At 38.4% G+C, this 57,671-nt stretch carries 55 protein-coding genes, 1 tRNA gene, 1 pseudogene and 2 other annotated features (2 of these 59 only partly in view); of the genes and pseudogenes, 15 read left to right on the top strand and 42 right to left on the bottom strand.

What is annotated here, in order from left to right:
- The 7 genes from I5J82_RS06905 to I5J82_RS20500 all read right to left on the bottom strand — a co-directional run.
- Positions 1 to 204, bottom strand: partial view of a hypothetical protein gene (locus I5J82_RS06905; protein WP_198767210.1) — the beginning only. It extends 246 nt beyond the left edge of the window; only the first 204 of its 450 coding nucleotides appear in the window; the start codon lies at positions 202 to 204; the stop codon falls past the left edge of the window.
- 21 nt (positions 205 to 225) lie between these two features.
- Positions 226 to 981, bottom strand: a complete 756-nt coding sequence (locus tag I5J82_RS06900; protein WP_198767209.1) for a TspO/MBR family protein — start codon at positions 979 to 981, stop codon at positions 226 to 228.
- A gap of 97 nt (positions 982 to 1,078) precedes the next feature.
- The gene (locus I5J82_RS06895; RefSeq protein ID WP_198767208.1) at positions 1,079 to 2,857 is read right to left on the bottom strand and encodes an ABC transporter ATP-binding protein; all 1,779 of its coding nucleotides are present in this window, start codon (positions 2,855 to 2,857) and stop codon (positions 1,079 to 1,081) included.
- Positions 2,854 to 4,593, bottom strand: a complete 1,740-nt coding sequence (locus I5J82_RS06890; RefSeq protein WP_198767207.1) for an ABC transporter ATP-binding protein — start codon at positions 4,591 to 4,593, stop codon at positions 2,854 to 2,856. The genes I5J82_RS06895 and I5J82_RS06890 overlap by 4 nt, the downstream gene beginning before the upstream one ends.
- Before the next feature lie 225 nt (positions 4,594 to 4,818).
- Positions 4,819 to 6,360, bottom strand: a complete 1,542-nt coding sequence (locus I5J82_RS06885) for an FAD-dependent oxidoreductase (protein WP_198767206.1) — start codon at positions 6,358 to 6,360, stop codon at positions 4,819 to 4,821.
- Positions 6,361 to 6,722: 362 nt separating this feature from the next.
- Positions 6,723 to 8,342, bottom strand: a complete 1,620-nt coding sequence (abc-f, locus tag I5J82_RS06880) for a ribosomal protection-like ABC-F family protein (protein ID WP_198767205.1) — start codon at positions 8,340 to 8,342, stop codon at positions 6,723 to 6,725.
- Positions 8,343 to 8,450: 108 nt separating this feature from the next.
- Positions 8,451 to 8,573, bottom strand: coding sequence for a hypothetical protein (locus I5J82_RS20500; protein ID WP_255520073.1), 123 nt, complete (start codon positions 8,571 to 8,573; stop codon positions 8,451 to 8,453).
- Between the two features lie 164 nt (positions 8,574 to 8,737).
- Between I5J82_RS20500 and cbpA the strand changes: the two genes are divergently transcribed.
- Positions 8,738 to 9,388, top strand: coding sequence for a cyclic di-AMP binding protein CbpA (gene cbpA / locus I5J82_RS06875; RefSeq protein WP_198767204.1), 651 nt, complete (start codon positions 8,738 to 8,740; stop codon positions 9,386 to 9,388).
- A gap of 42 nt (positions 9,389 to 9,430) precedes the next feature.
- Here cbpA and aroA read toward each other — a convergent pair whose 3' ends face one another.
- From aroA to aroC, 4 genes are read right to left on the bottom strand one after another with little or no spacing between them, the layout of a single operon-like run.
- Positions 9,431 to 10,714, bottom strand: coding sequence for a 3-phosphoshikimate 1-carboxyvinyltransferase (gene aroA, locus I5J82_RS06870; RefSeq protein ID WP_198767203.1), 1,284 nt, complete (start codon positions 10,712 to 10,714; stop codon positions 9,431 to 9,433).
- A gap of 14 nt (positions 10,715 to 10,728) precedes the next feature.
- The gene (locus I5J82_RS06865; RefSeq protein ID WP_198767202.1) at positions 10,729 to 11,826 is read right to left on the bottom strand and encodes a prephenate dehydrogenase; all 1,098 of its coding nucleotides are present in this window, start codon (positions 11,824 to 11,826) and stop codon (positions 10,729 to 10,731) included.
- A 16-nt stretch (positions 11,827 to 11,842) separates the two neighbouring features.
- Complete coding sequence (gene aroB / locus I5J82_RS06860) at positions 11,843 to 12,916, bottom strand: 3-dehydroquinate synthase (RefSeq protein WP_198767201.1); 1,074 nt, start codon at positions 12,914 to 12,916, stop codon at positions 11,843 to 11,845.
- A complete protein-coding gene (gene aroC / locus I5J82_RS06855) occupies positions 12,917 to 14,086 on the bottom strand; it encodes a chorismate synthase (RefSeq protein WP_198767200.1) in 1,170 nt (389 codons plus the stop codon).
- A 53-nt stretch (positions 14,087 to 14,139) separates the two neighbouring features.
- Positions 14,140 to 14,349: a binding site (T-box leader), on the bottom strand.
- Positions 14,350 to 14,663: 314 nt separating this feature from the next.
- Between aroC and I5J82_RS06850 the strand changes: the two genes are divergently transcribed.
- Positions 14,664 to 15,743 (top strand): bifunctional 3-deoxy-7-phosphoheptulonate synthase/chorismate mutase, encoded by a 1,080-nt coding sequence (locus tag I5J82_RS06850; protein WP_198767199.1) that lies wholly within the window; start codon positions 14,664 to 14,666, stop codon positions 15,741 to 15,743.
- 61 nt (positions 15,744 to 15,804) lie between these two features.
- Here the strand turns inward: I5J82_RS06850 and I5J82_RS06845 are convergent, their stop codons facing one another.
- Positions 15,805 to 16,005, bottom strand: a complete 201-nt coding sequence (locus tag I5J82_RS06845; RefSeq protein WP_198767198.1) for a DUF6501 family protein — start codon at positions 16,003 to 16,005, stop codon at positions 15,805 to 15,807.
- 154 nt (positions 16,006 to 16,159) lie between these two features.
- On the opposite strand from I5J82_RS06845, the gene I5J82_RS06840 reads away from it, so the two are divergent.
- On the top strand, positions 16,160 to 17,122 hold the full coding sequence (locus I5J82_RS06840) for a quinone oxidoreductase family protein (RefSeq protein WP_198767197.1): 963 nt from the start codon (positions 16,160 to 16,162) through the stop codon (positions 17,120 to 17,122).
- A 204-nt stretch (positions 17,123 to 17,326) separates the two neighbouring features.
- Here the strand turns inward: I5J82_RS06840 and I5J82_RS06835 are convergent, their stop codons facing one another.
- From I5J82_RS06835 to I5J82_RS06810, 6 genes are all read right to left on the bottom strand, one after another.
- Positions 17,327 to 18,301: a nuclease-related domain-containing protein gene (locus I5J82_RS06835; protein WP_198767196.1), complete on the bottom strand. Its 975-nt coding sequence runs from the start codon at positions 18,299 to 18,301 to the stop codon at positions 17,327 to 17,329.
- Positions 18,302 to 18,653: 352 nt separating this feature from the next.
- A complete protein-coding gene (gene odhB, locus I5J82_RS06830; protein ID WP_198767195.1) occupies positions 18,654 to 19,928 on the bottom strand; it encodes a 2-oxoglutarate dehydrogenase complex dihydrolipoyllysine-residue succinyltransferase in 1,275 nt (424 codons plus the stop codon).
- The gene (locus I5J82_RS06825) at positions 19,921 to 22,776 is read right to left on the bottom strand and encodes a 2-oxoglutarate dehydrogenase E1 component (protein ID WP_198767194.1); all 2,856 of its coding nucleotides are present in this window, start codon (positions 22,774 to 22,776) and stop codon (positions 19,921 to 19,923) included. Before I5J82_RS06825 ends, odhB begins: the two co-directional genes overlap by 8 nt.
- A 171-nt stretch (positions 22,777 to 22,947) precedes the next feature.
- A complete protein-coding gene (gene rarD, locus I5J82_RS06820) occupies positions 22,948 to 23,883 on the bottom strand; it encodes an EamA family transporter RarD (RefSeq protein ID WP_198767193.1) in 936 nt (311 codons plus the stop codon).
- A gap of 103 nt (positions 23,884 to 23,986) precedes the next feature.
- On the bottom strand, positions 23,987 to 25,669 hold the full coding sequence (argS, locus tag I5J82_RS06815; protein ID WP_198767192.1) for an arginine--tRNA ligase: 1,683 nt from the start codon (positions 25,667 to 25,669) through the stop codon (positions 23,987 to 23,989).
- 44 nt (positions 25,670 to 25,713) lie between these two features.
- Positions 25,714 to 25,917: a binding site (T-box leader), on the bottom strand.
- A gap of 47 nt (positions 25,918 to 25,964) precedes the next feature.
- On the bottom strand, positions 25,965 to 26,246 hold the full coding sequence (locus I5J82_RS06810) for a hypothetical protein (protein ID WP_198767191.1): 282 nt from the start codon (positions 26,244 to 26,246) through the stop codon (positions 25,965 to 25,967).
- Positions 26,247 to 26,333: 87 nt separating this feature from the next.
- Between I5J82_RS06810 and I5J82_RS06805 the strand changes: the two genes are divergently transcribed.
- Positions 26,334 to 27,695, top strand: coding sequence for an MATE family efflux transporter (locus tag I5J82_RS06805; protein ID WP_198767190.1), 1,362 nt, complete (start codon positions 26,334 to 26,336; stop codon positions 27,693 to 27,695).
- A 360-nt stretch (positions 27,696 to 28,055) separates the two neighbouring features.
- Here the strand turns inward: I5J82_RS06805 and msrA are convergent, their stop codons facing one another.
- Complete coding sequence (gene msrA / locus I5J82_RS06800) at positions 28,056 to 29,018, bottom strand: peptide-methionine (S)-S-oxide reductase MsrA (protein ID WP_198767189.1); 963 nt, start codon at positions 29,016 to 29,018, stop codon at positions 28,056 to 28,058.
- Positions 29,019 to 29,091: 73 nt separating this feature from the next.
- On the bottom strand, positions 29,092 to 30,036 hold the full coding sequence (locus I5J82_RS06795) for a DMT family transporter (protein WP_198767188.1): 945 nt from the start codon (positions 30,034 to 30,036) through the stop codon (positions 29,092 to 29,094).
- Positions 30,037 to 30,121: 85 nt separating this feature from the next.
- Between I5J82_RS06795 and I5J82_RS06790 the strand changes: the two genes are divergently transcribed.
- Complete coding sequence (locus I5J82_RS06790) at positions 30,122 to 30,946, top strand: GDSL-type esterase/lipase family protein (RefSeq protein WP_198767187.1); 825 nt, start codon at positions 30,122 to 30,124, stop codon at positions 30,944 to 30,946.
- Here the strand turns inward: I5J82_RS06790 and I5J82_RS06785 are convergent.
- On the bottom strand, positions 30,928 to 31,335 hold the full coding sequence (locus I5J82_RS06785; RefSeq protein ID WP_198767186.1) for a group-specific protein: 408 nt from the start codon (positions 31,333 to 31,335) through the stop codon (positions 30,928 to 30,930). The genes I5J82_RS06790 and I5J82_RS06785 overlap by 19 nt on opposite strands.
- Before the next feature lie 136 nt (positions 31,336 to 31,471).
- Here I5J82_RS06785 and proC point away from each other — a divergent pair, with 136 nt between their 5' ends.
- On the top strand, positions 31,472 to 32,311 hold the full coding sequence (proC, locus tag I5J82_RS06780) for a pyrroline-5-carboxylate reductase (protein ID WP_198767185.1): 840 nt from the start codon (positions 31,472 to 31,474) through the stop codon (positions 32,309 to 32,311).
- A gap of 133 nt (positions 32,312 to 32,444) precedes the next feature.
- On the opposite strand, the gene I5J82_RS06775 is transcribed toward proC, so the two are convergent.
- Positions 32,445 to 33,101, bottom strand: coding sequence for a GDSL-type esterase/lipase family protein (locus I5J82_RS06775; protein WP_198767184.1), 657 nt, complete (start codon positions 33,099 to 33,101; stop codon positions 32,445 to 32,447).
- Between the two features lie 159 nt (positions 33,102 to 33,260).
- Between I5J82_RS06775 and I5J82_RS06770 the strand changes: the two genes are divergently transcribed.
- A complete protein-coding gene (locus tag I5J82_RS06770; protein ID WP_198767183.1) occupies positions 33,261 to 33,659 on the top strand; it encodes a hypothetical protein in 399 nt (132 codons plus the stop codon).
- A gap of 9 nt (positions 33,660 to 33,668) precedes the next feature.
- Here the strand turns inward: I5J82_RS06770 and I5J82_RS06765 are convergent, their stop codons facing one another.
- The 11 genes from I5J82_RS06765 to I5J82_RS06715 all read right to left on the bottom strand — a co-directional run bounded on the left by I5J82_RS06765 (position 33,669) and on the right by I5J82_RS06715 (position 40,695).
- Entirely contained in the window at positions 33,669 to 34,886 is a 1,218-nt protein-coding gene (locus I5J82_RS06765; protein ID WP_198767182.1) for a DUF2515 family protein, read from the bottom strand.
- Between the two features lie 89 nt (positions 34,887 to 34,975).
- Entirely contained in the window at positions 34,976 to 35,548 is a 573-nt protein-coding gene (locus I5J82_RS06760; protein ID WP_198767181.1) for a DUF502 domain-containing protein, read from the bottom strand.
- Positions 35,549 to 35,570: 22 nt separating this feature from the next.
- Positions 35,571 to 36,437: a D-amino-acid transaminase gene (dat, locus tag I5J82_RS06755; RefSeq protein ID WP_198767180.1), complete on the bottom strand. Its 867-nt coding sequence runs from the start codon at positions 36,435 to 36,437 to the stop codon at positions 35,571 to 35,573.
- A gap of 222 nt (positions 36,438 to 36,659) precedes the next feature.
- Positions 36,660 to 36,914, bottom strand: a complete 255-nt coding sequence (locus I5J82_RS06750; RefSeq protein ID WP_198767179.1) for a hypothetical protein — start codon at positions 36,912 to 36,914, stop codon at positions 36,660 to 36,662.
- A gap of 90 nt (positions 36,915 to 37,004) precedes the next feature.
- Positions 37,005 to 37,826: an ammonia-dependent NAD(+) synthetase gene (gene nadE / locus I5J82_RS06745; RefSeq protein WP_198767178.1), complete on the bottom strand. Its 822-nt coding sequence runs from the start codon at positions 37,824 to 37,826 to the stop codon at positions 37,005 to 37,007.
- A 53-nt stretch (positions 37,827 to 37,879) separates the two neighbouring features.
- On the bottom strand, positions 37,880 to 38,248 hold the full coding sequence (kapB, locus tag I5J82_RS06740; RefSeq protein ID WP_198767177.1) for a kinase-associated lipoprotein KapB: 369 nt from the start codon (positions 38,246 to 38,248) through the stop codon (positions 37,880 to 37,882).
- Positions 38,241 to 38,561, bottom strand: coding sequence for a hypothetical protein (locus tag I5J82_RS06735; RefSeq protein ID WP_198767176.1), 321 nt, complete (start codon positions 38,559 to 38,561; stop codon positions 38,241 to 38,243). The genes kapB and I5J82_RS06735 overlap by 8 nt, the downstream gene beginning before the upstream one ends.
- Positions 38,562 to 38,738: 177 nt before the next feature.
- A complete protein-coding gene (gene trhO / locus I5J82_RS06730; RefSeq protein WP_198768939.1) occupies positions 38,739 to 39,647 on the bottom strand; it encodes an oxygen-dependent tRNA uridine(34) hydroxylase TrhO in 909 nt (302 codons plus the stop codon).
- Positions 39,648 to 39,782: 135 nt separating this feature from the next.
- A tRNA-Arg gene (locus tag I5J82_RS06725) sits at positions 39,783 to 39,857 on the bottom strand.
- Positions 39,858 to 39,936: 79 nt separating this feature from the next.
- Positions 39,937 to 40,311 carry a DUF2203 domain-containing protein gene (locus tag I5J82_RS06720; protein WP_198767175.1) on the bottom strand — a complete coding sequence of 125 codons (375 nt, stop codon included), beginning with the start codon at positions 40,309 to 40,311 and terminating at the stop codon, positions 39,937 to 39,939.
- Positions 40,312 to 40,410: 99 nt separating this feature from the next.
- Complete coding sequence (locus I5J82_RS06715; RefSeq protein WP_198767174.1) at positions 40,411 to 40,695, bottom strand: hypothetical protein; 285 nt, start codon at positions 40,693 to 40,695, stop codon at positions 40,411 to 40,413.
- Between the two features lie 188 nt (positions 40,696 to 40,883).
- On the opposite strand from I5J82_RS06715, the gene I5J82_RS06710 reads away from it, so the two are divergent.
- Together I5J82_RS06710 and I5J82_RS06705 are read left to right on the top strand one after the other, a co-directional pair.
- Positions 40,884 to 41,624, top strand: coding sequence for a DUF6081 family protein (locus tag I5J82_RS06710; RefSeq protein WP_198767173.1), 741 nt, complete (start codon positions 40,884 to 40,886; stop codon positions 41,622 to 41,624).
- 139 nt (positions 41,625 to 41,763) lie between these two features.
- A complete protein-coding gene (locus tag I5J82_RS06705; RefSeq protein ID WP_233096422.1) occupies positions 41,764 to 43,218 on the top strand; it encodes an amidase family protein in 1,455 nt (484 codons plus the stop codon).
- Between the two features lie 222 nt (positions 43,219 to 43,440).
- Here I5J82_RS06705 and ltaE read toward each other — a convergent pair whose 3' ends face one another.
- Together ltaE and I5J82_RS06695 are read right to left on the bottom strand one after the other, a co-directional pair.
- Positions 43,441 to 44,463, bottom strand: a complete 1,023-nt coding sequence (ltaE, locus tag I5J82_RS06700; RefSeq protein ID WP_198767172.1) for a low-specificity L-threonine aldolase — start codon at positions 44,461 to 44,463, stop codon at positions 43,441 to 43,443.
- 38 nt (positions 44,464 to 44,501) lie between these two features.
- Positions 44,502 to 45,269 (bottom strand): class I SAM-dependent methyltransferase, encoded by a 768-nt coding sequence (locus tag I5J82_RS06695; protein ID WP_198767171.1) that lies wholly within the window; start codon positions 45,267 to 45,269, stop codon positions 44,502 to 44,504.
- A gap of 145 nt (positions 45,270 to 45,414) precedes the next feature.
- Between I5J82_RS06695 and I5J82_RS06690 the strand changes: the two genes are divergently transcribed.
- From I5J82_RS06690 to I5J82_RS06680, 3 genes and pseudogenes are all read left to right on the top strand, one after another.
- Positions 45,415 to 47,601 carry an MMPL family transporter gene (locus I5J82_RS06690; protein ID WP_198767170.1) on the top strand — a complete coding sequence of 729 codons (2,187 nt, stop codon included), beginning with the start codon at positions 45,415 to 45,417 and terminating at the stop codon, positions 47,599 to 47,601.
- A gap of 92 nt (positions 47,602 to 47,693) precedes the next feature.
- Positions 47,694 to 48,281 carry a glycerol-3-phosphate 1-O-acyltransferase PlsY gene (gene plsY, locus I5J82_RS06685; protein ID WP_198767169.1) on the top strand — a complete coding sequence of 196 codons (588 nt, stop codon included), beginning with the start codon at positions 47,694 to 47,696 and terminating at the stop codon, positions 48,279 to 48,281.
- Positions 48,282 to 48,614: 333 nt separating this feature from the next.
- Positions 48,615 to 48,728: pseudogene (locus tag I5J82_RS06680) on the top strand (YjcZ family sporulation protein); the annotation flags it as partial.
- 166 nt (positions 48,729 to 48,894) lie between these two features.
- Here the strand turns inward: I5J82_RS06680 and I5J82_RS06675 are convergent.
- Entirely contained in the window at positions 48,895 to 49,323 is a 429-nt protein-coding gene (locus I5J82_RS06675) for a BrxA/BrxB family bacilliredoxin (protein ID WP_198767168.1), read from the bottom strand.
- A 58-nt stretch (positions 49,324 to 49,381) separates the two neighbouring features.
- Positions 49,382 to 50,053: an NAD(P)H-binding protein gene (locus I5J82_RS06670; protein WP_198767167.1), complete on the bottom strand. Its 672-nt coding sequence runs from the start codon at positions 50,051 to 50,053 to the stop codon at positions 49,382 to 49,384.
- A gap of 60 nt (positions 50,054 to 50,113) precedes the next feature.
- Here I5J82_RS06670 and I5J82_RS06665 point away from each other — a divergent pair, with 60 nt between their 5' ends.
- A complete protein-coding gene (locus I5J82_RS06665) occupies positions 50,114 to 51,178 on the top strand; it encodes an SDR family oxidoreductase (RefSeq protein WP_198767166.1) in 1,065 nt (354 codons plus the stop codon).
- 199 nt (positions 51,179 to 51,377) lie between these two features.
- Here the strand turns inward: I5J82_RS06665 and I5J82_RS06660 are convergent, their stop codons facing one another.
- On the bottom strand, positions 51,378 to 52,058 hold the full coding sequence (locus I5J82_RS06660; protein WP_197127872.1) for an MgtC/SapB family protein: 681 nt from the start codon (positions 52,056 to 52,058) through the stop codon (positions 51,378 to 51,380).
- A 209-nt stretch (positions 52,059 to 52,267) separates the two neighbouring features.
- Between I5J82_RS06660 and I5J82_RS06655 the strand changes: the two genes are divergently transcribed.
- A complete protein-coding gene (locus tag I5J82_RS06655) occupies positions 52,268 to 52,603 on the top strand; it encodes a DUF485 domain-containing protein (RefSeq protein ID WP_198767165.1) in 336 nt (111 codons plus the stop codon).
- Positions 52,600 to 54,141, top strand: coding sequence for a solute symporter family protein (locus tag I5J82_RS06650; protein ID WP_198767164.1), 1,542 nt, complete (start codon positions 52,600 to 52,602; stop codon positions 54,139 to 54,141). The genes I5J82_RS06655 and I5J82_RS06650 overlap by 4 nt, the downstream gene beginning before the upstream one ends.
- Before the next feature lie 314 nt (positions 54,142 to 54,455).
- Here the strand turns inward: I5J82_RS06650 and I5J82_RS06645 are convergent, their stop codons facing one another.
- The 4 genes from I5J82_RS06645 to I5J82_RS06630 all read right to left on the bottom strand — a co-directional run.
- A complete protein-coding gene (locus I5J82_RS06645) occupies positions 54,456 to 55,874 on the bottom strand; it encodes an amino acid permease (RefSeq protein ID WP_198768936.1) in 1,419 nt (472 codons plus the stop codon).
- A 129-nt stretch (positions 55,875 to 56,003) separates the two neighbouring features.
- Positions 56,004 to 56,864, bottom strand: a complete 861-nt coding sequence (locus I5J82_RS06640) for a CvfB family protein (protein ID WP_198767163.1) — start codon at positions 56,862 to 56,864, stop codon at positions 56,004 to 56,006.
- Between the two features lie 79 nt (positions 56,865 to 56,943).
- On the bottom strand, positions 56,944 to 57,093 hold the full coding sequence (locus I5J82_RS06635; RefSeq protein WP_082861366.1) for a YycC family protein: 150 nt from the start codon (positions 57,091 to 57,093) through the stop codon (positions 56,944 to 56,946).
- A 54-nt stretch (positions 57,094 to 57,147) separates the two neighbouring features.
- A protein-coding gene (locus tag I5J82_RS06630) for a formate--tetrahydrofolate ligase (protein WP_198767162.1) crosses the window boundary here: on the bottom strand, positions 57,148 to 57,671 show its final stretch. The gene runs 1,165 nt beyond the window's last position; the window shows 524 of its 1,689 coding nt (coding positions 1,166–1,689); the start codon falls outside the window, past its right edge; its stop codon occupies positions 57,148 to 57,150.

Here is a 57,671-nt window from a genome sequence, read left to right as displayed (position 1 = left end):
ACCCGTTGTAATCGCAGAAACAACAGTTTCCCAGTTCTGTTCTGCAAACTCAAAAAAGTAAGTCCAGCTTGACTCTTCTTTTCCAACATGTTGAAGTGCTTCGTATTCCCTCGTTCTGATCACTTCGAGCAACCGTTCTCCTGAAACACCGCTCGCTATTGCTGACTCCAATAATAAGCCGATCGGCATCGATAACTTTACCATCTTTTACTCTCCCCTAAAATGCTATTTCATTGCTACTTCTCCTCTTCTTCTGGTAGCAACTCTCCAAATAATGAATAACAAAAGCAAAATAGCTAACGAAAAACTTGTATACGTGAGAACTTCTATCTCTCCCTTATGTCTAACACCTATTCCGATATACGCCCAAACAAAGACGAGTGGGTAAATAACATCTTTGTTTAAAAGGGTAAAAAAGATTGCTAATCCTGTACCAACTATGAGCATGATCACAGTCCATGTAACAGATGAAAGTCCAAAACCATTCCAGCCGCTATACTTTAACACAACTGCTGTATTCACGATTGTCGCCACACTGATCCATCCTAGATAGACCGAGAACGGAAGTCGAACGAACGAAGACTTGTTATCCTGATTTTGAATCTTCGTATAGATCATAATGAGTGACAATAAGAGGCCGATCATAACAATCCAAGATAAACCTAGAAGTTCATGATGCCAAACAAATATCCATGTACAATTTAAGATACAGTTTAATACAAACCACAGACCAATACTTTCATACACGGGTTCATTTCTGTTCTTCGGCAGCACTTGAATGATCACCCAGATCGTTAGCAGCACATAGATGAGTCCCCATATGGAAAATACATAACCTGCTGGAGTAATTAACACATTGTATTTTGCTGATAACTCTCCGGTCGTACTTCCATTTAAAGGTAATGCGTTTGCAAGATAATTAACAAAGATTACTGCCGCTAGTGCTGCGATGTTCAGAAGTGCTCTAATAGTTGCTGACATGAATGATTCCCTCCTTTGGATATATAGTTTCATATATACCCAAATTAGAGTGGAATTATGAGGAAAAGGCAATCTTAGTTAGATTGCCCAACCCTTCTTAACTGCTAAATGCTTGTGTTCCAATATCCGCTTCTCGTTTAAACAACCTGCTGTATACGCCATTATCAGACTTGAGCAACTCATCATGAACGCCGTCCTGAATCATTACTCCATTTTCAATGACAATCACTCGATTAGCAGCCAAAACGGTTGAGAGTCTATGTGATATAATAATGAGCGTTTGTTTTGATTTTCTTTTATTAATCGCTTCATTGACCTGAACTTCTGTGATGGGATCTAAAGCAGAACTTGCTTCATCAAGAACTAAAATGGCGGCATCTTTTACAAGAGCTCTTGCTAATGACAGCCTTTGCTTCTGCCCACCAGACAGCAAACTGCCTCTTTCTCCAACTAGCGTGTTTAGTCCATCCGGAAGAGAAAGTAAGAATTCCTTGAGTCCGCTGTCTTCTATAGCACTTACCAACTCATCATCTGTTGCTTCAGGCTTGGCTATTCGTAAATTATCCGCTAAAGAACCATTTCGAAGCTGTACATCTTGTGAAACAATCGCAACTTGTGACCGAAGCCACCCAGCATCTATCGTTGATACGTTCTCTCCGTCAATAAAGATCGCTCCACTCTCAGGCTCATACAATCGCAATAATAAATCTACAACCGTTGATTTACCAGATCCGCTCGGTCCGACAAGCGCTACTGCTTCTCCAGACTTTACGGAAAATGATAAACCTTTTAATACTTTATCTTCTTTTTCAGGATAACCGAATGTAACATCTCTAAATTCGATCTCTCCTTCCATTTCGTTTGGAGTGAATCCCTTTTCTGTTTCAGCACTAGATACTTCTTGACTAAGTAAAAGTTCTGAGCGATCTAAAGCGGGACCCGTTCTCCTTACTGAAAGCCAGTTTCTTAACATTCTTTGCATCTCATTCGCGGCGATAGCTACAAGACCTGCTGCTGTTAGCATCTGACCTGCTGTTAGTTTATCGTTCCATATTAAGTATGCGCTAAGTCCATACACCACAGCTAATGCAAGACCGTTGTAGCTTCCGATAACCACAATGGATTGCATCCTAGCTTTTAATTCATGACGAGATTCTCTAATGAACGATTTTCTTATCTCAGCTACGCTTGATACCTCACCATCAGAAACGCCTAAAACCCTTGAAAGATGGATCCCTGTTACAGATTCCCGAAGTCTCTCAAGATAACGAGAAGCTTCTTTTCTCGCATTCGCTGAAGATTGTCGTGTACGTTGACCGACTGCGTTTGACGTTAAATAAAAGATAACTCCTAACACAACACTCGTGATCATTAAATAAGGATGAATCCAAAGAAGGACGATGCTGTATAAAATAACACCTTGTACAGATGCCATAAAGGTCGATCCTTCCCAAGCCAGGAAATTATGAAGTGTATCTGGATCATCAGAAACTCGAGCCATCATTTCACCAGATTGATTGTTTTGATAAAAGGAAAAAGGTAGGTTCTGCAGATGTTTAAAGAGTCTTAACTTTTGCCAGTTCGTTACGGTCTTCGCAACTTGGTGACAAAAGTATTCATCAATAACCATCAGGATTAAATCAGCAACTGCTGCAAAAACTAACAGCCACATCAACCCCCATAGAAGTTGATTAGACTCACCAGGTAAAATCGAATCAACAAGCCAACCAAGTGCAAGCGTCGGAATCAGTGCAGAAAATACTTGAGATATAGCGATAACAAACGCATCAGCAAACACCCATTTTTTATGTGGTTTCAAAAAGGCTAGAACGCGTCTGCCATCTCGATTTTTTTGTTTCAAATTCGTTTGGCTCATAGCGCTCTCTCCTTTTCTAATTCACTGTATTGCGCCATATAAAGTTCGTAATATTGTCCTCGTTCTGCAAGAAGTTCTTCGTGCGTACCCGATTCTGCTACAATTCCCTTGTCTAGTAATACGATTTTATCTGCATCCCTCACGGTGATCAACCGGTGAGCAATCGTGATCGTCGTTCTGCCAGGTATGAGTTCTTCAAGAGCGGACTGAACGCGTTCTTCTGTTTCCCCATCCAGTGAAGAAGTTGCTTCATCAAAGATTAATAGTGCAGGGTGTCGAAGGATAGCTCTTGCAAGTGCAACACGTTGTCTTTGTCCGCCAGAGAGCTTAAGTCCCCTCTCACCAACGATGGTTTCATAGCCTTCTGGCAAGGCAGCGACAAAATCTGTAAGTCCTGAAGCATCACATGCCGCATCTAAATCGGCTTGAGTTGCATCTTTTCTTCCATATAATAAGTTCATCCGAAGTGTATTGTTTAAAAGAAACGTTTCCTGGGAAACGACTCCTACCTGCTGACGAAATGAATTCCTATTGTACTCAAACAAGTTTTGTTGGTCGATTTCAATTGAGCCTGCCTCAGGTTCATAAAGACCGAGCAGCAATTGGATGAGCGTAGATTTTCCGCCACCGCTAGTACCGACAATACCAATATGTTGGCCAGCTTTCATATTCAATGAGACGCCTTTTAACACATATTCTTCGTTGCCGGGATAACGAAACCAAAGATTATCAATATCAATATCCCCTCGAACCGGTTGCATCTTTGGCAGATCATCTTCATGTTCCTTTGGTAAATCAAAATATTCATAGATTCGCTGAAGAGCAGGAATAGCCTGCTGTATGATCAATGCATTCTCAGCTAGTGAACGAATGGGAAAAAACATCGTAGGAATAAACCCTAAACAAGCAACAAGTGTACCGACAGAAATCGTATTATTCCAAACTGCCATTCCTCCAACAAGCATGACTACGCCTGGTGTAGCGATATTAAATAGATTACCAAGACGCCAGTTTACTTTTCCGATCAAAGCGGCACGTATGGAATAATTCTTCCAATCTGTTAACTTCTTATCTTGTGTATGTAGTTCTCTTTCTTGTGTTTGAAACGTACGAACTAGTCTAGTCGATTCGATACTTTCCTGAAGATGGTGATAAATATCTGCGCGCATATCCCGCTGAACGGCACTCATTTTTCTCATTGTCGTTCCAAGTTTAAAAGACGGGTACAGGTAGATGGCGAATACACAAAACATAACGATTGCAACCGGCCAGTATAGAGCAAACACGGCAATAAAAGCAGCGACCGCACTCACTACTTGTTGTACGAATCGAGGCACGACCGTATTATTTAAGTTCTGAACAGCTTCTACGTCGTGAGTAAGACGATACAGCATATCTCCTCGAGGTGTAGTCGTAAAAAATGACATCGGCGTTTTATGCAAACGTCCGAATGCACGCATCTGCATATCTGTAATAACGTCTAAACCGATCTGAATTTGAATAAATTCTTGCAATGATTCAAATATCACCTTAAATAAAAACGAGAACAGAACCCCCGCGACAAGCCAACCGATCATATCCGTCATTTCATTCGGCAGGATTTCATCAACAAGCTTACCCGCTAGTATAGGTGGTATAACGGTAAAGGCGCCACCGATTAACGAACAGATAAAAGCCAGAAGAAGCCCCCTCCAATAAGGCTTAAAGTGCTTTAATGTCTCTCTTAAAAGCTTCATATTTAATTCCCCCTCTCGCTTTCAAGCACTTTATTTTATACTAAATTCATAAAATTTTCATTATTTTTACTTGTAATTTTTTTGAAAATATAAAAATAAATTCGTTGTAAGCAATATATTATTTCTGTAGGCTTTTTATACAAATTGGTGTCAAAATAACACACAATCCAAAAAAAATGACTTATTAAAGTAACACGTACTTTAATAAGTCATCTACTGTTAATTCTATTGTAATTCTACACGTTTAAGAGGTTTTTTTGCTGGCCCTTCAACGACTGAACCATCGTATGAAAAACGTGAACCATGACACGGACAATCCCATGTTCGATCACCGCTGTTCCACTCTGTCTCACAACCGAGATGTGTACAAGTTGTATCTACAATATGAAGTTCTCCATTATTGTCTCGATAAGCCCCACATCTTTCTCCGTCAACCGTTACGGCACATCCCTCATCTTTATTTAAACTTCTTGGATGCTTTGAGGGTTTGTCTAACTTTCCAGATACAAAGTGCTTGGCTACATCTGCGTTTTCCTTTATAAACTGTTTGATATCAGATGGATCAGCTTGGAACCTTTGTGGTTTATATAAGTCAGCGAATTCATTCTTTCTACCCAAGATATGATCTCTAATGATTAAAGCAGCAAGTGTACCTGTTGTCATTCCCCACTTTTTGTAACCTGTAGCCACAAATATGTGATCATGCTTATGTGTAAGCTTTCCGATGAATGGAATTTTATCAAGTGTGATTAAATCCTGAGCAGACCAGCGATAAAGTACTCTATCCAATTTTAACGATTTTTTCGCTTCTTTTAATAGAGCCTCATAGTGCTGATGAGTCGGGATTCCTTGTCCGGTTTGATGACTTTCTCCACTAAGGAGTACGATTTTTTCACCGTCCTGTAAGATAGAACGATAAGAAAATGAGGTTTGATCAACACCCATATACATCCCATTCGGAAATGAGTCCTGTGTTTTTACCGCCAATACATAAGAACGCTCTGCCATCATTCTAGTAAAATAGAAACCCAATCCATCGAAGAACGGGAAATGTGTGCAACAAGCTACAAAGTCAGCTGTAATTTTGTGTCCGTTACTTGTTTGTACAACAGCTTTTTTGTCATTCTCTTCTATAATATCTGTTGCTGTCGTGTTTTCGTAGACCTCAACACCAAGTGACTCCATTTCCTGTAATAAAGCCGCTAAATATTTTACAGGATGAAAATGTGCTTGATTCCTCATAACAAGCGCTTTTTTATGCGGTATGTTAAATGGAAGTTTTTCGACCAGCTCACCATCGATTTCTAACTGTTGATAAGCATCTGCTTCTTTGTTAAGCTTTTTAATTCCTTCCTCGGTGTTGGCATAAAGATAGGCATCATGTTTTTCTAAGTTACAATGAATGTTATTTTGTTTAATAAGATTCTCAATAAACTGTTTAGCTTGTTCGTTTGACTCATAATAAAGGCGTGCTCGATCTAATCCAATATGTGAAATCAGATGATCATAGATGACATCGTGTTGAGAAGTGATCTTTGCAGTTGTATGTCCAGTTGTTCCATTAATCACTTTACCTGCCTCGATCAAAGTAACTTTTTTTCCTTCTTTTGCTAAAAGATAAGCTGTAGTGATTCCGCTAATCCCTGCTCCTACAACAACAACTTCTGTTTCATGATCTTCATTCAATAGAGAATATGTAGGTAGATTTAATTGCTGCCTCCAAAGCGGTTCTGGAAACTGCGGCATGTTATTTTCATAGTTACTCATAAGTACCTCCTGTTTAGACACGTTTTCTCTCCATTATTCCCCATACCAAGGGAGAACAATCAGTAGAAATGGAATAAAAGAAGGCTCTTTTCTTAAGACTATTTTCGTGTAGGTTGATTTCCGTTCCAGGCTGCTCGCTTTCCACGGGGCAGGCGGTGAGCCACATTCGTACATTTCCCGTATAAGTGTCTCACCTGTCTAGCCACTGTAACTAACAGGTGGTGACTTCTAGTGACGCAAAGCGGCAGGAGGCTCATCGTACGCCCCATGAACGAAAACCAACACTATAAAAAAACAAGAAGGTATAAATAAAAAGAAACAGGCTATTTAAAATAACCTGTTTTTTTAGTAGAGTAGTTGAATTAATGGCTTAACCGCTTTTCAAGTGCATAATTAAAATTTCCATAATAACTCTCTAAGATTCCCTCTTCTAACCAAAGAGTTCGCTCAAATAGTTTGTTCATAAAATAGCGGTCATGGGATACTGATAAGATCGTTCCATCAAACTCTTCTAGTGCTAATTCTAATGCTTCACGCGAATCAATATCTAAATGGTTTGTCGGTTCATCTAGTATTAAGAAATTGAATCCTTCATAGACAAGCTGTGCAAGTCTGAGACGTGTTCGTTCTCCACCACTAAGCTCACTTCCTTTTTTGTAAACGGATGCGCCGTAAAACAAAAACTTAGCTAGATGATGCCGAGCTTCTCCTTCTTCCATCGGTACTTTTTCTCTGAAAATATCAAGTACAGTTTGAGATGATTCAGCAGTAAGTCCCATTTGAGAAAGGTAACCAATCGAAACGGATGGTCCTAGTTTTATCGTGCCATTGCAGTGGTCAAGAGATTGTAAGGTCTGAAGCAGTGTCGTTTTTCCTGATCCATTTTTACCGACGAGGGCTACTTTTTCACCATATCGAATCTGTAATTCAAGATTACTTAAAATCGATCGTCCATCAATTGATTTACTAAGCCCTTTAATTACCGCTACATCTTGTCCACTTCTCTTGTTTACTGAAAATTCGAATGCAGCTTTTTTGCGTTCCAGTTTAGGGCGTTTCATACTCTGTATTCGATGAAGTGCCTTCTCCATGTTTCTCGCTCTTTTGAAGAATTTTTCATTTCCTGAGCGAGCACCCCAGTCCCTAAGTTGTTTGATCGACTCTTTAATCTTTTTAACTTTCTTTTGCTGTTCTTCATATTTTTCAAATTCTAGAAGAAGATTGTTTTCTTTTTCTTTTAGAAAACCTGAGTAACTTTGATGATATAAGGTGCATTCACCGTCTTCTATATCAATCGTCTTTGAAGTAACTTTATCTAAAAAGTATCGATCATGACTGATAATAATAACGGAACCTTTATATTTTTGAAGATAGTTTTCTAGCCAATTCATCGTTTCGATATCGAGATGATTGGTAGGTTCGTCTAAGAGTAGAAGTTCAGGTTCTTTTAATAACAAACAAGCCAGACCGACTTTCGTTTTTTCCCCTCCGCTTAATTGCATAAATGGTTGATGAGAGAGTTGAGTTAGACCTAACCCAGCTAAAACTCCATTTATCTTTGACTCAATCGCATAACCGCCGAGTTTTTCAAATTCTTCTTGCAATCTATAAAGCTTATTTAGATTTTTTTCTAACCGGTGCGTTTGCTCTGGATCACTTAAACAAGTGTTAACATGCTGAATTTGAAGTTCGATCTCATTAATTTCTTGAAATGCTGCAGAAACAACATCATATACTCTCATATTCTCTGTATGCTCAGGAAGTTGTTCCAAATAACCGATTTCTGCATCCTTCCTGATGGCTATTGAACCTGAGTCCGGATAATCAACCCCGCTTAAGAGCTTAAACAATGTCGTTTTTCCTGAACCATTTTGTCCGACTATACCTACTCGGTCTTGATCGTGAATTTCAAAAGAGATATTTTTTAGGATTTCGTTTCCGCCATACATTTTTTTAACTTGATGAACAGTGCATATAATCATTTTCATTTTCTCCTTTTAATCCAATGCCACTGCCCTTTTTTTGTATACAAAAAACCATGAGCAACATACCTGCCCATGGTTTATAACAAATAAAAGGATAGGGTAAGGTTACTTTGTGATGTACTTTAATGTTTTAACTGAAAATGGACAGACTCCGCCAATTTTAGAAAATACATAAGTAATTGCACGGAAAACAACCAACCAGTTAAACATTTGTACACCTTTAAGCATGCCTTACACCTCCTTTTAAGAATTTATAAAATATTCTAGTAATAGTATATGGTATTATTACTTAATATGCAATTAGGAAAAAAGTTGAGTAAAAGTAAAGGTAATTTGCTTTTTTTGTCGAAATAGTTTTAAATATTTATATTATTCTGAAAAGGGTGTGTCCTATGAAAGTAAAATCCAACTATCTAACTAAATCCAAAGTAACGTTTGTAACAGAGAACATGTCGATCAGCGAAGCACGATATACCATTATTCAGTCAGGGTATCGTTGCATACCCGTTTTGGATGAATCCGAACAAAAATTTGTAGGTCTTCTTTTTAAAGAGACCACATCAGATTATATTATTGATAATATCGGCTCAGTTAAGGATCATGTTAGTAGAATTGTAGAAGAGAAAGACGCTTTTATTCATGAGAATACAGCTTATTTCAAGGTGCTCTTCACGATCAGGCGCCTACCATTTATGGCTGTTGTCGATGATGATCATAACTTCCTTGGAATCATTACTCACTCAAAAGTAATGGATATTTTAGAAGATTCTTATGGCATTAAGAAAGGTGGTTATTCTTTAACGGTTTCAACCACAGAAGGAAAAGGTTCGTTAAGAAAACTCTTTACTGCCATTCATGAAGAGTACAATATTGAAGGTGTTTTTACTCAAGATGCAGGAAAGCAATTTCTCCGCAGAGTTGTTATCACTTTTAATGAAAGTGTTTCTCGTGAAGAAATCGATGAACTGGTTCACCGAGTGGAAGCGAATGGTTTCAAGGTAGCAGATATTGAAGATCTTCGAACATTTTCAAGTGTTCAATAATACAAAAAACGTTCCCTTTTCATGTCGGGGAACGTTTTTTATTTACGACGAGAGTAAATTTAGTTGTTCAAAGAATGAAGGGTATGAAACAGCGATCGCTTCACTGTTTGTAAGAATTGTCTCACCTTCTGCGATACAAGCGGCCACACTTAACATCATTCCGATTCTGTGATCACCGTAGCTTTGTACAGAAGCTCCATGTAATGAAGACTTACCATGTATGATCATACCGTCTTCTGTAGCTTCTATATTTGCACCCATTTTCTTAAGTTCGTTCACAACGGTCTCAATTCGGTCTGTCTCTTTCACTCGTAGTTCATGTGCGTCTTTTATAATCGTTTTTCCTTCCGCTTGAGTTGCGGCGAGAGCTATGATTGGAATTTCATCGATCAATCGAGGAATAAGATCACCTTCAATGACCGTCCCTTTTAAGTCAGAGCTTTTAATGATTAAATCTCCAAAAGGTTCTGAAGCTTCATCATTTATATTATGGTATGTTACATCTGCCCCCATATTTTTCAGCACATCTAATATTCCTGTACGAGTTGGATTTAATCCTACTTTTCTTAACGTGATCTCACTGTTTGGAACAATTGCACCTGCTACTAAAAAGAAGGCAGCTGAAGAAATATCCCCTGGTACTTCAATATGAGTTCCTCTTAATTTCTGACCACCTGCGACCGAAACCGTTAAATCATCATTTTCAACTTCTACTCCAAACGCTTTTAGCATGCGTTCTGTATGGTCTCTTGATTTGAAGGGTTCCTTTACAGAAGTTGTTCCTTCTCCATCTAATCCAGCTAGAATGATAGCTGATTTTACTTGTGCACTTGCGATTGGAGAGGTGTAATGAATACCTCTTGTTTCGCCGCCTTTAATGTGAAGTGGGACCTTGTTTCCCGAATCTTTGCCTTCAATTGTAGCTCCCATTTCTTTCAAAGGGTTGGTAACGCGATTCATCGGTCTTTTTGCGATTGAATCATCACCTGTTAAGATCGACTCAAAAGGTGTGTTAGCAAGAATACCTAGCATCAGCCGGATCGTAGTTCCCGAATTTCCAACGTACAACTCTTCTGAAGAAGGTGTTAATCCTGTGAGTCCTTTTCCTTCTACTGTTACTTTTTCACCTTCTTGTAGAATCGAAACGCCGAGTTTCTTGAAACATGAAATCGTACTTAAACAATCTTCACCTGTTAAAAAACCATCAATTGTCGTTGTTCCCTCTGCAATGGACCCAAACATGACAGCTCGATGTGAAATCGATTTGTCACCAGGCACTTTAATCGATCCTTTAAGTCGTTGAATGGGATGTAATTGTTTTGTCATAGAATAGTGCCTCCTTATAAAGTGATTTGAGTTAAGTAATTCTCTTTTTGTAATATTTCTTGTGCCTGATCTCGATCATTGTCATCTTGGAAACTCAATCGAAGTACCCCATTTAAACCTTCTCTTACTTCTAAAATACCGAGATTAATAATGCTGATCTCAGATTGTGCCAGAAGTGCAGTGATATGAGATAAAGCACCTACTTTATCGAGGATATCCACATATAAATCTGAAAACGGATGGATCGCACCTTTTGACCGAACGGGTAAGGAATCTCGGAATGATTTTGCTCCATCAAAGTAATCATAGAGTTCTGATTCATCTCCTTTTTCTACGAACTCTATCACCGTATCCATCTCATTTTTCCACTCGTGTAATAGAGTTAGAAGATGTGACTTATTTTGACTAACAATATCACTCCACATTTTAGGAGAGCTTGAAGCAATGCGCGTAATATCTCGAAACCCTCCCGCTGCAAGTTGCTGAATCAACGGTTTTTCCTTGGCATGGTGCTGTGCAACCCTCACAAGGCTTGAAGCGACAAGATGAGGAAAGTGACTTACAATTCCTGTAAGGAAATCATGTTCATCTGGATCAGTAACGAGAAATTTGGCTCTTGTCCCTTTTAACCAAGTCTTTGCTTCATCTATATCAACATCAGTTGTTATAGAGTTTGGTGTTAAAAAGTAAAAGGCATTTTCTAACAGATGTACCTTTGCACTTTCCACTCCCGTTTTATGTGATCCAGCCATAGGGTGACCACCAATAAAACGAATACCCGTAGCGGCCATTTCCTCTGCTTTATTCATAATGGATTTTTTTGTACTGCCAACATCCATAACTAACGCTTTAATTACAGGTGAAATGGAAGCTAATTTCTCCATCACCTGTAACGTTGCTTCAACAGGTGTTGCAATTATGATAAGATCTGCTATTTGGGCCATCCCAGTAAAGTCTGTAACAGCTTCGTCAATTACTCCTATTTTCGCTGCCGTTACACTGTTGTCAGCATAAACGTCATACCCATAGATTGTTGCTTCGTGTTCTTGTTTTATAGAAAGAGCGATTGAACCACCGATCAATCCAACCCCTATTAGTAAGACGTTTTTCATTTACTACTACTCCTTTTTAGACCTCTTCTATAAAAGAAGATAATTTACTCTCTAATTCTTCTGAAGTAAAAGGTGATAAATAGGGCTTACTGAAACCGTTCAGTAGCACCATTTGAATCATGCCCTTTTCAGCTTTTTTATCTTTTTTCATTCGCTTGATTAGTGAGGAAGCAGATAAGTGCTTAGGAAATGACGGATAACCTAAAGTTGTTAACCACATTTTTAATTCTTTTCCTAAAGTTTCAGTGTCCCCGCTTAGTGAAAGTGCAAAAAGCATACCTAAAGCTACTGCTTCACCATGGGTGATGTCTTTGTATTGAAGCTCCCCTTCAATAGCATGGCCGAGTGTGTGGCCAAAGTTTAAATATGCCCGAATTCCTTTTTCTTTCTCGTCTTTTGTGACGATTGCATTCTTGATTTCAATACCTTGTATAAGAGCTTTCTGTAGGGAGTCTCCTTTTAAATCATCTATGGTTTTAACGTTTTCTCGCAATGAACGATATAGATTTTCATCAGCGATTAATGCATGTTTGATTACCTCTGCAAAACCAGATCTTTTTTCGTTAGGTGGTAAGGTAGTTAAGAAGTCTGTCGAATAGATCACCGCTTCAGGTTGATGAAATACGCCAATCATATTCTTACCTTCAGGATGATTGATTCCCGTTTTTCCACCTACTGCACTATCATGTGCAAGAATAGTAGTTGGAATTTGAATAAAACGGATTCCTCGCATATAGGTGCCTGCTACAAATCCAGCAAGGTCTCCAATCATTCCACCTCCAAGGGCAATAACAACAGATGTCCGGTCCAGTTCTTTACTTAAAGCAAAGCTTTGACAAGCCATGTAATTTTCGAAAGACTTTTGATCATCACCCGCTTGAATCTGTATTGTTTCATGAGTGAAAGCATCACCAATCACACTTTGTACAGTTTCTAAATAAAGATTTCCGACGTTTTCATCTGTTATGATCAATAGGTTTTTGGGTGAAGGTTTCAGGTTTTCTAAGACTGTTTTAAGCTCGTCAATAACGTTTTCACCAATAAAAACCGGGTAGTTTTTTGAAGGTGTTGTTATGTGTATCGTGTTCATTTAAAACACCCTTGCACGTTCTTGGTGCTGCACGATGTTTTTCTTAATCACATCCATGTTATCTTGTCCAAATTGATTGACTAACGCACTTGCAAGCTCCCACGCAACAACAGACTCTGCTACAACACTTGCAGCAGGAACCGCACAGCTGTCAGAGCGTTCAATGCTTGCCGCAAAAACTTCTTTTGTTTCAATATCTACACTATTTAGCGGTTTATATAGAGTAGGAATCGGCTTCATCACACCACGAACAACAATTGGCATTCCGGTTGTCATTCCTCCCTCAAAGCCTCCTGCGTTGTTTGTTCTTCTTGTATAGCCACGTTCGATATCCCAAACAATCTCATCATGCACTTCACTTCCAGGTCTTCGTGCTGCTTCAAATCCAATACCGATCTCAGCACCTTTAAATGCATTGATACTCATGATCGCTGCTGCTAATTTCGCATCAAGTTTATTATCATAATGCGTGTAGCTTCCTACACCTACAGGCATCCCTTCTACGATTACTTCTACAACCCCACCTATAGAATCTCCGTTTTCTTTTGCTGTATCAATCGCTTCCATCATGGTTTTTTCTACATTTTTATCTAAACATCGTACAGGTGATATCTCGGTTTTTTCGCGAAGCTCGTCTAAGGATTCATAGGTTGTGTTCTCGGCTACTACACCGCCTAGTTCTAATACGTGTCCACCAACTTCAACACCAAGTTCTTTAAGAACCTTTTTCGCAACAGCACCTGCCGCAACTCGTACGGTTGTTTCTCTGGCTGATGAACGTTCTAACACGTTTCTCATATCTCGATGATTATATTTGATAGCACCGTTTAAATCTGCGTGACCTGGTCGAGGTCTGGAGATCACACGTTTCACTTCTGCGTTCTCGTCTTCAAGAGGTTCAGCACCCATGATCTTCGTCCAATGAGTAAAGTCTTTGTTCTCAACTACGAGTGTAATCGGTGAACCCAGCGTTACTCCGTGACGCACACCACTTACGATCTGAACCTGATCTTTCTCAATCTGCATACGACGTCCACGCCCATGACCTTTTTGACGTCTAGCAAGTTCTTCGTTAATGTCATCTGCTACTAGAGGCAAACCTGCTGGTACACCTTCAATGATTGTTGTGAGTTGAGGGCCGTGTGACTCCCCTGCAGTTAAATATCTCATTTTCTATTCCTCCTGTTTGCCTGTTTTGTTGTACAAAAAAATCCCTGCTAATAAGCAGGGACGAATTGATATCGCGGTACCACCCTGACAGCAAAGACTAAACCTCTGCCACCTTCATTGTCATAACGGAAATTATCCGGCTTTTATAAAAAAGCTTGCTCAAGAATTGTAATTCGTGAAAGGCTGTGTACTGATTTGCACCACCATCAGCTCTCTAATAACAGGGAACCATTCCACTACTGCTGTTCTTTCATTGCAATTGAATTTATAAAGTTATAAACAGTTTTAGCACGTTGAAGCGCTGTTGTAAAGGAAATTCATTCATTTTTCTTAAAATTTACATTACCTTCATCTATATGTCAAAAAGCTATTGAAAGTGGCTGAAAAATATTTTAAATCTTTTTTTGTGTAAGTACTTGACATTCTTTTGAAATCCCTTTAAAGTTACAAACAATACTTTATGAGACACACGCTTTAAAGCGCGAAAGTGTCTATGTGATTATGTATATAAATAAGCCTATAAGCGGCCGCGATATAGGAGCTAAAAAACTAGTGTAAATATGGGGAGGAACCACGCATGTCAAACGAATTAACAGAATTACGCAAACAGATGGACGATATTTCATTAAAAATCTTGGAGCTTCTTAATGAACGAGGTAATGTGGCACAACAAATTGGAAAGCTTAAAGAAATGCAAGGTGTTAAACGGTTTGATCCTGTAAGAGAAAGAGAACTATTAGATCTGATTGCTTCTCATAACGATGGTCCGTTTGAAACATCAACGGTACAACACATCTTCAAGCAAATCTTCAAAGCAAGCTTGGAGCTCCAAAAAGACGATAATCGAAAAGCTTTACTCGTATCTCGTAAAAAGAAACCTGAAGATACGATCGTAAATGTAAAAGGTGAAAAAATTGGTGATGGTAATCCTCACTTCATCATGGGTCCTTGTGCGGTAGAAAGCTACGAACAAGTGAAGCAAGTAGCAGAAGTAATTGCTGAAAAAGGATTAACGTTAATCCGAGGTGGCGCATTCAAACCGCGTACGTCTCCTTACGACTTCCAAGGACTTGGACTAGAAGGATTAAAAATTCTTCGTAAAGCAGCAGATGAACATCAGCTTGCTGTTGTAAGTGAAATTTTAAATCCGAACGATATTGAGATGGCTCTAGATTATGTTGATGTGATTCAGATCGGAGCACGTAACATGCAGAACTTCGATCTATTAAAAGCAGCTGGATCTGTGAACAAGCCCGTATTGCTGAAGCGTGGGTTAGCTGCGACGATTGAAGAATTCATGTACGCTGCTGAATACATCTTGGCTCAAGGTAACTCACAAGTCATTCTATGTGAACGCGGAATTCGTACGTACGAGAGAGCAACTCGTAACACACTTGATATTTCAGCGGTACCTATCCTTAAAAAAGAAACGCATCTTCCTGTAGTTGTGGACGTAACACACTCAACGGGCCGAAAAGACCTTCTCCTCCCTGCTGCTAAAGCGGCAATGGCGATCGGCGCAGATGCGGTTATGGCTGAAGTGCATCCTGATCCAGCAGTAGCGCTATCTGATTCAGCTCAACAGATGAACATTCCGGAATTCCACGAATTCATGGATGCTCTTTTAAACAAAGAAAAAAAGAAGATTCATTCATAATAGATAAAAAAAGCCTGGCTCCATGAGTCAGGCTTTTGATTTGTGATTGAAGATGGAGAGCCTAGCCTTCGAAATATTCTTTGTAGTATCCGCCAACCTTACCTGTGTTATCTACTACAAAATAAAATTCCTCTGTTTCATTTTTTAGTTCATATGTTTTACCAGCAGTTAAAGCACGGTTAACCATATATTTTTTTGCTTCTGTATGTACACATTTGATCTCGCGAATTGTTTCTCTGTTCGCCCACTCTAAATGAATCATGAAGTCTCTCTCCTTTAAGTAATTCTTTTGTTAAATCATAATGTGCCCTGCTCTATCTGTCAAATTCATTTTCTAGAGCTCCTTTCCTAGTATTTCACAGATCGTTTCGGTTAATATGATAAGGAAGAAACTATTAGAATGGAGATCTACATATATGAAGGCATTAGTTTTTGACAGCTTCGGTGGTCCAGAAGTTTTAGAATATCGTGAAATTAACAATCCAATTATAAGTGATCAGGACATCTTGCTAGAAATGAAAGCCATTGGTTTAAATTTCGCTGATGTATATAGAAGAAAAGGAAATTATCATCTAGAAGGTAAGCCTCCTTACATTTTAGGTTATGAAGGAGCAGGTATCGTTAAAGAAGTTGGTAGTGCTGTTAACGGTGTTTCTGTAGGAGATCGTATTGCATTTGCAGATGTACCTGCAGCAAACGCGGAACTTGTCGTTGTCCCTCACGATAAAGCGATACCCATTCCAGAAGGTGTATCCTTTGAATCAGCAGCCTCTCTTTTGTTACAAGGGCTGACTGCACATTATCTTACTAAAGACAGTTTTTCGATTAAGCAAGGTCACGTTGCATTGGTTCATGCGGCTGCCGGCGGTGTTGGACAGCTATTGATCCAGATAATCAAGTTGCTCGGAGGAAAGATTATTGGTCTAACGTCTTCAGATGAAAAACGTCAGGTCGCTATAGAAGCAGGAGCAGATTCAGTATTCTTATATAATGATAATTGGAAAGAAAGCGTATTGAGCGAAACTTTTGGCAAAGGTGTAGACGTTGTTTATGAGTCTGTCGGTTCTACGATAATGGATAGTTTTGAAGTAACAAAAATTGGTGGGACTGTCGTATTCTTTGGGATGGCTGGCGGCGATCCTGTGTCCATTGATCCTCGTATGCTCATGGATACTTCTAAGACCTTGACCGGAGGCGACTTATGGAATGTCCTCACATCTCACGAAGAACGTGTAAAACGTTCAAACGAGTTGTTTGAATGGATTAAGAATGGAGATGTAAAACTTTCAGAAACATCCTTTCCTTTACATGATGGTGCAAAAGCTCATGAATATTTAGAGAGTAGAAAAAGTACGGGTAAGATTTTGTTGATTCCTTAAGTTTTATATTGGTGAAATTACGGTGGCTGCTGATTGCAGCTGCCTTTTTTGTGCTTTAGTTGCAATATGCAAGTGTTATGATAATTTGATAGTCGTATTTTACAACTATTATTAGTTGTATTTTGCAAGTTATTATTAATAATTAAATAGTAGGTTCGTTGATTTGATTTTTTATTTGATTAATATAATTTTGAGCTAGATAAGTTATTCAGGAATCGGTAGCCTGTACGTAGCTGAATTAGTAGGACCGCTCGGGGTAAGATTCATGGATTTCAGAAGATTTTTCATACATGTAGATGAATTGATGTGTAGAAATCGTCTTAACATATTATTCTTAACAGGTTCTTCATAGATCAGTGCGTAGTCTTGTATAGCTTTTATATGAGCATCTTTGGATTTTATATTGCACTTAGAACAAACCCAAGTACTTCTCTCTCGTCGTATAGGAATATGATTGCAGTCTGGACAAAAGACTCCGGTGATAATGTCCGTGTGATTGATGTTGTATGTTTTTAATATGTCGGGGTTATGTCTTTCATGTTGCTTTAGCAGTTTTGAAGTTATTTTTGAGAGGTCCTTCTTTGAGAGGGTTTCTTGATGGTACGTTGAAATTTGTTGAACTTTATTAGCTAGACTCTTAGTCCGAATAATATGGACCGCTTTTTTGCCATAATGCGGGGATAACGTAATAAAAGATTTAGGGTTAGTTAGAACAACGAGGGAATAAAGCGGGATTTCAGGCAACTGATTTCTTTTCAACCAGCTTTCCAGATATATTTTTTGTTGTTGGACCTGGCTTACTGGATCAGGAAATGTTTCATCTACCCCATTTTTCGTTCGTTTCATCTGATCGAAGTGATGATCAAAATAAAGGTCACCTGAGAAGTTTTTAACCTCGAGTAACACGGCAAACGAAGTATGTAGGATCAAACAGTCTATTTGGAAGTAATAGTTTTTATCTTTATCTCTCGGAAGTCGCAAGTCATGAAAAATGAGGTATGAATTATCATCTAAATCGTGAAGATAATAATCGAGTGCTACTTCTCCTCTAAAACCTGCTGAATATCTTGCAAATTCAATTTGTAATTCATCGTATTTCGGGTGACTGGGCATTAATCTTTGCATTAAGGAATCCAATTTTAATAATTTGAGGGGCTTTGTACGTGGTTTTTTTATCAAGGTATCACCTCTTGCTTTTTAATACATATTTCATTCGAGAAAAATTGATAAAAAACCTTTAGTTTCAGCAATGATTTGATGAATATTTTTTACTCGGAAATTAAGTTGTGCACAATTAAGTCTAAAATGAAATAATTAAGCCAGAATTAACTATTATTAAGTCGTGTAACGCACCAATTAAGCCGATTTCAACCCTAATTAAGTCGAAAATTAAAAATAAAGGCCATTCGACAAATCTAGCCGCCTTCTAAAACACTCACTCACCTCTCATAAATCACCCTGATCAAACCCACAAAAAAACACCCCCTGCAAGCGCAGGAGGCGTTCCATATCATCATTACATTACTAAACATTAACCTTCTAAAAGAAGTGATTCTGGATCTTCCAGAAGTGATTTAATCGTTGTTAAGAAGCTTACTGCTTCTTTTCCATCTACAATACGGTGGTCATAAGAAAGCGCGATGTACATCATCGGACGGTTTTCCATGCGCTCTTTATCGATTGCTACTGGTCTCCATTGGATCGTGTGCATACCAAGGATACCAACTTGAGGTGCATTTAAGATAGGTGTTGATAGCATTGATCCGAAGATACCGCCGTTCGTGATTGTAAATGAACCACCTTGAAGGTCTTCTAATGATAGCTTTTTAGAACGTGCCTTCTCAGCCAAGTTTCCGATTTCTTTTTCAATACCAGCGAAGCTTAGACGATCAGCGTTGCGAACAACTGGTACAACTAGTCCTTCTTCTGCTCCAACTGCGATACCGATATCGTAGAACTTCTTAAGAACCATTTCATCGCCTTGAATCTCAGCGTTGATTGCAGGGAACTTTTTCAGTGCTCCTACAACAGCTTTCGTGAAGAATGACATGTATCCTAGTTTAACTCCGTTTTGCTCATAGAACTTGTCCTTACGACGAGCACGAACTTCGTTGATCGCCGTCATGTCAACTTCATTAAACGTTGTAAGCATCGCTGCCGTTTGTTGAGCTTCAACTAAACGCTTAGCGATTGTTTGACGTCTACGAGACATCTTCACGCGCTCAACTGGTTTTTCAGGATTTACCGCTTCAACTGAAGCAGCAGGCTTAGAAGCTGATGCAGCAGGTTTAGATGCTGGTGCAGCTTTCTCTGCGCTTCCACCTTCAGCATGGCGGATAACATCTTCTGTGCGAACGCGTCCAAGTGGATCACGAGTACTAATTTCAGAAAGATCGATGCCTTTCTCACGAGCTAGCTTGCGAGCAGCAGGAGATGCGATCGGGCGATCTGAAGCTTTCACTTCATCTTCAGCCGCGTCTTTTTCAACGACTGGCTCTTGTTTTTGTTGAGTTGGAGCAGCTTTTTCTTCAGTCTTTTCTTCTGCTGCTGGTTCTGCAGACTCAGAAGCACCGCCTTCAACGATAGAAGCGATAATATCCCCAACTGCTACAGTGTCGCCTGGTTCTACTTTGATATTTTTTAGAACGCCATCTCGCTCTGCACTGATCTCAATGTTTACTTTATCTGTTTCGAGCTCTACTAAATCTTCGCCTTTAACAACTGTGTCGCCTTCTTTTTTAAGCCATTGTGCTACTGTACCTTCTGAAATTGATTCGGCTAACTCCGGAACTTTAACGTCAAACATGTTCACGGCCTCCCTCTCGCGATTGAATGTCTAGTGCTAATGATGTTTGGATGATTTGTTCTTGTTCTTTTTTATAGATGTCTGGTTCCCCACCAGCCGTACTCGAACGTTCTTGACGTCCAATATATGATACGTGTGCTTTTGGTGCTACTGCACGAAGTTTAGGCTCGATGTATAACCAAGATCCCATGTTCTTCGGCTCTTCTTGCACCCAAATCAAGTCTTCAACGTTTGGATACTCTTTTAACAAAGCATTCATCTCTTCTTCTGGGAACGGATAGATCTGTTCAACACGAACGATATGCATTTCCGTTCTTGCTACTTGATCTTGCTCAAGTGCTTTTTCAAGATCAATCGCAATCTTACCAGAGCAAAGCAAGATTTTCTTCACTTTGTCTTTCTCTTTGCCTAGACCAGGCTGTTGTAACAATGGCATAAAGTGGTCACTTTCAAAAGCTTCCGCCATGGATGCCACTTTCGTGTCACGAAGCAAGCTTTTAGGTGTCATTACAACCAACGGACGAACCTCATCCATAGATAAGAGCTTAGCTTGGCGTCTTAGCAAATGGAAGTACTGTGAAGCTGTACTTACGTTAGCAACTGTCCAGTTATTTTCTGCACCAAGCTGTAAGAATCTTTCTAGACGTGCACTTGAATGCTCAGGTCCTTGACCTTCATATCCGTGAGGAAGAAGCATCACCATACCTGATTTTTGCCCCCACTTCGCACGACCTGCTGATAAGAACTGATCGAACAGAACTTGTGCAACGTTTGCGAAATCTCCGTATTGTGCTTCCCAAATAACAAGCGTTTCAGGTGCAAACACATTATAGCCGTACTCAAAACCAACAACTGATGATTCTGAGAGTGGACTGTTATGAATCGCAAACGAAACATCGATGTCATCCATCGCATGCAACGGAGAAAACTTCTTTCCGCTCTCACTATCGTTTAGAACAAGGTGTCTTTGCGCGAATGTACCACGCTCAGAGTCTTGCCCAGTAATTCGAATCGGCGTTCCATCCTTAAGAATGGAAGCAAACGCTAATGATTCAGCCATACCCCAATCAATCTTTTCCCCTTGGAACGACTTGCGTCTACGTTCAAGGATTCTTTTGATCTTCGGGTAAACATTAAAGTCTTCTGGGAACTTAAGCATGTTCTCTGTAAGTTCTTGAAGATCACTAACTGAAATTGTGGTATCGATATCAGGAAGTGCTTTCGATAAAGGATCAGGAAGTCTAGTGTCTTCCAATTTGAATTTTTCTTTGCGACCTTGAACTTTTTCATATTCAGTCTGATGCTTCTTTAATACATCTTCTTCAATGGATTTTACTTCTTCTTCAGAAAGTACTCCTTCTTTAACAAGCTGTTTTGCATAAACATCACGAACTGTCGGGTGACTGTTTACTTGTTTATACAATCTTGGCTGTGTTGCTGATGGATCGTCCATTTCATTGTGACCGAATCGACGATATCCGATTAGATCGATCAGAACGTCTTTTTGGAATTTTTTACGATACTCATAAGCAAGATGTACAGCTGCAATACATGCTTCTGGATCATCTGCATTAACGTGAATGATCGGAATCTCAAAACCTTTTGCAAGGTCACTCGCATATTTCGTTGAACGAGAATCACCACTATCCGTTGTGAAACCTACTAGGTTGTTAGCGATGATATGAAGTGTTCCACCTGTTTGATATCCTCTAAGACGACTTAAGTTCAATGTTTCAGCAACGATTCCTTCACCTGGAAAAGCAGCATCACCATGAATAAGGATCGCAAATGCTTTAGAAGTATCTTGAACTGGATAACCCTTCTTGTCACGTGTTTCTTGAGCTGCTCTTGTATATCCTTCAACAACTGGATCTACATACTCTAAGTGACTTGGGTTATTAGCAAGTGAGATTTTAATTTTATGAGATTGATCTGTTTCGACCAATCGGCTAGCACCTAGATGGTACTTTACATCTCCAGTCCATCCAAAGTTAATTCCTCTCGAACCTTCAGAAGGAATTAGTTCCTTGTTTGGAGAATGATGAAATTCTGAGAAAATTAGTTCATAAGGTTTGCCAAGCACGTGAGCAAGTACGTTTAGACGCCCACGGTGTGCCATTCCGATCAGAGCATGTTCAGCTCCGTCACGGCATCCTTCTTTAGCTGCTTCATCTAGCATCGGTACCAGCATATCAACGCCTTCAATAGAGAAACGCTTTTGTCCAACGAATGTCTTATGAAGGAATTTCTCAAATCCTTCAACTTCACTCAATCGTGTTAAAAGGTTCTTCTTATCTTCAGCAGAAAATTTAGGATAGTGTTGGCTTGTTTCAACCATGGTGTTTAACCATTGGCGTTCTTCAGTCTCATGAACATGACTGAATTCATAAGCGATTGTTTTCGTATACACTTCCTGTAGCATTTGGATCGCTTCATAGCCGTCTTGAACGCTTGATGGCGCTTCTTTCCAAATAAAGGAAGGTGGTATCGCTTTCAAATCTTCTTTTGTTAAGTTAAATTCTTTCGGGTCAATATGGTGGTTATCTTTCGGAAATTCCCCTACAGGATATAAGTCAGCTGCTAAGTGACCGTATGTGCGAATGTTTTCTGCTAATTTTAATGCAGCTGCTAATTTCTCGAAATCCAATCCATCAAAACTCTGTGCAGTACGTTGATTTGATTTAGAGTCCTCAATTGGAGGCCCCCAAGCATCAAATTTCTCTTTGAATGAACTGTCAACAGATTCCGGATCCACACTATATTGATCATATAGTTCAAGGATGTAGGCCATATTTGGTCCACTTAGTCCCTGCCAAGGATTTTCTGATTTGGAACGTTGATGACTCATCTTTTGTTCCCTCCTGCTTCCCTTTGTAAGTATTGTGCTGTTGCTGTTAACAGGTGATTCATCATTTCTCGCCATTGAATTTTTCCCTATTTAAAGCGCTCTCAAACAATGAATGAAAAGAACCTTATCATTGATAAGGTTTCAACTGTAACAATGGTCATTGCCATTATACTATATTTTCGCAGAAAGTGAATTTTGTTTTTTACGATTTATGAGATAATTTGCCCATTTTGTTTTGCTGACCGTAAAAATAAGGAGTGCAACCCATATCAAAGTAAATGAAATGACATGAATCTGACTAAATGTTTCATGATACAAAAATACACCTAAGACGAGCATGATAGTAGGAGCAATGTATTGTAGAAAACCGATCATCGTCATTGAGATCCGCTTTACACCTTGGGCAAAGCATAGTAATGGTACTGCAGTGACGAGTCCGGCGCCCCATAGAAGTAGTGTCGTAGAAGTGCCTCCAGAGATAAATGTCGCCTCCCCGTTCCATTGAAGGTAGATTAAATAAATGAACGCTAACGGAAAGACAAACATCGTCTCGAAGGTTAAACCAGTTAAAGAATCAAAACTCCCTAGTTTTTTTACAAGTCCATACAGGCCGAACGAAAGCGCTAGAGAAACAGCTACCCAAGGAAACTCTCCATGTTGCCACGTTAATAGAAAAACACCACAGGCAGCTAACAGAAAGGACACTAGCTGCCAGCTGTTTAATTTTTCTTTTAATACAAGCATGCCTAGAATTACACTAACAAGAGGATTAATATAATAGCCTAAACTCGCTTCAACAACATGATCTGTATTGACCGCCCAAATATACATGACCCAGTTCCCGCTTATTAATAGCGAGGCAATCAATACAGATAAGAACTGTTTCTTTTGATTAAAAAGGACTTTTATATCTCTTACTAGTGTATTTTTCTTTTTTAATAAGAACATAACAGCGACCATTAGTAGAAATGACCATAGAATTCGATGTGCTAAAATCTCGACGGAACCAGCTGATTGAAGCGGTTTCCAATACAGCGGAAGAAATCCCCAAATTAAATAAGAAAAAGCGGCGTACCATATACCCTTCGTATGTTCATTCAATTTCATTGTCCGTTCCTCGATCCCATAATTTATATGAAGTTATAAGATTATATAACGGAAGCTAGGAGATTATCTACTAAATAAACTTGTAGCAAAATAACCAGTAACTTTACATTCTATTCGGTGTTCGAATGCCTAATAATCTTAATCCTTCTTTCAGCACGATTTGAACAGAAGCACATAGCGCGAGTCTTTCAGGCGTTTCTTTACTGTTTAAGATTTTCACATGTGCATAATAATGATTGAATTTATGAGATAGCTTCAAAACATATTTAGAAATAACAGAAGGTTCTTTTCTGTGAAATGCCTGTTCAACAACTTCAGGGAATTCGTTTAATACAGATATGATCTCCCAGCTTTCTAATCCAATGGACAACTCTTTCGGAACACTTCCGTTAAAATCCCCTTTATTTAATAATGTTTGAATTCTTGCTGCTGTATACTGCACGTATGGACCTGTGTCGCCCTCGAATTTGAGCATCGCGTCAAGTGAGAATTCTACATCGTTTCCTTTCTCATTTTTTAAATCATGAAAGATAACGGCACCCACCCCTACTTGACGTGCGACATCCTGTAAATCTTGGAGTTCGGGATTTTTACTTTTAATATTTTGTTCTGCTAACTTTACTGCTTCTAAGATAACTGTTTCTAAAAGAACGGTTTTTCCTTTTCGAGTACTCATCTTCTTGCCATTCTGTAAAATGAGCCCGAATGAAACATGGTGAATGTGATCCGCCCAATCGTGTCCGAGCTTTTTCAGGACTCGTTTCACTTGTTCAAAATGTAGAGATTGTTCGTGACCGACAACATAGAAAGCTTCGTCAAAGTCGTATGTGTTCTTTCTATAGATAGCAGCCGTAATGTCACGTGTGGCATATAAAGTGGCACCGTCTGTCTTTTTGATCAAACACGGTGGTAGATCATCACCTACTCTTACGACCTGAGCTCCTTCAGAGAGTTTTAACAACTTCTTTTCTTGCAGCACATTTACAGTTGCGTTCATCTTATCGTTAAAGAACGCTTCACCGTTATAGGAATCGAAGTCGACATCCAACAGTTTATAAATCTTATGAAAAGCCTCTAAAGATACTTCTTTAAACCAGATCCATAATTCTTTTGCTTTTGGATCATGATCTTCTAATTTCTTAAACCACATTCTTCCTTCCTCATTTAACGAAGGATCTTTTTCAGCTTCTTCATGAAAGAGCACGTAAAGTTTAGTCAGCTCTTTAATTGGATTATTTCGAACTTTGTTTTCATCCCCCCACTTTAAATAAGCTGAGATCAATTTACCAAACTGAGTTCCCCAGTCTCCTATATAATTGATTTTAACTGTCGTGTACCCGCATTTTTCACTAATCGCTGCCATTGAGGAACCGATTACGGTAGAGCGTAAATGTCCCATTGAGAACGGCTTTGCAATATTAGGTGAGGAAAGGTCTAGAACGATCGTTTTGCCATTACCAAAACGATGGTTTGCGTAAGTGTTTTTCTCTTTTAAAATTTGAGTCAAAAGCGATTCAGTAGCTGCTTTTTTATTTAAAAAAATATTTACATAGCTTCCTATAGCTTCTATTTTCTCAAAATCATCTGAGATATTCCCAGCAGCTAACGTTTTTGCGATTTCATTTGGAGACTTCTTGAAGATTTTAGCTAATTGAAAACAGGGAAATGCTAAATCACCATGTTGAATCTGTTTTGGCTTTTCAATAAAGGCTTCAATTTGTTTTAATGTTAATTCACTGCCGATTTGATCTTTTAAATAAGTTGCGAATATTTTTTTACCGTTCATCCTTTTCCCTCCTAAAATAAAAAATCCGCCTCTTCTAAATTAATAGAAGAGGCGGATATGAACCGCGGTACCACTCTCATTGCCTAAAGGCCACTTGACTTGTTAACGGGAAGTCCCGGTCTGCTCTACTACGTTTTCAAGCAAACATTTCCAAAGTGCGCTTCGTCTGAAAGTTGTGCAAGGCTTACACCGATCCCTTGCTCGCTATGAACATCCTTACAGAGTACTCTCTTTTTCATAAATGTTCTGACATATAGTTTTTCATATTATATGTAGGTAAAAGCAAAAAGTCAACTTATTCCTTTTTATCAAGATCCAAGTAATCTCTCATTCGTTTAATATATCTTTTTAACCGAAATAACGTTTCCGTTCGTAAATACTTTGAGGTGAAAGCAGCAGAAACTGCTGGAACTGATACAAAAACTCCATGCTCCGTAACTCTAACGGGTATCACGCCTGTATAGATGGTTTCTCCACTGCTTCTATATAAGAGCTCTGTTGATACCAGTACAATTTTTTCGTCGCTTTGCTCACCTGGCAGAACAGATTGAACTTCAAAAAGAAATTGAACACTCATAGTTTCTCCTTCACGTATATTAGTTATGTTTTATGATATAATGCATTGTCTCGAATTGACAGTTAAAATAATAAAGGAAGTATGCAGATGATACAGACATATTCGTTAAGAGATAAATACAAAAACTTTTTATTGCTGGTGATTCCAGTCTTGGTCACTCAGTTAGGCTTGTATGCCATGAACTTTTTAGATACGGTAATGAGTGGCCGGTCTGGTGCTGATCAATTAGCAGGTGTAGCCATCGGATCGAGTTTGTGGGTGCCAATCTTCACTGGGCTAAATGGTATCCTTATGGCATTGACACCTATCGTCTCACAGCTTTTAGGTGCTAAGAACACTAAAAATGTTCCCCGATCTGTTATGCAAGCAGTCTACTTGTCTGTTGTAATATCCGTCATCGTTGTTGTTTTAGGATCAGTTGTGTTAGATCCTATTTTAGGAGCGATGTCTCTTGAAAAAGAAGTTGAAAATGTTGCAAGAGGATATTTAATCGCATTATCTTTCGGAATCATGCCGCTTTTTTTATACGGAGCACTTCGATCCTTCATCGACGCGCTAGGTCAAACTAGAATTACGATGTTTATCACCCTCATCGGATTACCGGTAAATGCTATCTTTAACTACCTTTTTATATTCGGCAAAGGTGGTTTTCCAGAATTAGGCGGTGTGGGTGCAGGTGTGGCAACAGCTATAACCTATTGGGTAACCGCGATTATAACCGTTCTGATTGTCGTTAAATTGAACCCGTTTAGGACATATAAACTATTTCGAACGTTCTATAAACCTTCTCTATCAGCTTGGAAAGAACAGTTGAAAATCGGCGTTCCGATTGGTCTTGCCATCTTTTTTGAAGTAAGTATATTTGCGGCTGTTACCTTGTTAATGAGTGATTTTAACACGATAACCATAGCGGCTCACCAAGCCGCACTTAACTTTGCTTCATTCCTATATATGCTGCCACTAAGCATCTCTTTTGCGCTTACGATTGCAGTTGGTTTTGAAGTTGGTGCAAAACGCTTTAAAGACGCAGCCCAATATAGTTACATCGGAATAATAACGGCAGTTGGATTTGCTCTAATCCTATCAGGTCTTTTAGTCATTTTCGATGACCAAGTAGCGAGAATGTATTCAAACGAACCAGAAGTCATTCAACTTACGATCTCGTTCTTATGGTATGCAGTGTTCTTTCAATTGGCTGACGCTATAGGTGCTCCAATACAAGGTGCACTAAGAGGCTATAAAGATGTAAATGTAACCTTTATGCTTTCATTTATCTCTTACTGGGTGCTTGGTCTACCCGTTGGATATTATCTAGCGAACTTCACAACTCTTGGTGCATATGGTTATTGGATTGGTTTAATATCAGGTCTAACAGCTGGCGCTATTATTCTATTTGCTCGATTAAAATATATTCAGTCACATTCTTATTCCTCTTATGAACAAAAATAAACCAGTTTTGAGCGTAGGCAAACAAAAGTTCCACATATAAAGGTTAAAAGCGGGAATCTCCGCTCCAGGATACTTGCTTTCTGCGGTCGGGCGGTGAGCCCCATCTTCTCCAATCCCTACATGTTAGGTAAACAAAAAAGGATCAAACCAACTCATATCGAGGCAGGTTTGATTCTTTTTCTATGTATAGGTGATAACGGATGATTAGTACGAGTAAATGCCAGGCGCAATCACTATAAAGTTACAAAGAAGCGTAGAGCGATATCAAATTAAAATCAAAGACGAGGCCCTATATGAAAAAAAGAAAAACCAGTGAAATTAACCGGTTTTTCTTTGTCTTGTTTTTGACTAAGTGTTGGTTTACTTTTCATCGAACAAAGTGAGATATTCTCCGTATCCTTTTTCTTTTAGTTCGTTCTTAGGAATAAAACGAAGTGCTGCAGAATTGATGCAATATCTTAGTCCACCTTTATCTCTTGGACCATCTGTGAATACATGTCCTAAATGAGAATCCGCATCCTTGCTTCTTACTTCCGTTCTGATCATGCCGTGAGATAAGTCTTCCTTTTCTTCGACAGTTGATGAACGAACTGGTTTTGTAAAACTCGGCCATCCACAGCTGCTATCAAATTTGTCTAAAGAACTGAAAAGAGGTTCCCCAGAAACGATATCCACATAGATACCTTCTTCAGTATGGTTCCAAAATTCATTTTGAAAAGGCGGTTCTGTCGCATCGTTTTGTGTAACGTTATATTGCATAGGATTCAATGTTTTGAGAACTTCTTCTTTCTGCTCATTGTCTACCCAGTGTGATTTGATAAAGACATCTCGTCCTGAGCCTTGACGATACCGCTTGTAATGAAAAGGATTCTTTTTATGATAATCCTGATGATATTCTTCAGCCGGATGGAATGTATCCGCAGGTAAAATTAATGTTGCGATCGGTTTGTCGAATCGACCGCTCTCTTCCAATTCCTTTTTTGATTCCTCAGCAATCGTTTTTTGTTCATCATCATGATAAAAAATGGCAGTACGATAGGAATCTCCTCGATCGTAAAATTGTCCGCCTGCATCAGTTGGATCAATTTGTTTCCAAAAAACGGAGACGATTTTTTCATATGAAATGATGGATGGATCAAATGTAATCTGGACTGCTTCAAAATGGCCGGTTGTTTCACTGCAGACTTCCTTATAAGTTGGATTTTCTGTGTGACCGCCTGTATAGCCTGATTCTACAGAAATGATACCTGGCCACTCTTCAAATGGTGTGACCATACACCAAAAGCATCCTCCAGCAAAAGTAGCTTTTGCATAGTTACTCATGAGATCAAACTCCTTTTTTCATCTGTTTGTTTCATCATATAAGAATGTCCATAAAAAGCATAGAAAAAGGCTCTTACCCTTTTTTTACAATGGGACCTGATGTTACTGGTGTCTTAATCGGTGCAGGAGGTGTGCGTCTATTTTGTTTTCGCGTATTTTGCAAGAAGTAATAAAGTCCGGCTAACACGATAACACCACCACTCAATTGTGAAAGCGTGAGTGATTCATCTAGAAGTAGATAAGCTAACAATGTTGCCCCAACAGGTTCACCTAGGATTGCCATTGATATCGTAGCAGCTGTTACATATTTTAATAGCCAATTGAATAATACATGTCCAAAAACAGTTGGTATGATGGCAAGCAGTAAAAAGATTCCCCACTCCTTCTCAGGATAACCAGTCATCGGTATATCAAAAGTTAGATTGTAGATACCAAATACCATGACTGCTACAAGAAATACCGAAAAACTATAAAGCGTAGCAGGAAATGTCTTAAGAAGCTTTTGACCGATCAGCATATGGGCCGCAACTACAATCGTGCCTAAAATAGATAAAAGATCTCCTTGTATATGTTTTACTGAGATGCCAATATCTCCCCAACCAATCAAAATAGCACCAACGATTGCGACCACCATCCCGATGATTGCAGCTCTAGTCGTCTTTTCGCGAAAAGCTATGTATGCTCCTATCATTACAAAAACAGGCTGTAGAGAGAGAAGTATGGTTGAACTTGCAACGGTAGTTAGTTTCAAAGACCCCATCCAAAATAAGAAGTGAAGAGCTAGAAAGGACCCTGATAAGAATAATAAAAAGATTTCTTTTTTATTTATTTGTTTGAGAAACCCAACTTGTTTCCAAACAAATGGAAGCATCATGATCAATGTAAATAATAATCGGTACATCCCTTGAACAGAAACTGGAGCATCTGACCACTTAACAAAGATGGAAGAAAACGATATTGCGATAATTCCAATGATTAAAGGAAAAAGAACAGGTATTTTTAAAGAATGGTTATTCAAGTTGTCACCTTTCACTTTCTAGGCATATTTATGATATTATCTATAACTAATACTTTTATTACATTTTGATTTTAGGAGGTCATATATGAAAAAAAGATATATCATCTCCTTGTTTGTTTTGCTGTTAGTCATAGGTGCTGTCGGGTGGTATTACTATCCTCAATATAAAATAAACCAGATCAAGAAAGAATCTGTGCTCGATCAAAAAGCTTCTACAGATACAAAGCAAGTCTCATATCTTGAATATCTTAAGAAATCTCCAGAATCCAGTTTCAACCACCTTGTGCTAGGCGATTCAGTAGCTGAAGGCAGAGGCTCTGAAGAAGGTGGTTTCGCTAGTAAGGTGAATGAGAACTTGCAAAGTCTAACAGGAAAAACCTTTATTCTCGAAAATCAGGGTGTTTCCGGTTTTACGAGTCAGGGTTTACTGAATCAATTGGACATTCCAGCCGTTCAGCAATCTGTAGAGAAAGCAGACATCATTTCAATTAATATTGGCGGTAATGACCTCGTACAAATAGCAAAAAAACAAGGCCCACTAAAAGCTATACAGAGTTATGATGATATTAAATCAGAGTATCAGCAAAACTTAAATGATATTTTTGAAAACATCAGAGAAAATAACCCTAATGCGATTATCGTGTTGAATGAACTATATAATGTTGTTAATGCTGAACAAAAATATTACCCAGCTTCCGAAAAGCTATTAAATGATTGGAATTTAATCGCTTACGAAACAGCACTTTCACACAAACCAGCTTTGGTTATTCCAGTTAGTGATGCGCTTCAAACAGAAGATATGGATAAATGGTTGTATGATTCAATCCACCCAAATGAAGAAGGATACGATCGGATTGCAAATAAAACCGTTACAACGTTTCAAAATCAATCTTATAAAGAGGCGCAATAGGGTTTAGAAGAGCTGCATAATGCCGGCAGTTCTTCTATTATCCCATTCCAATGTATGATTTGCGGTAAAAAATAAAATGTAGTTGCTTCAGATAAATGATGTAACTTACCTTCTGGGTCGTGCAAAATGACGACCTTCTTATTCCCTAATGCGATACCAAGTTCTGTATGACACCCTTTTCCACCGGGTAAGATTACGATCGTTATATCCGCTTCCATAACTGCTTCATATTCTTTTATAGCTATCTCAGCCAAATCCTCTTTCGTCACTGCTTTATCGTTAACAGTCCAATCATATGTGAGCTGCCAATGAAGTTTATTTTGTAGATCATTCCCTAACTTTTTTACAAGTTCTTTATTTTGAAATCCCGAAGCCAAATAAAATTTCATTTAACCTACCCCTTTGTTTCCTTATGTAAAAATCATATTACAAACCAGTGGAAATGAATACAACGACTTGCATCTATTTGTGAACATGTTAACATAGTACTTTATAAATAAGTAAAATCATTGAAAGAGGGGTTGCATGTTAAAATACAGGAATATTACTTTTATTGGTGCAGGTTCAATGGCAGAAGCAATGATATCAGGATTGATCAACAAAGCCGAAATTTCTCCTGACCGTATCACTGCCGCGAACCACACGAATGAAAACAGAAGAATCGAACTAACAAACAGATATAACATTACGACAACTAAAGTACAAGAACTCTCTTTAACAAACACAGACGTGATTATTCTTGCGGTAAAACCAAAACAAGCGGAAGAAGTACTTCAACTTCTTAGACCCGCTCTTCAAGATCACCATGTCATTTTATCCGTTCTTGCCGGAATTTCAACAACTTTTATAGAAGAGATCATCAACAGATCTTTACCTATCATTCGCGTGATGCCTAATACTTCAAGTATGATTGGTGAATCCATCACAGGTATTAGTGCCGGTAAGTATGTGAAAAATGAAGATTTGGATTTAGCTCAAGAATTGTCGAAAGCTATCGGGAAAGTGAAAATTATTTCTGAAAAACAGATGGATGTTTTCACTGGATTAGCAGGAAGTGGACCTGCTTACTTTTATTACCTGCTTGAACACATGGAAGATGTTGCTGTGGAAAACGGGCTTGATCGTGAACTAGCACGTGACATTGCTGCTCAGACACTTTATGGTGCAAGTAAGATGGTGATGGAGTCAGACGACTCTCCAGCTGAACTCAGAAAGAAAGTAACTTCACCAAACGGTACGACAGCTGCAGGTTTAGAAGCACTTGCAGAAAATGGCGGTGGTGTTGCCATCGAAAAAGCGGTAGAACATGCTGCAAAACGTTCCAGATCACTTAGAAAAGAATTTGAAAAAGTTCCTGTTATGTAAAATTTAACTTTTTAGAGGTTCTGTCATTTTTAGACAGATCCTCTTTTTTGTTTGTGGACGTTTTTATTTTCTTAAAATCTATATTTACTTACGGTACGTGAAATTTTATATGGTTATAAAATACATCCCATATTTACTCAATTTCTGTAAAACCTAGCTCAAACAAAGAAACAGCTATGACTTGATAGCCTTTTTTATTTGGATGAATCGTATCAAAGCATACCAGCTCTTTTTCCCTGCCCACAAACACACTATATAAGTCTGCTACTTTCACATGAGGCATCATCTCATAACTTTTGATCAGTTCGTTAAACATATTTACCCATTGCAAAGCCTTACTCCATTTAAAGTACGGATTATATAGCGTGCATATTCTTATGATAAAAGGCTCCGTTGAATTTCTTTTTAGTTTGTATATCTTCTTAAAAATTTTGTTTAAGTTTTTTTTGCAATTTTCAAGCGCCAGGTAGATCAAATCTTCTTCTTTCGTAAACATATACCTAAAAGCCGCTTGGATAAGATCGTTACCACCAGCTGTGATTAATATGATTTTAGAATCCTTAATCGACCGTTTGATCTCTTTATCTTTTAAGGAATTTAATATTTCTTCAGATGTTGTCCCTGTTACTGCGAAGTTTTTTACTAAGACGTGCTTATCAAAAGTGGTTTGTGTGAAATTTACATATCTTCCAACATATCCTTTACCAAACACTGGTGCCCCTACTCCAACAGTTAAGGAATCACCTATCGCTGTTAACAACCATTCATATGAAGTATGATCATCAGACATAAATCCCTTATCCTCCTTTTCAAAGCACACATTTCTATTAATAAAATATGATGTGTTTTAAATTTGGACAGGGCGTTTTCATCAGTTCAAAGAAAGGGTTATGTCCCTTTTTCATTCTTTGAATATACATATATAGAAACTATTATGAGGTGATTTTTTTTGAAAGAGAAATCTGTAAGAATGTTCCCATATGGCGGATACGACCCTTTTACTACACCCACTGCAAAGGGATATGCAAATAGCCAAACGGTACCCGGCAGACCGCCATACGCACCTTCAACTCCAGCTGTTATGCCACAACAGCAATATTCACAAGGATTAACTCAACAGCCTTTCATGCCATACATGATGCCCATGATGCCTCCTGGCGGGATGCCACATCCAATGATGCAGGGAATGCCTTTTAGTCCCCAGCAAAGCCAGGGCAATCAAAGCTCAATGGGCATGATGCCGAACAATCAAGGATCTGGACTTAACTTCGGAAAAATGATGGGCGGAGCAAATCAAGTGATGGGGCTTGCACAGCAAATGGGTAACATCCTTTCCTTCTTTAAATAGAAGCCTTTATCAAAGGTTTCTATTTTTTTTGAACAGCTTATAATATTGACTAAAAAGAAACACAGTCTCTATTTTATGAAGAGCAGACCAATACGTTATCCATATGGAAGGTGAATATTTATAAATCAACTTCATCTTTTTTAGAACATACTCTTCATCTTCAAACCATTCTGAGGATTGATATGGTCCATTAAAGGTAAGCTTCCATACATCCAGAAGGAGTGGACTATATATTTTTCTATTTTTCTTCATTTTAAAGAAAGAGAGCTTTTCTTTAGCAAACTTTTCGGGAGAAGTATAGAAAGCTGTAAAACTATGGTGGTCATAATCACTACGTGAACCTGTATGAGGAAATGTATTCGCAAAGTTGTGTATTTTCGTTACATATCGGTGTTGAAACAATGTGGTATATAAGTTTTGGCCGATCTGAATTCTTTCATCCAAATTTTTAAAATGGGTCATGTTTCTCCCTAGTGAATATTTCAACGGCCATGTAGGAAACAAAATTTGAGAAAGCTTGAGCCATTCTTGTAGTCGATATGTAATAGAATCTAATAATTGTTTATACTCTTCTGTTTGAACTAGTGCTTTTTCAATATGACTTTGTTCATTTATGATTTGAGCGACAGGTAATAAAGAGCTCTGATCTTCCCGGCGTAAATGAACCTCCCAAACCCCTTCTATGAACGGAGAAATATTAAAATGATGACTTAGATGAAACAAAGATATACCCCTTTTTTTACTCTCTTCATATAACAGTAATTGAGGATAAGCATCCTCAAAGATCATACTGTTCCCTTTTTCAAGCATATCGTACAATTTATCTATGAATTTTCCCTCAAGAATGTGTGGTAGGAACTCTCCTTTTAGATCACTCATAAAATACCCTGCGTTTCTTGAAACCATATGTGCTAAAAATGACCATCTGATTTCAGGGTACTTGTTATAGAACGTTAAATACGCTGTAGTGCGTGTGACATTATTTTTGTTATGACGTTTTGTCTCTGCTCTGATTCTGTCAACTAACTCTTTGTTATTGCTTTGAAGATTTATCTTAATTCCATCGTTTCTCCTTTTCAGCCTCTGCCATTCATTTTGCAGGAGCATCTTCTGTTCCACACTTAATTCCCAAACCACTTTTTCTTTATGAAAAAACGGCATAGCATTTATGACCATTTCGAACGGGATGAGTGTTAATTTTGTTAATAACCGTTTTGAATTAACCACTCTTAACACCCTCCTTTTCTTTCAATGTATGAAAAAAGGAACGCGAAAAACACCCTTTCCATACAAAGGGTGTTTGTTCATAGACTACATTATTTAGTTGCAACGCCACCCGATAATAAAAACTTCATGGCATCTTCTGGTTTTATATCCAGAACTTTGACTTTGTCTTTTGGTACTAAAAAAGTAAAGCCGGCAATCTGAAACGTTTGAGGGATATAAACAGCGACATGATCCGCTAACTCGTCACTTAAGCTACTTACATCTTCAGTCGTAACAAAACCGACACTTTTAAGATTTAGTTCAGGATATTCGATCAAAACAACCGTCGAAAAAGATCTTTTCTCACCAAAAAGAGAGTGGATCGTATCTTTTATTACAGAATAAATCGTCTTAACAAATGGTGTCTTTTCTAATACGGAATCAATAAGACTAAATATCTTTCCTGAGATATATTGAGTAGACATCCAGCCTAGTACGGTGATAAGTACGATGGTTGTGATAATGCCAATCCCGGGTATATAGTCTTCTTTTAGAACATCCTTTAATAAGTTACCAAGGATGCTGTCTAAAAATCCAAAGATCTTATAAATAATATAAACTGCCAGCACAATTGGAAGTATGGTCAGCAGGCCATTAATGAAATACTTGAGTAATTTTTTCATGTTTTCCTCTATAAGTTATGAACTAGTTAACGACAGATGTATTCTTTTTGATCTGTTTCTTAAAATAGTCTTGTAATTTCGTCGTTACAGGACCAATTTTGTATGTTTGATTCTCTGAACCTACTAGATTGGTAACAGGTGTCACTTCCATCGTTGTACTTGTAATAAAAACTTCATCTGCTTTAAGAAGCTCATCAACCGAAAATGCTTCTTCTATTACTGCGATATCATTTTCTTGAGCTATTTTAATCACGATTTGTCTAGTGATACCATTTAAGATCAGATTCGTACTGGGATGTGTTTTTAATGTTCCATTTTTTACAATAAATACGTTGGAAGAAGAACCTTCTGTTACCGTACCATCTCTGTGCTGAATCGCTTCTTGACAGTCAAAATCTGCAGCCTTTCTTTTTGCCATAACATTACCAAGCAAATTTAAGCTCTTGATGTCACATCGGAGCCAACGAATATCCTCTGTTAGATACGTCGCGATTCCGCTTGATTGAGATGCGACAATGCTATCAAGTGAAACTGATTTTGCAAAACCTGTAACAACGCTTTGCATATTTCTTTCATAAAGATGATTTCTAGGTGCAACACCACGCGTCATCTGAATATATACCATACCATTAACAATGTTGTTCTTACTGATCAGTTCCTCTGTAAGCTTCTTAAACGTTGGAAGATCGTAAGGCATAGCAAGTTCTAGCTTCTCTGCACTTTGTTCAAACCGCGCGAAATGCTCATGGAATGCAAATGGTTTTTTGTCATAAACAAAGACCACTTCATAGATTCCATCTCCGAATAGGTAGCCTCTGTCTTCTGGGTCAACTGGTATCGATCCATTTTTAATAATTTGATCATGATACAAAACGTATGAATTTTCCATGATTTTACCACCCCATCTATATAATATGTATACAATTGAGCTTTCATCTACTTTAAATGAAAAAGTGAGTGCCTTCAAGAGTCACTTTGTATGCTTTTTCATTTTTCTTATTCGATGTTGCTTTTGAAAGTAGTTGATTTTCATTACAGGTTGCTACCTTTTTGCGGGGAAAACGTAAAAGCAACATTCAAACAAAGAACCGCTCTTATAAGCGGTTCTTTCTCATTTTTGCTTTACTGTTTTGACTACTTTATGATCTTCTACTGTAACGATATATAGTTCCTTATCCATTTCGATCAAGAAGTCATTATCATATTGTTCTTTCAGCTCTTCTTCAATCTTAAAAGGTTTCTTAAAATGTTCGTCGATAACGTTCAATCGATCTTTTCTTTCGTTTTCGCGATTAATGGTATCATAAACAAAATATGCTAAAAATAAGATACCTAATGTGATGATGATCTTCGCCGTTTTACTCAAAGTTATGTATCCCCTTCCCCTTTAGTCCAAGAACAAGTATAACCTAAAAGCGCCAAAACAAAAACACCTGGTTTCCCAGGTGCTCTACACTTATTTCCACCACGTATCATGAACGGCAGCAGGATGGTTTCTCTTATGCATCGTTTGGATGTATCTCTTTTCGATTTTTTCCTTAGATGTTGAAGAAACTTCCTTCCCTTCAAGGTAATCATCGATTTCTTCGTAAGTTACTCCAAGAGCTGTTTCATCAGGAATCAACGGCTTGTCATCTTCAAGGTCAGCTGTTGGGACTTTTAAATAGATGCGTTCTTCTGCACCTAGTTCTTTTAGCAACTCTCTTCCTTGTCTTTTATTTAATCCGTATAGCGGAACGATGTCACATGCTCCATCACCATGTTTTGTAAAGAAGCCCGTTATCGCCTCTGCTGCATGATCTGTACCGATTACCAAACATTGATAAGCTCCTGCAATATCGTATTGTACTTTCATTCGTTCACGTGCTTTTGTGTTCCCTTTTAGGAAGTTAGAAAGTTCTTTTTCGGTCGCCTTCATAAAGGCACTTACCGAAGCGTCAACAGCCGGTTTAATATCGACTGTTAAAGACACATCTGGCTCAATAAATTTCAGTGCTCTCTGTGCATCTTCTTCATCCTTTTGTACACCGTATGGAAGTCTAACCGCTACAAAAGTATATCTTTCTCCCGTTTCTTCACTCAGTTCATTCATGGCAATCTGTGCTATTTTGCCGGCAAGACTTGAGTCTTGTCCACCACTAATTCCTAGAACATATCCTTTAGCACCCGATTTTTTTACATAGTCTTTTAAAAATCCAATTCTGGATTGAATCTCTTCTTTCGCATCAATTTGCGGTTTCACTTTCAACTCTGAAATAATCTGTTCTTGAAGTTTCAATTCTATCGCCACCTTTTGGTCTATAATAACTTCTTTCCACTGTCTATCCACTTTTAATCAAGCTTATAGTCTTTTTCTAATGAATACAAACATTCCAATGAACGTTTTGCCCACGGGCTACCGTCCGCTTCCAACTTTTTTATGTACTGATTTAACGCATCTTTTAAGGATTCATTATAGTCAGGGAGTTCACCCTCGTAGTTTTTGATCGTATGCACGGGCACCCATGTTTTCTCTCCATAACTTAGCGCTCTTCTTTCCTGAAAAAAAGGGACATCAGCTTGTTTAGGATTATGAAGATCACCTTGCCAAGGATGGGTTTTTACTCCCAGAACTTCAAGTAACACCATCTGATTTCGCTCTTCGCCTGCTTTTCCTATATATTGCCCGGTTTTGTAGCTCGCGATAACAAGATTATTCATTCTTTTTTGTCTCCTTCATCGCATGAATTTCATTACACACTACAAAAGCAAGGTCTTCGTTACCAAATAATGATAAAACTTGAAGCAATGTATCATGAGGAATGTGCTCTGCCTCTTCAATCGGAACAGTTTGTTCGAGCATATGCATCACATAATCATTATTGCTTTGGTCTGGATAGGCTTTGAGATAGACCTTTTTAGGATCAAGACCACTATTCACACACCATTGAGCATAAATGATAATCATCATACCTTCATCTTTTTGATAATTGCTGATCACTTGTTCAGAAATATCGTTTGCTTTATTATTCATCTCTGTCACCTCATTAATCACTCTTTGGAACTGTTTTTACAATCCGTTTTATTTTCTTAGCAATAGTTAATGATAAAGATTCTTCTCTAAAAGATTGTTGCTTTTAGAGTCTACTATACACCGTTAACTTTAAAACAGGAAAATAAAAAAAGCCAGTATTATCACTGGCTTTGTAGCTTAAACAGTTTGTTGTTCTTTTTGTTCAGTCTCATAACGGTTACGCGGGTGATCTAAACATTCTTTCGAACAAGAACGCTTATGTTTCACTTCACATTCCGTGCAGCAAACATGTTGTTTATTACATTCTGGATTTGCACAGTTTACGTAACGATCTTCTGTTTTTCCGCAATAATAACATGTAGCGATCACTACATCTTCTTCTGTACGGTTCACTGGAACTGAGATACGTTCGTCAAACACGTAAAGTTTACCATCCCATAACTTTCCTTGGACTTCTTCATCTTTACCGTAAGTGACGATACCACCTTCAAGCTGTGATACATCTTGGAAACCTTCTTTAAGAAGAAAGCCTGAAAACTTTTCACAGCGAATTCCACCTGTACAGTACGTTAAAACCTTTTTATCTTTAAATTGGCTGATATTTTCGCGTACCCATTTTGGGAAGTCTCTTGATGCTTTTACATCTGGACGGATGGCACCACGAAAATGGCCGATCTCATATTCATAGTCGTTACGACCATCAATTACAATTACATCTTCATCTTGGAGCGCTTCGTAAAATTCTTTTGGAGATAAACGTTTACCTGATAACTGGTTCGGGTCTACGTCCTCTTCAAAACGCCAAGTGACAAGTTCTTTCTTATGGCGAACAAACATCTTTTTAAAAGCATGTTCTTCTACCTCATCTATTTTAAAAACAATATCTTCAAATCGCGGATCCGCTTTTAGATGATCCATATAGATTTGAGTCTGTTCATACGTTCCTGACACAGTTCCATTGATCCCCTCAGGAGCAACGATAATCCTTCCTAAAAGACCTAAATCTTTACAAAACTTTAGATGTTCGTCTTTAAAACTCTCTGGATCATCGATCGGAACATACTTGTAATACAATAGTACTCTCATTTTTTCTGACACAATTAATCACCAACCTGCAACGTTAGTTTATTTTTGCGACGCCAAATAAAAAACCACCGGTCCCAATAGCCTTCCCCGTGGTGAGTACCGGTCTAACCGATATTCGAGATATTTAATTGGATGTGGCGCGCCCACCAGGATTCGAACCCAGAATACGAGAGCCGAAATCTCGTGTGATATCCATTTCACTATAGGCGCTAATTACGTCACGAATAATATCATAAGCTTTTTCTAAGAATAATACAAGTGTTTTTTACATGAATTAAATAAACAACCCTCAATTTACCAAATGAAGTGAATCTAGGCTTTCTTCCATACTCTCATAAACCGTGATGACCGGTTCTTCTGGATGCCACTTGAATACACCTTTTTCTCCATTTAGAATAGCTGGAAAATGGAGTGTAGATGAGAAGGCATCTTCAAACCAAACACCATGAGACAAAATATTTGAAATAAACATTTCAGCTTCAAGTTCCATAAATTGAATTCTTTTTTCCCAAGCAGCTTTTTCTTCTGCGTTTAATTGGGGTTCGACTTGCTGAAAAGATTCATACCACAAGTCAAACTCTCTTTGTAAATTATGGAGAGAATCAAACTCTTTTGAGAGGACCGGAAGCAATTGATTGGCTTCTTCTAATGTATAGCGCTTCATTACATCGTTCTCCTTCATCTTCTTGTTCGTATTATATCAAATGATAAATACTTTGCACACAAAAATGACAAGAAGAAAACCTTTTGGATCACCAAAAGGTTAAACGGTAAGACATATTTCTTTTCTTGGATTCTTTAAGTCTAAATAAAAATCTCTGACTGTTTCATCTTCAAGAAGTTCTGGAAAATCTCTTCTATATTCTGAGCTGATTAATATTTGCTCGACTAGATCTAAAGATCCTCTTCTAAGCAGAAGCCTTAATGTCAACCATTTATCCCGTTTTGATTTTAGATGGAATTTCGTAATAAACAACATGATTCTATCATCGCTTGAGAACGTTTTTTCCTTTTCTTTTCGTAAATTAATTTGAGATACCGTTTTCATAGAGAACACCCTCCCTTTTAATTTGCGAGCTCTTAATACCATTATTATTCAGTTTTTTCTGAAATATACTTGTCCATCCTAGAAATCTAGTTTTTTTGGACGGGTATTAATAGAAAAGCCAGCATTTGCCTCATCAATCTTAATTTGATTAAATATGTTTATAAGCAATTAACTAGGAGCTGTGTTTAATGAACAAAAATCAGATTGAAATCGTACTCGGTAATTTCCATTCTATCCTGACTGAATCTGAAACGTGGAGGATCGGAGGTTTTCCTCTTCCTGATGGATCCTTCCATGAGTTTAGAGAGCCTGAGGCAGTCGTTATTGTTCGAAATGACGAACTGTATGTGCGAGTAAATCCATTCACTAAATCCCACCCTTCTGTTCAGTTCTTAGATAATGCAAAACACATGTATTATTCAAATGAACCGATCAAAGTGCCCCAAGACGGAACAGTTTCCTTTCAGTGGAAAATGCGATCACGTCCGATCGGAACGAATGCGAATGATCTGTATGATGGTTTTGTTTCTGTAAACTTATTAGACTTCACAACAGGAGCAGCACTTGATTTCTTTGCAGGTAACGATCAGTACGCTAGTGTTTATGCTGTCCTCCCATTTCCCGGAGTCTCAGTACCTGAAACAGATAAAACAAGATACTTTTGTATCTTTAAGGAAGAACAAGACTTCAATCAAAGAGAATGGAACGAATACGAAATCTCCTACAACCGTTCAGCTGATGAAGTGAAGTTCTTAGTGAACGGAAATATCGTTCGAACAGAAAATGAAGTTCCGATCAAGTTTAATGAGTTTACAGTAGCGTTAGGACTTATGACCGAGAAAGACTTATCACCTGATGGAAGTACTTCACTTCATGGTCAAGGGATAATCGGTGAATGGTCGCCAATGAAAGTAACAATCAGTGAATAGTACAGAAATCGGCTTAAAACCTTAAAGGTCTGCATGATGCGGGCCTTTTTTTATTTATTCTATAAATACTTTGAAAATTCCTTTTTTTGCGACAGTTTTATATAATAAGTATTGAGTAATTAAGAGAGGAAGCGGCAAAATGTCACAAAATATGGTGTTGGATTTGAATGAGATCACTTTAGAAAAGGTACAGCATTATTTTGAGAAGGGTGATTTAACATCTGTTGAACTTGTTACGTTTTATTTAAATCGCATCTCTACATACGATAAACAAGGACCTAAGATCAACTCCGTGTTAGAAATCAACCCCGATGCTTTGTTCATTGCAAAAAGTCTAGATTTTGAAAGACAAAACGGAAAAGTTCGAGGACCTTTACACGGTGTACCCGTCATCATAAAAGATAACATCGACACATGTGATCAGATGCATACGAGTGCAGGTTCTTTGGCTTTAGAGAACCATTATGCCAAAAAGGATGCTTTTCTCGTAAAGAAATTAAGAGAATCTGGTGCAGTCATCATCGGAAAATCAAATATGACCGAATGGGCAAACTTCATGGCATATGAAATGCCAAACGGTTTTAGTTCAAGAGGAGGTCAAGTGTTAAATCCATACGGACCAGGAGTTTTAGATGTGAGTGGGTCTAGTTCCGGTTCCGCCGCTGCTGTAGCAAGTAACTTTGCGGCTCTTAGCATAGGAACGGAAACCTCAGGCTCCATCCTATGTCCCGCTGGAAATAATAATATCGTAGGGATTAAGCCGACTGTTGGATTGGTTTCTCGATCAGGTATCATTCCGATTTCAACCAGTCAAGACACCGCGGGTCCGATGGCTCGCAATGTTAAAGATGCTGCGATTCTTCTTGAAGCTATACAGGGGAATGATTCACTAGATGCTGCAACATTATCCGCTCCACAGCATTCGAACTATTTAGAAGGGTTAGAACAAGCATCTTTAAAAGGAAAACGGTTTGGTGTATCTTACGAATTTTGTATAAAGAATTTAAATCATACACAAAAGTCAGTCTTCGATGAAGCATTAAAGCTCATTGAGGATGAAGGCGGAGAAATCATTCGATTGGACCAGATTTCACCTTTAGAGAATATGGATTCAGATTATAAGGTCCTCTTACATGAATTCAAGTCTGGTCTTAATCATTATTTAAGTTCTGTTTCACCAGAGCTTAAGATCTTCTCTTTATCTGATGTCATAGATTTTAATACTCATAATAAGGAAAGATGCTTGCAATACAACCAAGAGTTGTTGATAGAAAGTAATGCGACTGATGGAACATTAACGAGTCCTGACTATCTAACAGCTAGAATGAAGGATCTAGAAATGACACAAAACAAAGGAATAAATCTTGTCATTAAGGAACATAACTTGACTGCTCTCATAAGTCCCAACGATGTATGGTACGGCATTCCTGCCAAAGCAGGATATCCTTCCATTTCAGTTCCTTCTGGGTTCGATGATGACGGGTTGCCATTAAGTGTTATATTTACTGGGGAAGCATACTCCGAAAAAAAATTGATTCATATGGCTTATGTCTTTGAGCAGATGTCTAACAAGAGAGTTCCTGTAGAATTTTAATAGTTACTAATGATTTAATTTCAAGTCTATGTTTCTTTAAAAAGCTCTTTTCTAAGATTGGTGATTTTCCTTTGACTGTTGATTGGAATGGAAATCAACTACTTCCAAAAGCAAAAAAGCTCGGCATAGGACTGCCTTAATAAAACAAAGGATGAGCCTTCTTATAGAGGCTCATCCTTCTACTTGTTCTCTTTGTTTTATCAGATAGAGCTAAAAGTTATGTTACCCTACTACTCGTCTTAGTGCAGAAATCGCATGATTGATATCTACATCACTTACATCGTAATGAGTTGTTAATCGGATCTGGCCTTCACCGAACGATACTGCAAGCACTCCCTCTTGTTTTAGCTTTTCTAAAAATGCTTCATTCTTCTGATCTGTCTTTTCAATATTAACGATTACAATATTTGTTTGTGGATGATTAACTAATGTTAATCCCTTTATATCTTCAATGGCTTCTGCCAACTTTTGTGCTTTATCATGATCTTCTGCTAATCGGTCGACCATCTTTGTTAACGAAATGATACCACTGGCTGCTAAGAAGCCTGCTTGTCTCATTCCCCCGCCTAAACGTTTTCTCCATTTTCTAGCTTTTTGGATAAATTTCTGATCTCCTGCAAGAATTGAACCGACAGGCGAACCTAATCCTTTTGATAAACAGATTTGTACGGAATCACAATATTGTGTAAAATCCTTCACATCCTTGTTTGTTGCTACAACGGCATTAAATAGTCTTGCACCATCAATGTGGACAGGAATAGCTGCATCTTTAGCCACATCATATATGCTCTTCATGTTTTCTAATGAAACAACAGACCCACCTGAACGGTTATGTGTATTCTCAAGACAAATCAACGATGTATCTGGAAAGTGGATATCATCAGAACGAATCGCTTGTCTGACTAAAGCGGGATCCATCTCTCCTCGCGCGCCTGCTATGACTCTTGGCTGAACACCTGCTAATGCAGAGATAGCGGCTCCTTCGTAAAAGAAGATATGTGACTCTGATTCAACGATGATCTCATCTCCAGGTGAACATTGAGCCAGCACTGCCAATTGATTTCCTTGCGTTCCGCTTGTTACAAACAAAGCTGCTTCTTTTCCAGTTATCTCAGCAGCCAGCTTCTCAAGCTTATTTATTGTTGGATCCTCTCCATAAACATCATCACCAACAGTAGCACTATAGATGGCATCTCTCATTTCTTTAGTAGGTTGCGTTAGCGTATCACTTCTAAGATCAATCATGTTCCACCTCATCCGATTTTTTTCGTTGCATAATCTCTCTATAATTCGATCACACCATATAAAAAACTGGCATTTCGTTTTATGACGGAAAACCCTAAGTCATTAAACTTCGTACTTGTTTTGTTGTCTTTCAATACAACTCGTTCGGAAGCTACTCTTTTTGCTTCTTTAATAGATGCTTCAGTTAGTTCACTATAATCAGCACTGCTCTTTAACCCTTGAATACCAGGAGATGAAATCGTTGATTCAAACATCGGATCAAAATAAACCACATCAAAACTGTTATCGGGCTGTTTCTTTAGAAATTCATAATGATTTTCATAGACCACTTCAATTCTTCTCATTGCTTCATTCATTTCTAAGGAGTTAGAATCCCACACTTGAAGACCGCTCTTCACGACAAATGAAATAGCTCTGCTGCTCTCTACTCCAACTACAGCTCCTGAATTCCCTGCTACCAAACTAGCAACGATCGCGTCAGAGGCTAGACCTAATGTACAGTCTAAGATCTTCATTCCCTCTTGGAGCTGAGTCGCTTCTATAAAAGCATCTTTTTCTCCTCGAAGAATCTGTTTAACGCGAAACATCGAAGAATTCGGATGAAAAAAGAACGGTGTGCTGTTGTCTTTTGGGTGAAACGATATTTTGTCCACTCCGATCATAAGAACATGGTCCTTATATTTACTTATCATTGAAGAAATAGATAGACTATCTCTATCCACATACGTCCCGTCAATTGAAATGGCAACTTCTTTCGCTTTATTTCTTAATCGTGTTGCGTTCTTTCCAGCTGTTGTAATGATCATTGTTTTCACCTATCTATTTTTTTATGTAAGTTTCGTATCCATGCTTAGCCTCCTATAAACTTGCATGTAGGGTTACGTATCATTTGCATATCTTATAGAACAAACCTAAAATATTGGAAGATAGAAGTATGAGGAGGCTCTAATCATGAGAAAGGGTTTATCGTTTCAAACCTTAGGAAAGTTTACTTATCGTTTTCGTAAGCTTATTATAACATTTTGGGTTCTAACTACCATTCTCTTAGGCTTTTTTGCTGTTAAGCTTCCATCCATTTTAAGCGGCAGCGGGTTTGAAATGGATGGATCTTTTGCAAAAGTAGAAAACACTCTTCAGGATAAGTTCAATCAGCCAAAATCCTCCGTGATGCTTGTTTTTGATTCTGAAAAATACGCTCCAGAAGATGCTGAGTATAAGGAATTCGTGATGAGCACGATTGATAAAATGGACGGCGTCAAAGACGTTGTCGCTATTCAAAGTCCCTACGATGTTCCAGACAAATCCATAAAAGAGAACGTTTCTTTTGCCTCTGTTCAGTTTGACAAAAGTTTTGGTGATTTAAAAACCTCTATTGATCAAATAAGAGATCGGATGCCAGAAGACAATGAAATCTCAGTTTCATTAACAGGTGGACCCGTAATCGCGGAAGATATGAATACTGCCAGTCAAAATGATCTGGCCAGAGCAGAAGCGATCGGTATACCTGCTGCTTTAATCATTCTTCTGCTCGCGTTCGGCGGTTTGATCGCGGCCGGTTTACCGATCATTGTCGGTTTAATCTCGGTTGCGAGTTCACTTGGCCTTCTTTATTTTTACGGACAAACAACAAATGTGAGCATCTTCTTACTCAATGTTGTTCCAATGATCGGTCTAGCTTTAGGAATAGACTTCGCGCTGCTCCTAGTAAACCGCTTTCGGGAAGAGCTTCATCGCGGTATTGAAAAAGCTACAATACTATCTGTACAAACGGCTGGCCGATCTATCGCCTTCTCAGGTTTATGTGTGTTCTTAGGACTATCTGGCATGTTGTTGATCGATATTGACATCTTTAAAACGGTTGCGATCGGCGGCATGGTCGTTGTAGTCCTCTCCGTTCTGAATGCCATTACGTTCTTACCGGCCATGTTAGCAATTTTAGGACAGCGAGTGAACGCTCTAAAATTGTTTAAGACGAAAGAGAACAGTAAATCCGTTTGGCACACCTTTGCAGCTTTTGTTATGAAACGACCTATAATCATGGCTGTAGTTGCCGCTCTTGCTCTAGGCTTATCTGTTACACCTGTAAAAGACATGAAGCTTTCCATACCAGAAGCCGACGCACTGCCACCCGATTACGAATCGAGACTCGCATTTGAGAAATTTGAAAAAACGTTCGGCGAAGATGAGTTATATCCTGTAACATTAGTGGCTGAATCCGAGAAATCATTTCTTAAAGACGAAGATTCACTCTTAGCTCTCGAAAAACTAATAAAAGATCTTCAAAATGAAAAAGAAGTAAATAAAACGGAATCTATTTTTACGTACACAAATCAATTAAACGGATCAGAACTTTTTCAAGCACTCCAAACCGATCAAGGGAAACAGCAGTTCTCACCTGTTCTGAAACCTTTTATTAATGACGATACTGCTGTGATTAAAGCTTATCTATCAGTTGATGTGACGGGTGATGATGCCAAACAGTTCGTAAAAAAATGGGAGAAAGAACATGAAGGACTATCCATCACAATCGGTGGGGTTACGAAGTTTAATCAAGAGATTTTTGATGAGATCATAGAAAAAGCTCCTTACGGCTTAGCTATCGTTCTTATTACAACACTTTTCATTCTTATGATTGCATTTCGATCTGTTTTCATTCCGGTTAAAGCAATCTTTATGAACATGCTAAGCTTATCCGCTACTTTCGGCATCCTTGTTTGGATCTTCCAAAGCGGTGTCATTATGGAACCTGTTGATATTGGATTGATGATACCCGTCTTCACTTTCGGAATCGTTTTTGGACTCAGTATGGATTACGAGGTGTTTCTGATCTCTAGAATACAAGAGATCTACGAAGAGACAGGAGATAATGATCGTGCTACCCTGCTCGGATTAACTTCCACATCTAAGATCATTACATCTGCTGCAGCAATCATGATTGTCATCACAGGATCATTTGCTTTTACTAATGTCATGCCAGTTAAACAGATTGGTATCGCAATTGCTCTCGCCATATTTATTGATGCAACGATTGTGAGGATGGTCTTCGTTCCGTCGCTAATGAAACTGCTTGGAGACTGGAATTGGTGGATGCCATTCATAAAGAGAAATGAGAAAAAAAGAAGCGGCACCCTTTCTTAAGGGATGCCGTTTTTTATAAAAGTAATTGTGGGAAAACCAAACATTATATCCTATAATAAAACTAGCTAGTCTCATATTTAAGGGGTGTTCATATGTTTGAAATCATCATTATTCTTTTACTTTCTTATTTACTCGGCTCGATCCCCTTTGCACTCTTAGTTGGAAAAATTGGATATGGCATTGACATTAGAGAACATGGAAGCGGAAACTTAGGCGGTACGAACACATTTCGAACATTAGGAAAGAAAGCTGGTTTTATCGTTTCAGCAGCTGATGTTTTAAAAGGAACACTAGCTGCAAGCTTGCCTATATTGCTGGATGTGGATCTTCATCCTCTCATTGCAGGAGTACCTGCTGTTATTGGGCATTGTTACCCCGTGTTCGCAAAATTTAAAGGCGGTAAAGCAGTTGCTACTTCTGGTGGCGTCTTATTATTCGCTCAACCGTTATTGTTTGTACTCGTCTTGTTCACTTTCTTTTTAACATTATACATAAGTAAATACGTTTCTCTATCGTCCATCATGGCTGGAGTTGGCTCAGTGGTACTAAGCTTTTTCATTGCAGGTGATTGGCTGACAACGTATATCTTAATCGGTTTTACACTTTTCTTAGTCTATAGACATAGACAAAACATTGTAAGAATCGCTAAGAAAACAGAGCCTAAAGTAAAATGGATCTAAGAATCGTTCTTTTAATAGAACGGTTCTTTTTTTATGGATTAATTAAATCGTTATTATACAGATGATGTTCAATTATCAAGGACAAGGTTGACTTCCCACCTTTTTCTTAGGGTTTTCTGATAAAAGTCGAAAAATAGGCTCTTCTCCTAAAAAAGTACAGGCGATTTCACTAAAAACTCCGCATTTGTCCGTGTCCGTTTAGGTGTTTCGGTCATATGGTGTAATGTGACGTTGACCTAGACTTAAATATTTGGAGGGACTGAAATGGAAAATAAAAAAATGAATATGCCTTATGGTGACAATATGAACATCAACATGAAACCGGTAGCGAACATGCCGATTCATCATGGTGATTATCATGGTGGAGGTTATGGTGGCTATGGACACGGATGCGGCTTTTTAATTATTGTTGTTCTATTCATCCTGTTGATCATTATCGGTGCTACTGCGTTTCATTGTAAAGAAGAAGAATACGACTGTGACGAATCTTCCTCTTCATCTTCATCTTCATCCTCATCTCATTAAGTCATCATATCTAAAAAAAGAAAGAGAGAAGCAGATCAGCTTCTCTCTTTCTTATTGTTTATAGTTCCCTTTATACGAGATGTAGTGATTAACAATGCTCATCATATGCCCCGAGAAGATTCTCAAGAATCTCTTCAGGTGCATGATTTTCAATGTTATGACGATGAATAAAATGAACGACTTTTCCATTTTTTAATACAGCCATCGAAGGAGAAGAGGGTGGAATCTCTCCAAAAAATTCTCTCATTTGAGCTGTCGCTTCTTTATCTTGGCCAGCGAAAACAGTCACAAATTGGTCAGGTTTTACCGTATGGTTTAAAGATGCAACGGCAACCGGACGAGCAAGACCAGCCGCACATCCACAAACAGAGTTGATTACGACTAGTGCAGTACCTTCTGTTTCTTGCATAAAATAATTTACTTCTTCGGGTGTCTTTAATTCTTCAAATCCAGCACGCGTTAGTTCGTCTCTCATCGGCTGAGCCATCTGTTTCATATATTCTTCATAAGCATTCATGTTATATTCCTCCTGAAAACGATTCATTTACATACAATGTTATTATAGCGTAAACAGACTAGCTTTTTAAAATGTTTCTGCTTATCTCATGAATCTTCTTGTTCTCAATAATCTTTACTGTTTCATTGCGGGTGTTAAAAGCTTCTTGTATCATCACTCTTGCAACAGAACTTGATTCAACCGGTTCATATTTACTAGGATAGATAAAAGGCAGAGCCTTATATAGTTTTTCAGCAAATCTTTCTCCAAACCTGAACTCTTCCCGATCCCCTAATAATAAAGACGGCCTAACGATCGTCAAAGATGGGATGTCCATCGAGATCAACTGAGACTCCATACTACCTTTTACTCGATTGTAAAAAAACGTAGACTTTGCATGAGCACCCATAGCTGAAATAACAGAAACATGCTGTATATTTAACTTGTGAGCAAGTTTTCCTAATTTAATTGGAATATGTAGGTCTACTTCTTCAAATGCTTTTTTTGATTTTACTTTATTCATCGTTGTACCGATACAGATGAACATGACATCTGCTTCGGCAAGTTCTATGCTGTAATCAGATGATGTAAAATCAAATATAACTTCTTTTATCTTTTCATGCTTTATTCCAGAAGACTTTCTAACTAGCAAAATGATCTCTTTACACAAAGGATCAATCAATAATTGCTTTACCACTTCTTTTCCTACTAATCCGCTTGAGCCTGCAACAATAACTGTTTTCTTATTCATGTGTTACGGTCCTTTCTGATACTAATAAACTAATCTTATCATGAGCTGAGGTGTATATGGATGAACCATACCTATTTTATCACCGGTTACCCAGGATTTATAGCTTCTAAGCTTGTAAGTGCTCTTCAGATAAAGTATCCTTCGTCTACTTTTTATTTATTAATTTTAAAGCATGAACGAGAAATTGCGGAGCGAAAATTGGGACCGCACCTCAAAAACGTTCATCTAATTGAAGGAGATATTACAAAACACGATCTCGGTCTAGCTTCTAACATGGTTGAAGATCTATATGAACGTGTTACTCACTGCGTACATCTTGCAGCTCTTTATGATCTAACCGTTGCTTATGAACCTGCTTATCTCTGCAATGTGATTGGTACCAAAAACGCCTTAGATTTTGTTAGGAAATGTAAGAAGTTAAAGCGTTTTTGTTATTTTAGTACAGCTTACGTTTCCGGAGATGAAAAAGGAATGATCATGGAAAATGACATATGCATGCCTAGTCAATTTCGTAATTATTATGAACAGACAAAACACGAAGCAGAAATACTTGTTAGGGATATGATGAATGAACTGCCGATAACGATTATCCGACCTGGTATTATTGTAGGTGATTCAAAAACAGGAGAAACTCTTAAGTTTGACGGTCCTTATTTTATGATGCAGTTCATAAAGCGGCTAGCAAAATTCCCTATTCCCTATATTGGAAGGACAACTTCTAAGATTCATCTTGTTCCAGTAGATTTTATTATCGATGCTTCATTGTTTCTCATGCACAATTCTGTTGGAAAATCCAAAACGTATCATGTGCTTAGTCCAGATTCGCCTTCTATAGAGGAAGCATATACTCTTTTGTGTCAGGAGCTTTCAGGAAAAAAACCAAGCTGGACGTTGAATAGAAGAATAGCCGAACGATGTTTATCCATTTCATATGTTTCGAAGTGGCTCGGTGTCCCGCTTGAAACTCTTTCTTATTTTTCTCATGATGCCATATATGATACTTCACAACTCATAAATGATCTTGTAGAGTCAGGAATTACTTGTCGGCCGTTTGAAGAGTATGTAGGATCAATGGTTCAATATTATAAAAGCAATGCTCATGACAAGAACTTGATAAGATATTAAAAAAAGGGTGACATGTTCAGTCACCCTTTTCCCTATACTAATTTATTATCCTTACAAATGAAACTGACTTTGAGTGTATTTTTCAAGCGGTATGATGCCCACTCTTAACCTTTCTGCTCTAACTTGGCAGGATGAAACGAGCACTGTTTACCATGTATGGGATGCATCCAAAGCATGTTCGTTAGACACATAACCTAAATCAACCAAGTGTTTCAATCTCTACACTACGAATCCCATCAATCTTTTTTACATCATCATATAAATCGGTGGTATACCTTTTTTCATAGATGGAGGCTGCCATCTCCATTTTTTTGTAGTCATTCTCAAGATCCTTTATTCGAACATTCACGATTTTTACTTTCAGCTCATTGATTTCTTTCATCACATCGCTCATGATCGTGTCTGGATTAACGACTAATTTTAACTTAATATCAATCTGCCTTAATGCTTTAGGACCGATCCATTTCATGATTAGAGGAATCAGTTCGACACTGATAAGAATTAAAAAAGCACCTGCAGCAGCCTCTTTATAAAAACCCGCTCCGGCGGCAATTCCTAGTCCTGATGCTCCCCATATCATTGCTGCTGTTGTTAGTCCTGATATCACATCGTTGCTTCTCCTTAAAATAACACCTGCTCCAAGAAAGCCAATCCCACTAACAATCTGAGCTGCTAAACGCATAGGGTCCATGACCGTCTGACCAGATAAAAGTGAAAATTGTCTAGCAGATTCTATGCTAACAATCGTGAGCAAACAACTGCTGATGGAGATAACAAGGCTCGTTTTAAGACCAACGGGTTTATTTTTCAACTCCCTCTCTATACCGATGATCAATCCGAAGAATGCCGACATTCCAAGTTTAACTAAGACAAGACTCATGATGTTTACACCTCTCTCCTGTTTTTGCCCTTATTTAATAATACGCAAATCATCGCATTAAATCCTTCTAACTTCAAGAACGATTCCCGTTGAATCATAACGTTCCTCCGTATATAATAGAAGTTGATTTTATCAGAAAATAAAGATTATTCAGTAAAAGGAGGTGTAATGATTAACTATCATTCATTTTAATAAGAGGAGGAAATGCATTGTTACCAAAAAAACAGCAAAATTTTGAACACTCAAGTTACAGCGAAGTCGTTAACACGAACCAATTTCAGCAATTAATGGCTGAGAAAAAACGTTTCATCCTGCCAATGACCGTGTTTTTTTTACTGTTTTATTTCAGCCTTCCTATCCTAACAGCTTACACAGATGTATTAAACCGTAAAGCGGTCGGAGATATTACATGGGCTTGGATCTTTGCATTCGCTCAGTTCATCATGACGTGGGCTCTGTGTATGATCTATACGAAACGAGCAAAGCGCTTTGACGAACTCGCTGAAAAAGTTGTAGCAGATATGGATAAGGAGGCTTCCTCATGAATGGTACAGCATTTTCTTTGTTTTTAGGAATCGTCGCTCTTACTTTAGTCATTACCTATTTTGCTTCTAAGAAAACAAAAACAACGAGTGACTTCTACACAGCAGATGGCGGATTGACCGGAATGCAAAATGGTCTTGCCATTGCCGGAGACTATATGTCAGCAGCATCGTTCCTGGGAATTGCGGGCACGATTGCTCTATCTGGTTTTGATGGCTTTTTTTACAGCATCGGTTTTCTTGTGGCATATTTAGTTGTTCTATTCTTAGTGGCTGAGCCTCTTCGAAATCTAGGGAAATATACGATGGCTGATATGATCGCTGCGAGGTTTAATGATAAAAAGGTTCGCGGTGTTGCAGCACTGAATACGATGGCGATCTCCACATTTTATATGGTCGCTCAATTAGTAGGTGCTGGAGCCCTCATCAAACTTTTACTAGGTATTGAGTACATATATTCTGTACTTATCGTTGGTGTTCTCATGACGGTTTACGTTGTTTTCGGTGGGATGACAGCAACATCATGGGTACAAATCGTAAAAGCTATACTATTGATGCTCGGTACGTTTATCATCTCTGTCATGGTGTTCGCTAAATTTGGTTTCAGCTTTACAGAAATGTTCAATCAAGTAAAAAACGCCACTCCTCTAGGCGAATCGTTTTTGAACCCAGGTAATAAATTTAAAGACCCGCTTGATACGATCTCCTTAAATTTAGCACTTGTATTAGGAACAGCCGGACTTCCCCATATTCTTATCCGTTTCTTTACGGTAAAAGATGCTCCTACTGCTAGAAAATCGGTCGTTTACGCAACTTGGTTGATTGGAGCTTTTTACATCATGACGATCTTTTTAGGCTTTGGTGCCGCAGCTTTTGTTGGACAAGATCAGATTGTAGCTGCTAATGCTGCAGGAAATATGGCTGCTCCACTATTAGCAGAAGTACTGGGAGGAGAGTTTTTATTTGCTTTTGTTTCAGCTGTTGCATTTGCTACTATTCTTGCAGTCGTAGCAGGACTCGTATTATCAGCTGCTTCTGCTTTTGCTCATGACTTTTATACACATATCATCAGAAAAGGTCATGCTTCAGAAAAAGAACAGATGAAAGCCGCAAAGTGGGCTTCAGTTGGCGTAGCGATCGTATCCATCATATTGGCATTATTCGCTCAAAAATTAAATGTTGCATTCCTAGTATCTCTCGCCTTTGCTGTAGCAGCTAGCGCGAATCTTCCTATCATCCTTTTAACGATATTTTGGAAGCGCTTCAATACAGCAGGTGCCGTAACAGGAATGTTAGTCGGACTCATAAGTTCACTTGTTTTGGTTATGATCTCACCTAGTGTCTGGTCTCCTGTAGAAGGAGCCGCAATTCTTACTGGAGAAGCAATTTTTCCACTGGCTAATCCAGGAATCGTATCCATTCCACTTGGATTTTTAGGCGCTATCATCGGAACGATGCTATCTAAACCATCTGACGTTGATAAGTTTAATGAAATCTTAGTAAAAGCAAATACAGGGTCTGGCCTTCGTAAAGGTGCATAATGATAAAAGGCTGTTTTGGTATTCATTGTTGTTTTTGAAAGTAGTTGATTTCCGTTGCAGATGCTCGCTTTCCGCGGGGCAGGCGGTGAGCCACATTCGTACGTTTCACGTATAAGTGTCTCACCTGCCCAGTTATGCTCCTTGCTTCTGCGTCTACAAGTTAAAGCTACCGTAGTTTGCTTCCTCGTCGCATGCCTTGCAAGAAGGATCTCAGGTGGTAGGCACGCACCTTCCACTACAATCAAAAGTCTAAAAAGGAAAAAAACTTAAAAGCAACAATCTTTCAGAAAACAACTTTATAAAAAAACCGGCTATTATTCAGCCGGTTTTTTGATGGATTCCGTTTGTTTAGGAACAAAAGGGTAAAACAATATTCCAGAGGCAAGTAAGGCAATTCCGAACATAAAGGTTTTGAGGTCTGCTGTTCCTGCATAGATGACCCAAAACGAATAGATGGCAGCAATAGCAGCAATGATTCCATCTGACGTTCGGTTCCTCCCGGATTTTTCATACGTCTCACCTCTCATAACGAGCTTCAACTGATAAAGAGATGCGAACAAGTATGGAACGAGAAAAGCTAATGTCGCAATAAAAATCATAAAATCAAAGGCAGACGCCATCGACTGAGATATAACAGAAAACAAGAAAAGCTGTGTACAAAGGTTCGTGATCCAAAGAGAGAAAACCGGTGCGCCTTTTTTGTTCTCTTTCAAAAAGTTTGCAATAAACATTCGTTGCTGTGCTGCTTGAAAAGGGACTTCGGCGGAAAGTAAAACCCAACCTACAGTCGCTCCCAATAGTGATACCACCCCTAAGACAGCCATGATCATACTGCCAGATGGTCCTATAGCTGCCATCAATGAATCAACAAGTGGTTTTTGAGAGTTGATTAATTCCTCTTGCTGCAATGTTCCCATGACTAACAAAGTAATACTTAAATACAAAGCTAATGCGATAACTAGTCCAAGGATCGTTGCTTTTTTTACATCGCTTTTCTTTTTAGCACGCGTCGCAAAAACAACGGCAGATTCTACCCCTACAAATGCCCAAAGTGTTGCGATCGCAGCGTTATTTATCTGTGATAGAAAGCCTGATGTTACGCCACCTTCACTCTCGATCGGTTCATAAAAAGGAACGAGATTGCTGCTTTGGAATGCAAATAGACAAGCAAGTATAAATAGTAAAAATCCTAAAACTTTTGCCAAAGTAGCAATAAAGTTTACCTTTCCTGCACCCTCTATACCGTTTAGAATCAAAAAGTGTACGCTCCACAAAAGAATAGAACAGATAATAAAGGTGATGACTCCTCCTACTTTCACAGAGGTTCCCATCACGGTGAATAAAATCTTTCCGTTCGTCATAACAGGAAAAAAAGTAGAAAGATAACTTGCAAACGTGGTGATGATTGCTACATTTCCTGACCAGTTTGCCACCCAATATCCCCAGCTTACAAGGTATCCTGCTAATAGTGAGGATTGAGAATCCTCTTTAAACAGGGCCTTCGCATAGTTTTGAGGTCCTCCATTTAATTCCGGTTTTCTTAAACTCAGATTTCCGAAAACAAGGGCTGTCATTAACACACCAAAACCTGTAATCAGCCAGGCTGTTAATACACCAGATGGACTTGCTACTTCTGCTAATGATCGGGGTAACATGAAGATACCCGATCCTACCATATTTCCTACTACGAGAGCTGTTAAAACCCAAAAACCTAGATTTTTTTTCAAAGTGATTCCACCTTTCTCTACGCTTATTTTACCCAATGAAGGACATTGCAAATCCTGATGTTCAATGGGCTATAAAGTCTTTAAGAAAAGTAAGAACCAAAAAACAAGAAAAGAACCTATAACAGGTTCCTCTCCTTAGATTTGCAGATATGTTTTTCCGTCTTCTTGAATGATTTTTTCTTCTTTCATAAGCTTACCGAGGGCACGTTTGAATGCCGCTTTACTCATCTGAAAAGTCTCTTTGATCTCTTCTGGAGATGACTTATCTGTAAGAGGCATCTGCCCTTTATTTTCTCTTAAATATTGATAGATGCGTTCAGAATCCTCATTGTACGCGATCTCCTTTCTTGCTCTCATCGATAAGTTCATTCTTCCATCTTCCCGAACGAATGCTACACGCGCTCCAAGCTTCTGCCCAAGACGTGGCTTCACCTTTAACTCATCGTTATGAATGAATCCGATGTGCTCTGACTCAGTAAACAAGAGTACGCCCGCTTCATTTATCTTATACACATATCCTGACGTTTGTTGATTAAACATTTCTTCTGTTGCCGCTTGTGCTTGTTCTACCATCTCTTCTTCCGTAGCTAAGTCAGCAAATATGCGGCCTTTTTTATCCAACTTCATCCCAGAATATACACGGTCGCCAAGATGCGGCCATTCATCCCATGATTCTGGAAGATCGTCTTTTGATAATAGAATATCTTTTTTAATGCCGATATGAAGAAATACCCCTAATTTCCGATTCACGCCTGCTACTTCTAGCCAAGCTAATGTATCGAGACGAACCTTTGGAATGGTTTCCGTCGCAGCAAGTCTTCCTTCATGATCTTGATATAAAAAGACTTCTACCATGTTTCCTTCTTCATGTTTGCTCTTTGCTTCAGCCCGATGTAAAAGCACTTCTTTGCCATCTTCAAGATCTAGTACATAGCCTAGATCAGAAACTCTAACAACTTTAAGTGTATACACTAAACCAGGTTTTTTTGTTTCCATATTTTCATTCCTTTTTTTAAAAGATAGATAATAAAAAAGAAAAAACCTACATAGTAGGTTTTCGCCTTCTTGTTCTTAATTATTCATCCTTATTTTCTTTGGATGCTTCCAATTCCATCAGCTTTTTAACTAAAATATGCTGAGGCATATGCATCAACTGTTCGAGTGGCACGTTTAGCGCTTTAGCTAATTTCACCGCAGTATCAGCTGAAAGTTGTAATGGTTTCATATGCATCCCTCCTACAGAAGTATAGCAGTTTATAAGGATACTTTACACTATTTCTTAAAATAGTCCTACTGCTTTCCCGTCTTCTGATACATCCATGTTGTTTGCTGCCGGAACTTTAGGCAGTCCTGGCATTGTCATCACATCACCTGTAAGAGCTACGATAAACCCAGCTCCGATCGAAGGTTTTAGTTCTCTTATCGTAATCGTAAAATTTTCTGGACGGCCGAGTTTTTTTGGATCATCTGAGAAGGAATATTGAGTTTTAGCCATACAGACCGGCAATTGATCCCACCCAAAATCAGTGTACTGCTTCATTTGTTTTACAGCTTTTGGTGAGAACTGTACTTCACCTGCTCCATATACTTTTTTACAGATCGTCTCTATTTTTTCTTGTAGTGAAACGTTCAGTTCATAAAGAGGTTTATAGTTATTCTCTTCTGTTTCAATGGTTTCTAACACCCTATTTGCCAATGCTTCTCCACCTTGTCCGCCTTTAGCCCAAACATCAGCTTCTTCGGCAGCAACACCTTTTCTATTGCACCAATCTTTTATGAAAGCAACCTCTTCGTCTGTATCGG

The sequence above is a fragment of the Fictibacillus halophilus genome (assembly GCF_016401385.1).
GTDB lineage: Bacteria > Bacillota > Bacilli > Bacillales > Fictibacillaceae > Fictibacillus > Fictibacillus halophilus.
The sequence above is the reverse complement of the archived record's forward strand: the minus strand, read 5'-3'. Positions and strand labels throughout refer to the sequence as shown.

What these genes read in the sequence shown, in the direction of transcription:
- kapB (WP_198767177.1), bottom strand. Translation starts at nt 38,248, where the DNA reads ATGAATAATCTTGTTATCGCGAGCTACAAAACCGGGCAATATATAGGA.
- I5J82_RS06720 (WP_198767175.1), bottom strand. Translation starts at nt 40,311, where the DNA reads ATGAAGCGCTATACATTAGAAGAAGCCAATCAATTGCTTCCGGTCCTC.
- I5J82_RS06845 (WP_198767198.1), bottom strand. Translation starts at nt 16,005, where the DNA reads ATGATTCATTTAGAGTGGGCGAACAGAGAAACAATTCGCGAGATCAAA.
- I5J82_RS06760 (WP_198767181.1), bottom strand. Translation starts at nt 35,548, where the DNA reads ATGAAAAAATTACTCAAGTATTTCATTAATGGCCTGCTGACCATACTT.
- argS (WP_198767192.1), bottom strand. Translation starts at nt 25,669, where the DNA reads ATGAACGGTAAAAAAATATTCGCAACTTATTTAAAAGATCAAATCGGC.
- aroB (WP_198767201.1), bottom strand. Translation starts at nt 12,916, where the DNA reads ATGAACACGATACACATAACAACACCTTCAAAAAACTACCCGGTTTTT.
- I5J82_RS06670 (WP_198767167.1), bottom strand. Translation starts at nt 50,053, where the DNA reads ATGAATAAGAAAACAGTTATTGTTGCAGGCTCAAGCGGATTAGTAGGA.
- I5J82_RS06840 (WP_198767197.1), top strand. Translation starts at nt 16,160, where the DNA reads ATGAAGGCATTAGTTTTTGACAGCTTCGGTGGTCCAGAAGTTTTAGAA.
- I5J82_RS06640 (WP_198767163.1), bottom strand. Translation starts at nt 56,864, where the DNA reads ATGGAAACAAAAAAACCTGGTTTAGTGTATACACTTAAAGTTGTTAGA.
- I5J82_RS06715 (WP_198767174.1), bottom strand. Translation starts at nt 40,695, where the DNA reads ATGAAAACGGTATCTCAAATTAATTTACGAAAAGAAAAGGAAAAAACG.
- ltaE (WP_198767172.1), bottom strand. Translation starts at nt 44,463, where the DNA reads ATGATTGATCTTAGAAGTGATACGCTAACGCAACCTACTAAAGAAATG.
- I5J82_RS06660 (WP_197127872.1), bottom strand. Translation starts at nt 52,058, where the DNA reads ATGAGTCTTGTCTTAGTTAAACTTGGAATGTCGGCATTCTTCGGATTG.
- I5J82_RS06900 (WP_198767209.1), bottom strand. Translation starts at nt 981, where the DNA reads ATGTCAGCAACTATTAGAGCACTTCTGAACATCGCAGCACTAGCGGCA.
- rarD (WP_198767193.1), bottom strand. Translation starts at nt 23,883, where the DNA reads ATGAAATTGAATGAACATACGAAGGGTATATGGTACGCCGCTTTTTCT.
- abc-f (WP_198767205.1), bottom strand. Translation starts at nt 8,342, where the DNA reads ATGATTATATGCACTGTTCATCAAGTTAAAAAAATGTATGGCGGAAAC.
- proC (WP_198767185.1), top strand. Translation starts at nt 31,472, where the DNA reads ATGTTAAAATACAGGAATATTACTTTTATTGGTGCAGGTTCAATGGCA.
- aroA (WP_198767203.1), bottom strand. Translation starts at nt 10,714, where the DNA reads ATGACAAAACAATTACATCCCATTCAACGACTTAAAGGATCGATTAAA.
- I5J82_RS20500 (WP_255520073.1), bottom strand. Translation starts at nt 8,573, where the DNA reads ATGCTTAAAGGTGTACAAATGTTTAACTGGTTGGTTGTTTTCCGTGCA.
- I5J82_RS06850 (WP_198767199.1), top strand. Translation starts at nt 14,664, where the DNA reads ATGTCAAACGAATTAACAGAATTACGCAAACAGATGGACGATATTTCA.
- I5J82_RS06695 (WP_198767171.1), bottom strand. Translation starts at nt 45,269, where the DNA reads ATGATCATTACAACAGCTGGAAAGAACGCAACACGATTAAGAAATAAA.
- I5J82_RS06825 (WP_198767194.1), bottom strand. Translation starts at nt 22,776, where the DNA reads ATGAGTCATCAACGTTCCAAATCAGAAAATCCTTGGCAGGGACTAAGT.
- I5J82_RS06710 (WP_198767173.1), top strand. Translation starts at nt 40,884, where the DNA reads ATGAACAAAAATCAGATTGAAATCGTACTCGGTAATTTCCATTCTATC.
- I5J82_RS06705 (WP_233096422.1), top strand. Translation starts at nt 41,764, where the DNA reads ATGTCACAAAATATGGTGTTGGATTTGAATGAGATCACTTTAGAAAAG.
- dat (WP_198767180.1), bottom strand. Translation starts at nt 36,437, where the DNA reads ATGGAAAATTCATACGTTTTGTATCATGATCAAATTATTAAAAATGGA.
- I5J82_RS06805 (WP_198767190.1), top strand. Translation starts at nt 26,334, where the DNA reads ATGATACAGACATATTCGTTAAGAGATAAATACAAAAACTTTTTATTG.
- I5J82_RS06790 (WP_198767187.1), top strand. Translation starts at nt 30,122, where the DNA reads ATGAAAAAAAGATATATCATCTCCTTGTTTGTTTTGCTGTTAGTCATA.
- I5J82_RS06810 (WP_198767191.1), bottom strand. Translation starts at nt 26,246, where the DNA reads ATGAGTGTTCAATTTCTTTTTGAAGTTCAATCTGTTCTGCCAGGTGAG.
- I5J82_RS06675 (WP_198767168.1), bottom strand. Translation starts at nt 49,323, where the DNA reads ATGAATGCTTATGAAGAATATATGAAACAGATGGCTCAGCCGATGAGA.
- I5J82_RS06895 (WP_198767208.1), bottom strand. Translation starts at nt 2,857, where the DNA reads ATGAGCCAAACGAATTTGAAACAAAAAAATCGAGATGGCAGACGCGTT.
- plsY (WP_198767169.1), top strand. Translation starts at nt 47,694, where the DNA reads ATGTTTGAAATCATCATTATTCTTTTACTTTCTTATTTACTCGGCTCG.
- I5J82_RS06775 (WP_198767184.1), bottom strand. Translation starts at nt 33,101, where the DNA reads ATGTCTGATGATCATACTTCATATGAATGGTTGTTAACAGCGATAGGT.
- I5J82_RS06650 (WP_198767164.1), top strand. Translation starts at nt 52,600, where the DNA reads ATGAATGGTACAGCATTTTCTTTGTTTTTAGGAATCGTCGCTCTTACT.
- I5J82_RS06635 (WP_082861366.1), bottom strand. Translation starts at nt 57,093, where the DNA reads ATGAAACCATTACAACTTTCAGCTGATACTGCGGTGAAATTAGCTAAA.
- I5J82_RS06865 (WP_198767202.1), bottom strand. Translation starts at nt 11,826, where the DNA reads ATGAAAAACGTCTTACTAATAGGGGTTGGATTGATCGGTGGTTCAATC.
- I5J82_RS06885 (WP_198767206.1), bottom strand. Translation starts at nt 6,360, where the DNA reads ATGAGTAACTATGAAAATAACATGCCGCAGTTTCCAGAACCGCTTTGG.
- cbpA (WP_198767204.1), top strand. Translation starts at nt 8,738, where the DNA reads ATGAAAGTAAAATCCAACTATCTAACTAAATCCAAAGTAACGTTTGTA.
- msrA (WP_198767189.1), bottom strand. Translation starts at nt 29,018, where the DNA reads ATGAGTAACTATGCAAAAGCTACTTTTGCTGGAGGATGCTTTTGGTGT.
- I5J82_RS06690 (WP_198767170.1), top strand. Translation starts at nt 45,415, where the DNA reads ATGAGAAAGGGTTTATCGTTTCAAACCTTAGGAAAGTTTACTTATCGT.
- trhO (WP_198768939.1), bottom strand. Translation starts at nt 39,647, where the DNA reads ATGAGAGTACTATTGTATTACAAGTATGTTCCGATCGATGATCCAGAG.
- I5J82_RS06665 (WP_198767166.1), top strand. Translation starts at nt 50,114, where the DNA reads ATGAACCATACCTATTTTATCACCGGTTACCCAGGATTTATAGCTTCT.
- odhB (WP_198767195.1), bottom strand. Translation starts at nt 19,928, where the DNA reads ATGTTTGACGTTAAAGTTCCGGAGTTAGCCGAATCAATTTCAGAAGGT.
- I5J82_RS06735 (WP_198767176.1), bottom strand. Translation starts at nt 38,561, where the DNA reads ATGAATAATAAAGCAAACGATATTTCTGAACAAGTGATCAGCAATTAT.
- I5J82_RS06890 (WP_198767207.1), bottom strand. Translation starts at nt 4,593, where the DNA reads ATGAAGCTTTTAAGAGAGACATTAAAGCACTTTAAGCCTTATTGGAGG.
- aroC (WP_198767200.1), bottom strand. Translation starts at nt 14,086, where the DNA reads ATGAGATATTTAACTGCAGGGGAGTCACACGGCCCTCAACTCACAACA.
- I5J82_RS06785 (WP_198767186.1), bottom strand. Translation starts at nt 31,335, where the DNA reads ATGAAATTTTATTTGGCTTCGGGATTTCAAAATAAAGAACTTGTAAAA.